Annotated in this window: 56 protein-coding genes and 3 pseudogenes (2 of these 59 only partly in view); 25 read left to right on the top strand and 34 right to left on the bottom strand. The window is 65.5% G+C overall.

Annotation, left to right across the window (positions count from 1 at the left end):
* The 12 genes from TK49_RS07820 to TK49_RS07765 form a co-directional block, all read right to left on the bottom strand.
* Positions 1 to 1,800, bottom strand: the 5' portion of a protein-coding gene (locus TK49_RS07820; RefSeq protein ID WP_033986562.1) for a helicase-related protein. 486 nt of this gene lie to the left of the window's left edge; 1,800 of the gene's 2,286 nt are visible here — the first part of the coding sequence; it begins with the start codon at positions 1,798 to 1,800; its stop codon lies off the left edge, out of view.
* 100 nt (positions 1,801 to 1,900) lie between these two features.
* The gene (locus TK49_RS07815; RefSeq protein WP_033986560.1) at positions 1,901 to 2,203 is read right to left on the bottom strand and encodes a hypothetical protein; all 303 of its coding nucleotides are present in this window, start codon (positions 2,201 to 2,203) and stop codon (positions 1,901 to 1,903) included.
* A 115-nt stretch (positions 2,204 to 2,318) separates the two neighbouring features.
* Entirely contained in the window at positions 2,319 to 3,428 is a 1,110-nt protein-coding gene (locus TK49_RS07810) for a DUF6094 domain-containing protein (RefSeq protein WP_045786187.1), read from the bottom strand.
* A 65-nt stretch (positions 3,429 to 3,493) separates the two neighbouring features.
* Positions 3,494 to 4,144: a hypothetical protein gene (locus TK49_RS07805; RefSeq protein WP_003141029.1), complete on the bottom strand. Its 651-nt coding sequence runs from the start codon at positions 4,142 to 4,144 to the stop codon at positions 3,494 to 3,496.
* Positions 4,145 to 4,228: 84 nt separating this feature from the next.
* Complete coding sequence (locus TK49_RS07800) at positions 4,229 to 4,594, bottom strand: hypothetical protein (protein WP_045786186.1); 366 nt, start codon at positions 4,592 to 4,594, stop codon at positions 4,229 to 4,231.
* A gap of 89 nt (positions 4,595 to 4,683) precedes the next feature.
* A complete protein-coding gene (locus TK49_RS07795; RefSeq protein WP_010792165.1) occupies positions 4,684 to 5,295 on the bottom strand; it encodes a DUF3275 family protein in 612 nt (203 codons plus the stop codon).
* 55 nt (positions 5,296 to 5,350) lie between these two features.
* Positions 5,351 to 5,902, bottom strand: a complete 552-nt coding sequence (locus TK49_RS07790; RefSeq protein ID WP_010792166.1) for an STY4534 family ICE replication protein — start codon at positions 5,900 to 5,902, stop codon at positions 5,351 to 5,353.
* Positions 5,903 to 6,246: 344 nt separating this feature from the next.
* A complete protein-coding gene (locus TK49_RS07785) occupies positions 6,247 to 6,612 on the bottom strand; it encodes a DUF3085 domain-containing protein (protein WP_045786185.1) in 366 nt (121 codons plus the stop codon).
* 66 nt (positions 6,613 to 6,678) lie between these two features.
* Positions 6,679 to 7,476, bottom strand: a complete 798-nt coding sequence (locus tag TK49_RS07780) for a hypothetical protein (protein WP_004255057.1) — start codon at positions 7,474 to 7,476, stop codon at positions 6,679 to 6,681.
* Between the two features lie 290 nt (positions 7,477 to 7,766).
* Positions 7,767 to 8,483: a DUF5983 family protein gene (locus TK49_RS07775; protein ID WP_045786184.1), complete on the bottom strand. Its 717-nt coding sequence runs from the start codon at positions 8,481 to 8,483 to the stop codon at positions 7,767 to 7,769.
* Positions 8,484 to 8,733: 250 nt separating this feature from the next.
* The gene (locus tag TK49_RS07770) at positions 8,734 to 9,126 is read right to left on the bottom strand and encodes a hypothetical protein (RefSeq protein ID WP_045786183.1); all 393 of its coding nucleotides are present in this window, start codon (positions 9,124 to 9,126) and stop codon (positions 8,734 to 8,736) included.
* 25 nt (positions 9,127 to 9,151) lie between these two features.
* Positions 9,152 to 9,388, bottom strand: a complete 237-nt coding sequence (locus TK49_RS07765; protein ID WP_010792170.1) for a hypothetical protein — start codon at positions 9,386 to 9,388, stop codon at positions 9,152 to 9,154.
* A 349-nt stretch (positions 9,389 to 9,737) separates the two neighbouring features.
* On the opposite strand from TK49_RS07765, the gene TK49_RS07760 reads away from it, so the two are divergent.
* The 5 genes from TK49_RS07760 to arsN2 are packed head-to-tail and all read left to right on the top strand — an operon-like array spanning position 9,738 to position 12,981.
* Positions 9,738 to 10,067: an ArsR/SmtB family transcription factor gene (locus TK49_RS07760; RefSeq protein ID WP_029578155.1), complete on the top strand. Its 330-nt coding sequence runs from the start codon at positions 9,738 to 9,740 to the stop codon at positions 10,065 to 10,067.
* Between the two features lie 11 nt (positions 10,068 to 10,078).
* Positions 10,079 to 10,543: an ArsI/CadI family heavy metal resistance metalloenzyme gene (locus TK49_RS07755; RefSeq protein ID WP_045786182.1), complete on the top strand. Its 465-nt coding sequence runs from the start codon at positions 10,079 to 10,081 to the stop codon at positions 10,541 to 10,543.
* A gap of 12 nt (positions 10,544 to 10,555) precedes the next feature.
* A complete protein-coding gene (locus TK49_RS07750; RefSeq protein ID WP_045786181.1) occupies positions 10,556 to 11,053 on the top strand; it encodes an arsenate reductase ArsC in 498 nt (165 codons plus the stop codon).
* A 9-nt stretch (positions 11,054 to 11,062) separates the two neighbouring features.
* Complete coding sequence (gene arsB / locus TK49_RS07745) at positions 11,063 to 12,154, top strand: ACR3 family arsenite efflux transporter (protein ID WP_011829936.1); 1,092 nt, start codon at positions 11,063 to 11,065, stop codon at positions 12,152 to 12,154.
* Entirely contained in the window at positions 12,151 to 12,981 is an 831-nt protein-coding gene (gene arsN2 / locus TK49_RS24090; RefSeq protein ID WP_082076298.1) for an arsenic resistance N-acetyltransferase ArsN2, read from the top strand. Before arsB ends, arsN2 begins: the two co-directional genes overlap by 4 nt.
* Positions 12,982 to 13,500: 519 nt before the next feature.
* Here the strand turns inward: arsN2 and TK49_RS07735 are convergent.
* Complete coding sequence (locus TK49_RS07735) at positions 13,501 to 15,516, bottom strand: DNA topoisomerase III (protein ID WP_045786180.1); 2,016 nt, start codon at positions 15,514 to 15,516, stop codon at positions 13,501 to 13,503.
* Positions 15,517 to 15,914: 398 nt separating this feature from the next.
* Here TK49_RS07735 and TK49_RS07730 point away from each other — a divergent pair, with 398 nt between their 5' ends.
* Positions 15,915 to 16,646: a hypothetical protein gene (locus TK49_RS07730; protein WP_045786179.1), complete on the top strand. Its 732-nt coding sequence runs from the start codon at positions 15,915 to 15,917 to the stop codon at positions 16,644 to 16,646.
* Between the two features lie 174 nt (positions 16,647 to 16,820).
* Entirely contained in the window at positions 16,821 to 17,831 is a 1,011-nt protein-coding gene (locus TK49_RS24085) for an ATP-dependent nuclease (protein ID WP_338051136.1), read from the top strand.
* On the opposite strand, the gene TK49_RS07720 is transcribed toward TK49_RS24085, so the two are convergent.
* Positions 17,785 to 19,080 carry an ISL3 family transposase gene (locus TK49_RS07720; RefSeq protein ID WP_045785873.1) on the bottom strand — a complete coding sequence of 432 codons (1,296 nt, stop codon included), beginning with the start codon at positions 19,078 to 19,080 and terminating at the stop codon, positions 17,785 to 17,787. The genes TK49_RS24085 and TK49_RS07720 overlap by 47 nt on opposite strands.
* A gap of 121 nt (positions 19,081 to 19,201) precedes the next feature.
* On the opposite strand from TK49_RS07720, the gene TK49_RS07715 reads away from it, so the two are divergent.
* Together TK49_RS07715 and TK49_RS07710 are read left to right on the top strand one after the other, a co-directional pair.
* Positions 19,202 to 20,299: an ATP-dependent nuclease gene (locus TK49_RS07715; RefSeq protein WP_045786177.1), complete on the top strand. Its 1,098-nt coding sequence runs from the start codon at positions 19,202 to 19,204 to the stop codon at positions 20,297 to 20,299.
* Positions 20,299 to 22,005 (top strand): ATP-dependent helicase, encoded by a 1,707-nt coding sequence (locus tag TK49_RS07710; protein ID WP_045786176.1) that lies wholly within the window; start codon positions 20,299 to 20,301, stop codon positions 22,003 to 22,005. The genes TK49_RS07715 and TK49_RS07710 overlap by 1 nt, the downstream gene beginning before the upstream one ends.
* A 99-nt stretch (positions 22,006 to 22,104) precedes the next feature.
* On the opposite strand, the gene TK49_RS07705 is transcribed toward TK49_RS07710, so the two are convergent.
* The 12 genes from TK49_RS07705 to TK49_RS07650 form a co-directional block, all read right to left on the bottom strand.
* Positions 22,105 to 22,506, bottom strand: a complete 402-nt coding sequence (locus TK49_RS07705) for a single-stranded DNA-binding protein (RefSeq protein ID WP_032972645.1) — start codon at positions 22,504 to 22,506, stop codon at positions 22,105 to 22,107.
* Positions 22,503 to 23,051 (bottom strand): DUF3158 family protein, encoded by a 549-nt coding sequence (locus TK49_RS07700; protein WP_011829933.1) that lies wholly within the window; start codon positions 23,049 to 23,051, stop codon positions 22,503 to 22,505. Before TK49_RS07700 ends, TK49_RS07705 begins: the two co-directional genes overlap by 4 nt.
* Positions 23,048 to 23,836 (bottom strand): PFL_4669 family integrating conjugative element protein, encoded by a 789-nt coding sequence (locus TK49_RS07695; RefSeq protein WP_029578158.1) that lies wholly within the window; start codon positions 23,834 to 23,836, stop codon positions 23,048 to 23,050. The genes TK49_RS07700 and TK49_RS07695 overlap by 4 nt, the downstream gene beginning before the upstream one ends.
* Positions 23,837 to 24,024: 188 nt before the next feature.
* On the bottom strand, positions 24,025 to 24,777 hold the full coding sequence (locus TK49_RS07690; protein ID WP_045786175.1) for an OST-HTH/LOTUS domain-containing protein: 753 nt from the start codon (positions 24,775 to 24,777) through the stop codon (positions 24,025 to 24,027).
* Positions 24,778 to 25,015: 238 nt separating this feature from the next.
* Positions 25,016 to 26,209, bottom strand: coding sequence for an STY4528 family pathogenicity island replication protein (locus TK49_RS07685; protein ID WP_045786174.1), 1,194 nt, complete (start codon positions 26,207 to 26,209; stop codon positions 25,016 to 25,018).
* 2 nt (positions 26,210 to 26,211) lie between these two features.
* Positions 26,212 to 26,772: a DUF2857 domain-containing protein gene (locus tag TK49_RS07680; protein ID WP_016446180.1), complete on the bottom strand. Its 561-nt coding sequence runs from the start codon at positions 26,770 to 26,772 to the stop codon at positions 26,212 to 26,214.
* A 19-nt stretch (positions 26,773 to 26,791) separates the two neighbouring features.
* Complete coding sequence (locus TK49_RS07675; protein ID WP_045786173.1) at positions 26,792 to 28,450, bottom strand: ParB family protein; 1,659 nt, start codon at positions 28,448 to 28,450, stop codon at positions 26,792 to 26,794.
* Positions 28,443 to 28,679 carry a type II toxin-antitoxin system HicA family toxin gene (locus TK49_RS07670; protein ID WP_013982111.1) on the bottom strand — a complete coding sequence of 79 codons (237 nt, stop codon included), beginning with the start codon at positions 28,677 to 28,679 and terminating at the stop codon, positions 28,443 to 28,445. The genes TK49_RS07675 and TK49_RS07670 overlap by 8 nt, the downstream gene beginning before the upstream one ends.
* Positions 28,663 to 29,529, bottom strand: a complete 867-nt coding sequence (locus TK49_RS07665; RefSeq protein WP_045786172.1) for a ParA family protein — start codon at positions 29,527 to 29,529, stop codon at positions 28,663 to 28,665. The genes TK49_RS07670 and TK49_RS07665 overlap by 17 nt, the downstream gene beginning before the upstream one ends.
* A 40-nt stretch (positions 29,530 to 29,569) precedes the next feature.
* Positions 29,570 to 29,788, bottom strand: a complete 219-nt coding sequence (locus TK49_RS07660) for an AlpA family transcriptional regulator (RefSeq protein WP_003141069.1) — start codon at positions 29,786 to 29,788, stop codon at positions 29,570 to 29,572.
* A gap of 141 nt (positions 29,789 to 29,929) precedes the next feature.
* The gene (locus tag TK49_RS07655) at positions 29,930 to 30,688 is read right to left on the bottom strand and encodes a hypothetical protein (protein ID WP_023123931.1); all 759 of its coding nucleotides are present in this window, start codon (positions 30,686 to 30,688) and stop codon (positions 29,930 to 29,932) included.
* Between the two features lie 539 nt (positions 30,689 to 31,227).
* Positions 31,228 to 32,136, bottom strand: coding sequence for a LysR family transcriptional regulator (locus TK49_RS07650; RefSeq protein WP_003141071.1), 909 nt, complete (start codon positions 32,134 to 32,136; stop codon positions 31,228 to 31,230).
* A gap of 139 nt (positions 32,137 to 32,275) precedes the next feature.
* On the opposite strand from TK49_RS07650, the pseudogene TK49_RS07645 reads away from it, so the two are divergent.
* A pseudogene (locus TK49_RS07645) lies at positions 32,276 to 32,705 on the top strand (transposase domain-containing protein); the annotation flags it as partial.
* Positions 32,706 to 32,826: 121 nt separating this feature from the next.
* Here the strand turns inward: TK49_RS07645 and TK49_RS07640 are convergent.
* Positions 32,827 to 33,120, bottom strand: a pseudogene (locus TK49_RS07640) (IS110 family transposase); the annotation flags it as partial.
* A gap of 284 nt (positions 33,121 to 33,404) precedes the next feature.
* Between TK49_RS07640 and TK49_RS07635 the strand changes: the two are divergent.
* The 11 genes from TK49_RS07635 (at position 33,405) to trmB (ending at position 45,906) form a co-directional block, all read left to right on the top strand.
* Positions 33,405 to 33,686: a helix-turn-helix domain-containing protein gene (locus TK49_RS07635; RefSeq protein WP_012761384.1), complete on the top strand. Its 282-nt coding sequence runs from the start codon at positions 33,405 to 33,407 to the stop codon at positions 33,684 to 33,686.
* A gap of 35 nt (positions 33,687 to 33,721) precedes the next feature.
* A complete protein-coding gene (locus TK49_RS07630; RefSeq protein ID WP_024973321.1) occupies positions 33,722 to 34,291 on the top strand; it encodes an Hsp20/alpha crystallin family protein in 570 nt (189 codons plus the stop codon).
* Positions 34,292 to 34,384: 93 nt separating this feature from the next.
* Positions 34,385 to 37,234 carry a heat shock survival AAA family ATPase ClpK gene (clpK, locus tag TK49_RS07625; RefSeq protein WP_045786171.1) on the top strand — a complete coding sequence of 950 codons (2,850 nt, stop codon included), beginning with the start codon at positions 34,385 to 34,387 and terminating at the stop codon, positions 37,232 to 37,234.
* 17 nt (positions 37,235 to 37,251) lie between these two features.
* The gene (gene cls, locus TK49_RS07620) at positions 37,252 to 38,682 is read left to right on the top strand and encodes a cardiolipin synthase (protein ID WP_034050559.1); all 1,431 of its coding nucleotides are present in this window, start codon (positions 37,252 to 37,254) and stop codon (positions 38,680 to 38,682) included.
* Positions 38,683 to 38,709: 27 nt separating this feature from the next.
* On the top strand, positions 38,710 to 40,593 hold the full coding sequence (gene ftsH, locus TK49_RS07615) for an ATP-dependent zinc metalloprotease FtsH (protein WP_045786170.1): 1,884 nt from the start codon (positions 38,710 to 38,712) through the stop codon (positions 40,591 to 40,593).
* A complete protein-coding gene (trxC, locus tag TK49_RS07610) occupies positions 40,590 to 41,030 on the top strand; it encodes a thioredoxin TrxC (RefSeq protein WP_009238721.1) in 441 nt (146 codons plus the stop codon). Before ftsH ends, trxC begins: the two co-directional genes overlap by 4 nt.
* Positions 41,031 to 41,105: 75 nt before the next feature.
* Positions 41,106 to 41,576, top strand: coding sequence for a phosphate-starvation-inducible PsiE family protein (locus TK49_RS07605; RefSeq protein ID WP_045786169.1), 471 nt, complete (start codon positions 41,106 to 41,108; stop codon positions 41,574 to 41,576).
* A 7-nt stretch (positions 41,577 to 41,583) separates the two neighbouring features.
* Entirely contained in the window at positions 41,584 to 42,549 is a 966-nt protein-coding gene (locus TK49_RS07600) for a zinc metalloprotease HtpX (RefSeq protein ID WP_045786168.1), read from the top strand.
* A 23-nt stretch (positions 42,550 to 42,572) separates the two neighbouring features.
* Entirely contained in the window at positions 42,573 to 43,727 is a 1,155-nt protein-coding gene (locus TK49_RS07595; RefSeq protein ID WP_045786167.1) for a S1C family serine protease, read from the top strand.
* Positions 43,728 to 43,959: 232 nt separating this feature from the next.
* Positions 43,960 to 44,868 carry a LysR family transcriptional regulator gene (locus TK49_RS07590; RefSeq protein WP_003141085.1) on the top strand — a complete coding sequence of 303 codons (909 nt, stop codon included), beginning with the start codon at positions 43,960 to 43,962 and terminating at the stop codon, positions 44,866 to 44,868.
* 264 nt (positions 44,869 to 45,132) lie between these two features.
* Positions 45,133 to 45,906, top strand: coding sequence for a tRNA (guanosine(46)-N7)-methyltransferase TrmB (gene trmB / locus TK49_RS07585; RefSeq protein ID WP_045786166.1), 774 nt, complete (start codon positions 45,133 to 45,135; stop codon positions 45,904 to 45,906).
* Between the two features lie 18 nt (positions 45,907 to 45,924).
* Here trmB and TK49_RS07580 read toward each other — a convergent pair whose 3' ends face one another.
* The 4 genes and pseudogenes from TK49_RS07580 to TK49_RS07565 all read right to left on the bottom strand — a co-directional run bounded on the left by TK49_RS07580 (position 45,925) and on the right by TK49_RS07565 (position 48,959).
* On the bottom strand, positions 45,925 to 47,037 hold the full coding sequence (locus TK49_RS07580; protein WP_045786165.1) for an NADH:flavin oxidoreductase/NADH oxidase: 1,113 nt from the start codon (positions 47,035 to 47,037) through the stop codon (positions 45,925 to 45,927).
* A gap of 119 nt (positions 47,038 to 47,156) precedes the next feature.
* A complete protein-coding gene (locus tag TK49_RS07575) occupies positions 47,157 to 48,038 on the bottom strand; it encodes an undecaprenyl-diphosphate phosphatase (protein ID WP_045786164.1) in 882 nt (293 codons plus the stop codon).
* A gap of 51 nt (positions 48,039 to 48,089) precedes the next feature.
* Positions 48,090 to 48,689, bottom strand: coding sequence for a DUF1439 domain-containing protein (locus TK49_RS07570; protein WP_045786163.1), 600 nt, complete (start codon positions 48,687 to 48,689; stop codon positions 48,090 to 48,092).
* A 13-nt stretch (positions 48,690 to 48,702) separates the two neighbouring features.
* Positions 48,703 to 48,959: pseudogene (locus TK49_RS07565) on the bottom strand (YkgJ family cysteine cluster protein).
* 200 nt (positions 48,960 to 49,159) lie between these two features.
* On the opposite strand from TK49_RS07565, the gene TK49_RS07560 reads away from it, so the two are divergent.
* The 4 genes from TK49_RS07560 to TK49_RS07545 all read left to right on the top strand — a co-directional run bounded on the left by TK49_RS07560 (position 49,160) and on the right by TK49_RS07545 (position 52,543).
* Entirely contained in the window at positions 49,160 to 49,900 is a 741-nt protein-coding gene (locus TK49_RS07560; RefSeq protein ID WP_045786162.1) for a TetR/AcrR family transcriptional regulator, read from the top strand.
* 95 nt (positions 49,901 to 49,995) lie between these two features.
* Positions 49,996 to 50,646, top strand: coding sequence for a protein-L-isoaspartate O-methyltransferase family protein (locus TK49_RS07555; protein ID WP_045787800.1), 651 nt, complete (start codon positions 49,996 to 49,998; stop codon positions 50,644 to 50,646).
* A 25-nt stretch (positions 50,647 to 50,671) separates the two neighbouring features.
* Complete coding sequence (locus TK49_RS07550; RefSeq protein ID WP_045786161.1) at positions 50,672 to 51,004, top strand: rhodanese-like domain-containing protein; 333 nt, start codon at positions 50,672 to 50,674, stop codon at positions 51,002 to 51,004.
* Positions 51,005 to 51,076: 72 nt separating this feature from the next.
* Positions 51,077 to 52,543 (top strand): TolC family outer membrane protein, encoded by a 1,467-nt coding sequence (locus tag TK49_RS07545; RefSeq protein WP_455431420.1) that lies wholly within the window; start codon positions 51,077 to 51,079, stop codon positions 52,541 to 52,543.
* On the opposite strand, the gene TK49_RS07540 is transcribed toward TK49_RS07545, so the two are convergent.
* The 3 genes from TK49_RS07540 to waaC form a co-directional block, all read right to left on the bottom strand.
* On the bottom strand, positions 52,544 to 53,242 hold the full coding sequence (locus TK49_RS07540) for an META domain-containing protein (protein WP_045786159.1): 699 nt from the start codon (positions 53,240 to 53,242) through the stop codon (positions 52,544 to 52,546).
* 97 nt (positions 53,243 to 53,339) lie between these two features.
* Positions 53,340 to 54,656 (bottom strand): lipid IV(A) 3-deoxy-D-manno-octulosonic acid transferase, encoded by a 1,317-nt coding sequence (gene waaA, locus TK49_RS07535; RefSeq protein WP_045786158.1) that lies wholly within the window; start codon positions 54,654 to 54,656, stop codon positions 53,340 to 53,342.
* Positions 54,656 to 55,172, bottom strand: the 3' portion of a protein-coding gene (waaC, locus tag TK49_RS07530; RefSeq protein WP_045786157.1) for a lipopolysaccharide heptosyltransferase I. The gene runs 482 nt beyond the window's last position; 517 of the gene's 999 nt are visible here — the last part of the coding sequence; its start codon lies beyond the right edge, outside the window — the gene reads right to left on this strand; the stop codon is at positions 54,656 to 54,658. Before waaC ends, waaA begins: the two co-directional genes overlap by 1 nt.

Raw genomic sequence — 55,172 nt, 5'->3', positions numbered from 1 at the left:
GCGACCTTCTGCTTTCTCCTGCTTGCAGATATCAATCAGCTCGCGCTCCTTGGGCATCACCTCCAGCTCGTTGAACTGAGCCGGGACGAAGGCCAGGGTGTTGCGCGTGCGTGGATGCACCACCGTCTCCGACCGGAAGCAGCAATCCGGCCAGGCCAGCAGCACGTTGAGGACCACACCCAGCAGCGTCGTGTCGCGCTTCGCCAGGGCCTGCTTCAGCTCCTGGGTCAGCCGACCCGCCAGATCGCGGTAGGCCGCAGCTTGCGCCGTGTCCATCGCGACTTCGCGGAACTCCTCGTCGTAGGGCGGCAGCACATTGCCACCGATGTCCTTCAACTTGAGGAAGACCGTGAACGGCAGGACGCAACGCAGCACGCCCTTGGGACCGAAACCCGGCGCCTTGACCGTGCGCACCGATACCTTGGTGCCCTTGGCCGTCTTGTGCGCCGTGCCGGTGCTCTCGGAATAGATGTCCTTGAGCACGCCGTGATCGCGCATGAACGCCATCGCGGCCGACGTCATGCTGCCGCTCTTCGTCGGCCGGTAGCCGTCTTCGATCATCCGCCCCGGAAGGGCTCGGAACAGCAGGTGGAACAGGTCGTCGCCGTAGCCGCCCATCAGCGTGCCGGTGAGCAATAGCGTCTTGCGCGCCTTGGCCGCCAACACCCCCATGGCCTGGCCCTGTGCGGAGCCGCCGTTCTTGTACTCGTGCGCCTCGTCGGCGATGAGCAGGTCGAACGTGCCTTGGGGAAGCTGCCTCTTGATGAACTCGGACGGCTGGTAGCCGCCCTCGCCGAAGCCGAACTCCATGTTGGCCATCGCACGTTCCATCCGATGGGCTTGCCGGTCCGAGAAGACCAGCTCGCCGTTGCCATCCATCAGGTTGATGAACTCGTGGATGTTGTCCCCGAGCATCGACGCGAGGAAGGCGTCACCGAACTTTTGCATCAGCTTCTGCGCGGTGACTTCCCCGATGGTTGGAATACGCTTCAGTGCCTTGAGCACGGTCGAGGACTGGTCGCTGGCGGACAGGCCTCTGGGACGGATCAACGACCACAGCGGTGCACGGCAGTGGCTGCACTTGCGGCGGGACTCCTCGGCTTCCAGCTCGACCGGATTGATCGGCTCGCCGTCGAGGTCGGTGATGACATGCCCGCAATCCGGGCAGGCCCCCACGTCGCCGTGAGGCGTGCGCCGCCGAACGAAGACAGGCTTCCAGTGGAACCCCATCCGCATCCGCACGCGGCCCAGGACGAAGAACTCCTGGCCCTGGGCCGGCACGCCCAACTGCTCTCGCAGTTTCAGCAGCTTGACCAGCGTGTCCGGGCCATTGAGCACCCAGACCTTGGCACTGGCCACCGTCTCCTGGATTTCGCGCCGCCACTTGTAGACCAGGTGCGGCGGAGACAGAACCAAGGTACGGCGGTAGCCTTCGGCGTTGAGCACGGCGGCGGTGGCAATACCCACCGTCGTCTTGCCGCAGCCCATCTCGCCATTGACGATCGCGGCGCGTTCGCCACGATCGACCAACAGCTCGGTGACGGCGTGGACCACATCGGCTTGCGCCGGGAACAGCTTGCGCTTGAGCGCGGCGAGGATCAGTTGCCGATGCACCCGCACCTGGCCGGTGTAGACCGGAGGATTGGCGCGGTTGAGCGAATCGAGCAGCTCGTCGCCGAACTCCGATACGAAGTCCTGCAGGCTGAGGGTGAGCGGAGAAGATGCGGCTTCGAGCAGGTCGCCCTGCACGGGCGAGGCATCGGAAACAGCCGCGGGAACAGTTTCGAGATCGAGTGACATGGTGATGCTCCAATGGAAATGGGGCATGCACCGACCCCTGCGGGGCGATGGCATGCCCCAGGGGTGGGAAGAGAAAGACGGCCGAGCCGTCAGAGGACGATCAGTACTCGGATGGCAGCAGCAGCGTGGTGACGCTGCGGTCCCACTCGGTGATGATCCAGAGCTTCAAGGTCGGCGTGACCTGGTAGGACGAGAACAAGCGGTCTCCGGACTTCAACGCGGCATCGTTGGAACGCCGGTCGCAGTCGTCGAGATCGCCCCAGTCACCACGAAGGTGGCGACGCAGATAAGGCACCGGATTGAACTGGCCCTGCTGGACCAGATCGTTGATGCCGGCGGTCATGACCACTTGCCCGGATGGGAACCGTGGTTGCGAGACGAGATTGAGAACAGCGAGTGCCATGGTGATTTCTCCTTCAGGGAAAAGAGGCCACGGCGCCCCATCGGGGCGACATGACCCCGGTGAGTGGACAAAGAAGGCGGCGAAGCACTGGCGGCTTGCCGTCGGGGAACGACGATCAGCGGATGGTCAACACCTCGCCCCGCGTGGCGGAGCCCGGTGTCATGTCCCAGGCGCGGATGACCGGCACGAACTTGTCGGTGAGGATGCGTGTCTCGGCCACGGAGCCGTCGTCGCGCTCGGTGTACTCCGTCTGGAGAGTCTTCTCCTTATGGGTATCACCTTTCACGACGAGCGTTCTGCCGCTCTTCGAGGTCACGACGCCCGAGATCGCGCCCGCGGCCAAGGCCAGAGCGAGATGCCAGTGGGACAAGGCCCGCGCCGGTGGACGCAGCGACTGCTGCGCGCCCCCCAGGTGCGTATCGAGCGCCGGCCAGAGTCCTTGCAGCCGGCCGACTTCATCGGCGAACTGCTCGGGCTCCATCGTCACGCGATAGAAGTGCTCCGGCTCGGCCGGGCTGGCAGGGACGGTGTACGGCAGGAACGGCCATTCGAGCGGCAGCTCCTCGGCTTCGGCGTCGCCCTGTCCGATCTGCAGCAGCAGACCGCGGGTGGCCTTGACCGAATCCGATGCCTGGTCGCGCTGACGAATCCTGCGACCGAAGATCACCACCTGCTTGAACTGCGTTTCCACCGCACGGTAGATGCGCAGGTCGGCGAAGTGGCGCGTCAGCCATCCGACCAGCTCGGCGTCGAGCACGTAGGACGGCACGATGAAGATCAGCACGCCACCGTACTGCAGCAGCGGCAGCGCGCGCTGATAGAACAGCTTTTCCAGCCGCGCACGGCCCTGGCCCTGATAGCCGATGTTGCCGTTCACGTCCTTGCTCAGGTCGCCATACGGCGGGTTCAGCCACAGCAGCCCGAAGGACTGGCGCGAGATCAGCGAGTCCATCAGGTCACCGTGGATGCAGCGATCGACCAGTTGCCGTGCGTGGCGGGCACGCTCGGCGTCGTACTCGACGGCGAAGGCCTGGACCTGCTCGCGCCCGAGGGCGTGGGCGGCTTCGGCAATCGCCACGCCTTCGCCGGCGCAGGGATCGAGGATGGACATGGAGCCGGGAGACGGCGCCAGTGCGGACAAGGCCCGCTCCAGCGTCGGCTCGTCGGTGGGGAAGTAGCCGTTACGAATGAAATTGCGCGCCAGGCGCGGAAACATGAGTGCCATGGATTTCTCCTGATGATGGATGAGGGAAGGCGGGCACGCGCGGCGCGCATGCCCGTGGGGATGGCTCACGCCACACGCCGAAGCGGTGCGTTCGCGGCCAGTTCGTACTGCGTGGCACCGAGGGTGCCGTTGCGGATCAGCTCGCCCAGCGCCTTCGTCAGCGCCGGGACATCGAGGGCCAGCCGATGGCCTTCCAGCGGCCCGAGGGCCAAGGGAAGACCGGTCAGCATCCGCCGTGTCTGCAACAGCTCCAGCACGGTGTCGCGCCAGTGGTCGAGCAGTGGCAGCGGGCAGGTGTCCTGCACCAGCGTCCACAGCCGGTCGAGCCGGTGAGCGGAATCCCTGGGCAGAAGCGCCAGCGCGCTGGCATTGGCCTTGTCTGGCTTCACGCAGCGACGGTCGAACAGCCACACATTCGTCAGCGAACCGAACAGCGTCCGCCGATAGGCGCGGGTGATGCGCTTTTCCAGGTTCTCGACGTTGCCGACGAAGACCGGGATGGATGCGCCCTGCTCGGTGATGACGTGGAACTGATCCAGTCCCTGTTCATCCCGGCCGAGGGTCAGGCGGGCGAGGAACTCCTGAACGGCGGTGTCGCGCGCCCAGATCGAGAGAAAGACGAGATTGCCCTGCTCGTCACCGACGCAACCGTCGGCCATGAGGTCGGGGCATTCGTCGATGCGGTACAGCGGTTTCGCGGAAGAAGGTGCAGGCATGGTGATGTCCTCTTGGAAATGAAGGAGCAACCACAGCCCGCGGGGCCATGCTCGCCCCGGTTGGGTGAAGGAAGATGCGTGCCGCTAGACAGCGCGGCCCGCGTGGAAGCGGTGAACCCGCTCGCGCCACTCGAAGCTTTGCACCGGCGCCATGTCGAGATAGCGCAGCGGGCACGAGTAGTAGTACGGATGCACGGACTCATCGAGGGACTTGTAGCCCCAATCGCCGCCCGAGCTTTCCAGCAGATGGCAGCCGATGTAGCAGACGGACTCACCGGCCGCGAGGCCCATGACGCCCGCCTGCCTGGCGGTGACGCGAACCACGGTCCACAGAACGTCGCCGTCCAGCGTGTGGTCGATGACTTCGCAGCAAGCGCGTTCGGACGCCTGCGGAGCGAGCAGCTCGCGGATCAACTGATCGCGCGTCTGACGAACGAAGGTCCAGCCCATGAGGGTCTCCTTGAAGAAAAGGCCGGAGCCCTCCCCGTCGGGGGAGAACCCCGGCGGGTGGCGGAATGCCGCGCAAGGCGGCGGATGGATCAGGCAGCTTGGAGGTGCCAGTCCTGGGACAGCGGAGCGAACTCGTAGCCCAGCTTGTCGAGACGGTCGCGCTGCTGACGCAGCACACGACGATCCACGGTCGCATCGAGCTTTACGGTCTCGCCCAGGGGCCACAAGGCACCGAACAGCGCCGCGTCGTCTGCCTCGGCCGAGGCCGCAGCGGACACGGGAGCCGGTTCGCTGCCGAACGGCGTGGTATCGACCAGGGGATCGCGCGGACTGCGCGGCTTCGCCTTCGGCTTGGCCGGGGGCGTTGCCGGCGCGGGCGCCTGCGCTTCCTCGTCGATTGGATCGACTTCCTGCGGACTCAGCCGGCGGGCTTCGTCGCGGCTCAGGGCGTCGATGTTGGACAGGGTCATCCCGCCCAAATGGGCGCGGATCTCGATGACCATGCGGCCGTTGGCGTTGTACGTGGAGGGGCGAATCTCGACGATGACGAAATCACCGTCGTACTTGCCCTCGCGGTACTGATCGAGTTCGGCGTTCTTCACGACGAACTCGCCGATCGAGGTCGCCAGGCGGCCGACGTTGAAGTCGCCGTTCCTGCCGTGGATGGTCTTGATGGCCAGTTGGCCGGGAATGGTGATCATGAAGGTCTCCTGCGGACGAAGAGAAGACAAGGCCCCGGGGATGGGGCCTTGCGGATCAGAACGACTCGGCAACGGCCAATGCGGGGGCATCGGCAGCGTCGTCGGCAGCATCGGCGACGGGCCTGGAAGGCTCCGGTGCCGAGGCTTGCTGCGCGGCGGGCGCGTCGGACGTCACAGGGACTTCCGGGTCGCGCTCGTCGGTCTCGGTCGGCTTGGGTTCGGCCTTGTAGACGAGCTTGCCGTCGACCTTGATCCAACTGACGAACAGCAGGCGGGCCTTGAGGCTCACACCCTGCTCGCCGGCACGCTTCCCCTTGGAGTAGGTGAAGGTGTCGGTCCACAGGTCGCCCAAGCGGAAGCCGATCATCACCTTCTTCTCGGCGTCGACCGCCTGAATGCAGCGGCGCACCAGGTGCTGCGCTTCCGAACCCGATACGCGCGTGTCGAAACGCACATACGAGACGTCGTCGCTGGGACCGTTCAGAGCCGCGATGTCGCAGGCCAGGAACGCATCGCCCTTCTTGGGCTTCACTTCGCGGATGCGATTGAGATACCCGAGGCCGGTGATGTGCAGATCGAAGTAGGACTTTTCGGTGGAAGTGGTCATGGTGAATCTCCTGGGAACAATGAGGCGGAGACACACCCGACCCAAGGCGGGGAAGGTGTGGAACCCCCGCGTGGGTTGATGGAACAGCTTGGAGGCATCGCCATCGAGAACCGATGGCCGTTCGCGCATGGATGCCGGTGCGAACTGGAGTGATCAACGCGGTCGGAACCGCGTCGCAGCCTTGAAGATCGTGGCTGCCTGGGCATGTCGCTGACGGACGTCAGCGGAACATGGCCGGAAGCGTGGCGCCGGGATGGCGCGCAGGCGAGCGGCAATCGGCACTCGCGGCTGTCCGCATTGCCGGGAAGAAAGAGGCCCCCGGAGCGGGGGCCAGGGATGGGCGGTCAGTTGCCGCTGGGCGTGGAAGGAACCGCCTGCAGCGACAGGTGTGTCGCGGTGGCGGACACGTCGAGGTCGTCCTCGCTGTGCAGGATGCGCGCAAACACGCCCTCCTGCGGATCGAAGAACTCGCCGAAGTCGTCGCCACCGAACTCGGCGCGCGCCAGCCCCCACCAGCCATCGAACGCATCGACATCCGGGTTGCAGCCGGCGGCATAGGCGATGGTCTTCTGGCGACCATCGGGTCGGCGCTCGCCGCGCTCGGCCAGGAAGTACACGCCGTGATCCTTGACCAAGATGACGCGGCACTGATTCGCCACCGCTTCGGCGAGCACGGGCCGCAGCTCCGTGCCTTTGAATCGAACAGTCATGGGTGTGATCTCCAGGGAGGCAGGAAGAGAGGCTTCCCGCCGCGAAGGCGGGAAGCTGCTGGGAGGTCAGTGCCGGACAGCCTTGCGACCCGACAGGCACTGCACGCGGATGCGTCTCCAGCTCCCGTCGTCGATCAGCCGTTCCAGCGTCTCGCCGAGGGTGTCGAAGAACACCTCATCGACCCGTTCGACCAGCTCGCCGGCGCGGTGCAGCTCCACCGCGTAGAGGTCGAGGCCACGCTCATACAGCACGGTGACGCGACCCTGGAACTTCATCGTGGCGACGGTGAAGCCGATGGCCGGTGGCGTGCGGATGATGTCGGCGGGCAGCGGATCGACCCAGGTGATGTCCCGCGCGCCGGCATCCACCAGCATGTGGGTGACGCGCCGGAAACCGTCGGGAGCGGGCAACTGCTCCAGTTGGTCGACCAGTTCTTGCAGCTCGGGGCAGCGGGGCTTGGGAATCGGCAGCTTCGCCGGTGCGGACCCGAGCACCAACCGCTTCACCGTGTAGGGCTGGCCGTCGGCGGTGAACTCGGTCTGCTCCTCGGGCGTGTCCGCCCGCTGACCGTCGAAGCGGCGTCTGACATAGGGTTCGACCTGCACCTTGGCGCCCTCGTCGGGCACTTCGGTCACGAGCGTGCGATCGAGCACCGCGAACTCGGCTCGTCCCGTCTTGACGACGATGGCCTCGTCGGTGGTGGCGATGACCTTGCCCTCGAAAGGCTTCGGGTCGATATGAAAGCCCAGCGTCGAAACCTTGGGCTGGCCGTCGAAGATGTTGAACTTGAACGAACGGACGTTGGAAGGCACATGACCGACAACGAGCGTCGGCATCTGTGCGCGGATGGCTTGGGTATCCATGGGAGACTCCTTGTGGCAACCAAGGGACTCCCGCCCGCAAGGGAGGTCTGTCCCTTGAGGGTGAGGTGGATGGACGCGGTATGCATCCGGCGAAAGAAACGACCAGCACGGCGAACCGCGCCGCAGTCTCGAAGGTCTCGACTGCCTGGGCATGCTGCCGGCAACGCCAGCGAACATGCGGCCAGCGTGCGGCACATGGCGGCGGCCGTCCGTTGGGAATCGGCAATGCGCCGGCACCGCGTTCCGCGAAAAAGAAGAGCCCCGACGTGGGGGCTCGAATGGGTTGCGGGTTACTCGTCGTCGTAGAGCGTCAGTCCGTCCAGCACGGGCGCGTCGGCATCGAAGATCAGCAGCCGCACGTCGGCGAGCGCAGCCAGGTGCAACACTTCCACGAGGGACTCCGGCACGCCCTTGGCCCGGTGCTCCTGCCGCAGCTCTTCGGCGGTGATGCCCTCGACATGCTGCAGGTTCGCATCCGTCCAGGGCGTGGCGATCAGCTTCACGCCGACCGCCGGGCTGTAGGGAATGCGGAAGGCCACGAACAAAAAACCGCTCGGCGTGGCGATGTCCGCCAGTTCGGCGAGGAAGCGGCCGGCCTCCTCGGTGATATGCGCCGAACTGATTTCCCAAGCACGGCTGTAGAACCCGGTCTCGAAGCGCAGGCGGCGTACCACCTCGCGCGCGGCTTCCTCGGAGTAGGTATCGCCGACGTGCAGCGGCTGGCCGGCTTCTTCGGCCATGACGGCGTAGACGAGGTTTCGGGCGATACCGTGGCTGGGGCACTGCGCGTCCAGCTCGGGCGGCACGTTCTGGCCCTCGGTGATCAGCGCGAAGTCGTCGCAGAAGACGCAGGCATGGCGCTCGACCTGGCTGTCCGGCAGGTGCGACTGCGAGACGTGCAGCGGCAGATAGCTCAGCGGGCAGTCGTCGTCGTAGGAAATCGCCAGCAGCCGCTGCACGGACAGGCCATCGTAGCCGCGGACGAAGGGGTTTTTGGAATGAGACATGGGATTCCTCCAGCAGAGGATGGCCGAGGCAATCCCCTGCCGGGGATTGAACCCCAGCGAGTGGATGAAGTGGCAACCGGTCAGCCGGCCGCGGCGTCGGGCCGCCCTGGCGCCGGGCGGTGCAGGTCAGTGGAAGATGGTGATTCGGGACATGGCCGCTCCTGCGAAAGGAAGGAGGGACATGGCCCCGAACGGGGACGCATGTCCCTCGTGGGGTGGGATGAAAGGACGGTGGGTTGCCAGGCGCGGCTCACCAGCCGTTGTAGTGCAGCGTGAGGTCAGCGATGACCTGGCGCCGTTCCAGATCGAGGCCGCCGAAGTCGGACAGCCCCTCGAAGCCGCAACGCTTGAGCATCGCGCCGCCCTCGCGGGAGTTGTAGAAGCTCACCATCGCGGACAGGAACATGCGTTGACCGCTGCTCAGCACGCCCAGGGCGTCGTTGAGCATCAGCATGTTGGGCCGCAGGTCCCACTTGGTCGTGGCACGCTGCAGACCTTCGCGTGTGCCGTCGCCGAACCACTCGTGGCCGGCGATCTGCGCGCCGCGCTTCCAGGCCTCGAAGAAGGCTTGCGGTGCAGCGTCGAAGTGCGCCTGTTCCAGCGCCATCTGATTGAGCACGTCTTCGGGTAAAGACAGATTCATGAGAGAACTCCTTGAAGGGTGGGAATCAGGGGTGAGCGCGCTGTGTCCAGGCATGGGTATCCAGGGCACGCTGTGCTGCGAGGTGGGTCGGGAAATACTCGACGGACTCCCGCGATACCGGGCCTTCGTCGTCTTGCGTGCCGATGTAGTGGCCGGCCGCGCTGCGCAGCACCTGTAGCGGCAGACGCTTGCCGGTCCAGGCCAGCGCCAGCGCACCACTGCGTACTGCGGTTGCAGAGGAAGATGCGGAAGGTTCAGACATGCCGTGCTCCTTGGTGGGTCGAGGAGCACGCATCCCGTAGAGGATGGAGTTCCCCTCGGGTGGTTGAGAAAAGTGCATCGTCGCCAGGCCGGCGAGCGTCCGCGGTGGGCGATGCGAAGCGGACTGGATCGGTCAACGCGGCGAACCGCGTTGCAGTCTTGAAGACCGGGACTGCCAGGGCATGCCGCTGACGACGGTCAGCAACGCATGAGGGTGAGCTTCGGACTATCAGATAGCCGCGTCACGCAGCAATCGGGCGCAGTGGCGTCCCCGATTGGGGTCGGGCGCGCCCGGTCCTCTATTGCGATGTGCTTGCACAATTATTCAATAGATGTTGTATTATTGAACCATGAACGAGACCCAAGCCGTTTCCGCCCTGGGCGCCCTGGCCCACACCCAGCGCCTTCGCGTGTTCCGCGCCCTGGTCGTCGCCGGCCCCGAAGGGCTCACGCCCAGCGTCCTGGCCGACCAGCTCGACGTGGCCCGCAACACCCTGTCCTTCCATCTGAAGGAGCTGGCCCATGCCGGCCTCGTCACCATCGAGCAACAGGGCCGCAACCTGATCTACCGCGCCGACTTCGCCCACATGAACAGGCTGCTCGGCTACCTGACCGAGCACTGCTGCCAAGGTGGCGTGTGCGAGGCCAATGAATCCACCCGTGCCTGCGCCTCCTGCTGAAAGGAACCTCCATGAAACGCTTCCACGTCCACCTGCACGTCGATGACCTGAATCGCAGCATCGGCTTCTATTCCCAACTGTTCGCCGCGCAGCCGGCTCGCATCGAGGCCGACTACGCGAAGTGGATGCTCGAAGACCCGCCGGTCAACTTCGCCATCTCCACGCGCGGCAGCAAGCCGGGCATCGACCACCTGGGCATCCAGACCGATGACGCCGACGAACTCACCGCCCTGAAGGCCCGCGCGCAGGCTGCCGACATGGCGCTGCTCGACGAAGGCACCACGACCTGCTGCTATGCACGCAGTGAGAAGCACTGGGTCACCGACCCGCAGGGCGTGGCCTGGGAGCATTTCCACACGCTGGGCAACATCCCCGTGTTCAACGAAGCGCCGCCGCCCGCGCCGAGCACAGCTCCAGCTTGCTGCGCGCCGAGTGACAGTCGCGCCGCCGCGAAACGGGCTGCTTCTTGCTGCTGACGCGAGGCATCGATGACGACTGAAACCACCTACAACGCGCTGTTCATCTGCACCGGAAATTCGGCGCGTTCCATCCTGGCCGAAGGCATCCTCAACGAACTGGGCCTGGGACGGTTTCGCGCCTACTCGGCGGGGAGCCACCCCAAGGGCGAAATCCACCCGCTGGCGCTCGCCACGCTGGAGCGCCTGCGCCTGCCAACGACCGGCTACCGCAGCAAGAGCTGGGACGAATTCGTGGCGCCCGGTGCGCCGGTGTTCGATTTCATCTTCACCGTCTGCGACAACGCCGCTGGCGAGGTGTGTCCCGTATGGCCGGGCAAGCCGGTGTCGGCCCATTGGGGCGTGCCCGATCCAGCCGCCGTCGAAGGCAGCGAGGAACAGCAGCGCAAGGCGTTCATGGACGCCGCGTTGACGCTCAAGCGTCGCATCGAGCTGTTCCTGTCGCTGCCGCTCCAACGGCTCGATGCCATGTCGCTGCAGCATGAGCTGCGCGTCATCGGCAAGCAGTGAGGTAGCACGATGACCGTACAGACAGAAGCCGTCGCCGCCACGCCATCGTTCTCGATGAGCATCTTCGAGCGCTACCTGACGGTGTGGGTGCTGCTGTGCATCGTCGCCGGCATCGCCCTGGGCCAGCTCGCGCCTGGCGCGTTCCAGGCCGTCGGCCGCATGGAAGTGGCCCAGGTCAACCTGCCGGTCGGCCTGCTCATATGGGTCATGGTGATCCCGATGCTGCTCAAGGTGGATTTCGGCGCGCTCGGCCAGGTTCGCCAGCACTGGCGTGGCATCGGCGTGACGCTGTTCGTCAACTGGGCGGTCAAGCCGTTCTCGATGGCACTGCTGGCCTGGCTGTTCATCCGCCACGTCTTCGCCGACTGGCTGCCGGCCGACCAGCTCGACAGCTACGTCGCCGGCCTGATCCTGCTGGCCGCCGCACCGTGCACAGCGATGGTGTTCGTGTGGAGCCGACTGACCGGCGGCGACCCGGTATTCACTCTGTCGCAGGTGGCGCTGAACGACACCATCATGGTGTTCGCCTTCGCGCCCATCGTCGGGCTGCTGCTGGGCCTGTCGGCGATCACCGTGCCGTGGGACACGCTGCTGACCTCAGTGGTGCTCTACATCATCATCCCCGTCGTCCTCGCGCAGGTGTGGCGCCGCTCGCTGCTGCGTCGTGGACAGGCCGCGTTCGACCGCGCGCTGGAGCGCCTCGGCCCGCTCTCAATCGCAGCGCTGCTGCTGACGCTGGTGTTGCTATTCGCCTTCCAGGGCCAGGCCATCCTGCGACAGCCGCTGGTGATCGCCATGCTCGCCGTGCCCATTCTGATCCAGGTGTTCTTCAATTCCGGCCTCGCCTACTGGCTCAACCGCAGGGTCGGCGAGAAGCACAACATCGCGTGTCCCTCGGCGTTGATCGGTGCCAGCAACTTTTTCGAGCTGGCAGTGGCAGCGGCCATCAGCCTGTTCGGCTTCCATTCCGGCGCGGCCCTCGCCACCGTGGTCGGCGTGCTGATCGAAGTGCCGGTGATGCTGCTGGTGGTGCGCGTGGTCAACCGTTCCCGCGCCTGGTACGAACAGGCCCCGCGCAACGCAGCGAGGCATCCGGCATGAGTACCGTCACGATCTACCACAACCCGGACTGCGGCACGTCGCGCAACACGCTGGCGCTGATCCGCGCCAGCGGCATCGAGCCCACGGTCATCGAGTACCTGAAGACGCCGCCCGACCGCGAGACCTTGAAGGCGCTGATCGCGCGGATGGGCATGGGCGTGCGGGATGTGTTGCGCATCAAGGGCACGCCCTACAAGGAACTGGGCCTGGATGCCGCGCATTGGAGCGACGACCAGTTGATCGATCAGATGCTGGCGTACCCGATCCTCATCAATCGGCCCATCGTGGTGTCGCGCTCGGGCGTGCGCCTGTGCCGCCCCTCGGACATGGTGATCGACCTGCTGCCGCAACGACCGGCGGGCGAGAACCGCAAGGAGGATGGCTCGCCGCTGCTGGTGGATACGCCGATCGCCGGCAGCGACCCGGACCTCGCCCTGGCTTTGCAAGAGGCCGTGCTTCCCACGGACGACCTGGCCGAACCAGGGCGCAGCTTCTTCGCCTATGCCACGGTGTCCGGCGAGCGCGTGGGCTACGGCGGCTTCGAGCGCCTGGGCCGAGACGTGCTCGTGCGCTCCCTGGTGGTGCTGCCACACGCACGCCATCGCGGCATCGGCGGCGGAATGTTCGCACTGCTGCTGCGCCGTGCCTTCGACGAGGGCGGGCGCGACGCCTGGTTGCTGACCACGACGGCTGCGCCGTTCTTCGAGCGCGCGGGCTTCAAGCCAATCGAGCGCAGCGCCGCACCGGCGGCCATCCTTGCCACACGGCAGGCCGCAAGCCTTTGTCCTTCGAGCGCCGTGCTGCTTGGACGTCGAATGTCACTGTGATGTGCCCTCGCAAGGACATCCCGGGACACAGAGGTGCATCAGTGAAATGACTAATCGCCGAAGGCCACGCGGGCCTTCGGCTGGAGAGGAAGGAAAACCACCTGTGGGCTGCGTCAGCGCGGGCCGTCGTCAAAGCCGTTCGCTGCATCAGCAATCGCACCCGGCCCGTTTCGTGGCTGGGGCCGGAAACCTTTGGCACGCATACGCGCACAAAGGGAGCCCATTGTTCCGCCGGCGGGCACCGGCACGGAATACCCTGGGCCCAAGGGGCCTCCTCACGGCTCGCGCGGCGGCAAGGCGTCAGGAAGCCCCTCGTGGCCGAGGCAAGGCACACCGATCAAGGGAATGGCGGCGGGCGCGATTCGTGGAGCAATGACCTTCTCGCCCCGTCGCCCGATGGCGGGCAGACGGGGCGCGCACACCGTTGCAGAAGGAGACGCGCGCTTTGGAGTCCCGCGCGGTGCGGGACGTTTGCCTCGCCGCCAGTGAAGTGGCCGGCGCGGCAGGGGGGAGCGAGGATCAGGACGCCTTGGAGGCAGCGCGCCGCTTGCGCGGTGCGCTGCGCCGGCCCGTCGGGGACTCGATCGGCAACGTGCCCTTGCAGTCCGGGTAGCGCGAGCAGGACCAGAACGCGCCGCTCTTGCCCGTGCGCTGCTGCATCGGTGCGGCGCACTGCGGGCAGGCCGGCGCCGGCGGCAGCTTGAGCGAGAGCGTTGCGCCGCGGTACTGCTGCACGAGCTGGCCGACCCACACGGACTGCTTCTCGATGAAGGTGTCCAGCGTCATCTGGCCGGCCTCGATCATGTCGAGCGCCTGCTCCCACACCGCCGTGGTGCCGGGGTCGGCGATGGCTGAGGGCACCGCGTCGATGAGCGTGAATGCCGCGTCGGAAGCGCGGACGGCGCGGCCTTTCTTGACCAGGTAGCCGCGACCGATCAGACCATTGATGATGTTGGCGCGTGTCGCCTCGGTGCCGATGCCGGTGGTATCTCGCAGCTTCTGTTTCAGGCGCGGGTCGGTCACGAGCTTGGCGACGGTCTTCATGGCCTTGATCAGCTCGCCCTGCGTGTAGGGTTTGGGCGGCAGCGTCTTCAGCGCCTTGAGATCCACCTTTCCGACCGGGCAGGACAGGCCCGCATGCAGGGCGGGCAGCACCTGGCTGCGCTGCGCATCCTCGCCATCGGCATCGTCCGGCCCCGGCGTCGCCAGCACCTCGCGCCAGCCAGTGACGGCGATCTGCTTGCCCACGGCCGCCAGCGACTGGCTGCCGCACGAGAACTGCGCCACCGTCCGGTCGAACTCATAGTGCGGGAGGAACTGCGCGAGGTAATGGGCGCGGATCAGCCGGTAGACGGCCAGTTCCTTCTCGTTCATGGCCGACAGGTTGGCGGGCTCCAGCGTCGGGATGATGCCGTGGTGAGCCGACACCTTGCCGTCGTTCCAGGCGCGCGAACGCTGGTTGCGGTCGAGCTGGCCGATCAAGGGCCGCAGGCTGGGATCGGTGGCGAGCAGTGCATCGAGCACCGCCGGCACTTCCGCGAGCATGCTTTCGGGCAGGTATCCCGAGTCGCTGCGCGGATAGGTCGTCGCCTTGTGCGTCTCGTACAGCGCCTGCGCGATGTCCAGCGTCTCCTGCACGTCGAGGCCCAACTGCTTGGAGCACACCTCCTGCAGCGTGCCCAGGTCGAACGGCAGCGGCGGTGCCTCGCGCACGCGCTCGGTGTCCACCGACACGACCTGCGCATCGCGTGCGGCGCGAATGCAATCCGCAGCCTGCTGCGCCACCGGCTGCTGAAGGCAGCGACCCGCTGCATCGGTGCTGCCTTCGGGCGGTATCCAGCTCGCGGTGAAGGACCGGCCGGCATGGGATAGCAGCACGTCCACGGCCCAATACGGCACAGAGACGAAGCGCGCGATCTCGCGATCACGATCCACCACCAACTTCAGCGTCGGCGTCTGCACGCGCCCCACCGACAGCACGCCGGTGTAGCCGGCCTGCCGACCTAGAAGCGTAAACAGCCGGCTCAGGTTCATGCCGATCAGCCAGTCGGCACGCGAGCGGGCCAGGGCCGAGTAGTACAGCGGCAGCGTCTCGGCGGACGGCTTGAGCGCACCCAGCGCCTTGCGGATCGACGCATCGTTGAGCGCCGACAGCCACAGGCGCTGAATCGGCCCGTGGTAGCCGCACAGGTCGATGATCTCGCGGGCGATCATCTCGCCCTCGCGATCGGCGTCGGTCGCTATCACCAGCTCGCCCGCCTTGGCGACGAGCTGCTGCACGACCTTGAATTGCGCCGCGGTCGCCGCCTTGGGCTCGACACGCCAACGCTCAGGAAGAATGGGCAGTTGCTCGATGGCCCAGCGCTTGTATTGTTCGCCGTAGCCTTCGGGCGGAACCGCCTCCACCAGATGACCGATGCACCAGGTCACGACGACACCCGCGCCGCTGTAGCAGCCGTTGCCGCGTTGACCGGCGCCCAGCACACGGGCGATGTCCTTGCCCTGGGATGGCTTCTCGCACAGAAACACGCGCATGAAGCCTCCTGGGTGTGCGTGACGGTCATCGAATGGACGTCAGCATTCCCGGCCGACGTGTGCGCGGCAGCAAACAAAATGGAAGCGGAGGACACCAGGTTGTGCTGGTGCAGAACGCGGGCGGCAGATGCGCTGACGCAAGGGAAGCGGGTGCGGGCTGCTACAGCCGCTTCCTGGGGGACGGGGGATCGCGTAGCCGGACAGACTTCGTCGGCATTCGGATTGCGGGAGATGGCCTTCAGGGGTAGCATCCATAGTCAGGCGCCCGCCCAAGCTCTGGACAGCTTGAAACAGGCATTCGCAGCTCCCCGCAGTACCCCTCGCTTTCAATCATCCGGAGTACCGGCTGTTCGACAGCGACAAAACGTCCAGCGCTCGAACAGTAGCGGAGTATTCCGATGAGCAACTATGTACGTTCAGCCGCCTTCGCGGCTTCCCGGGTCCTTGCTGCGCAAGGCTTGACGGTCAAGCGTTCCCACCTCTCCGAGGTCATTGCCGCGTTGCTGGGATACCGCACGCACGCGGCACTGTCCGTTGAGGAGGCGGATCCCAAGCTCGACTACCACCTGGACGATGCCGAGATCCTCGTGCTCAACCTGCCGATGGGCGAGAGGCGGGCCGCGGAACTCGGCCTTGCAGCGGCGGGCGCGGCACCGTCGGCCGTCACCACGGCTTGCGTCGAGGCGTTGAAGGCCAGCGCCGGTTCCACGGACGTGTACGTCAGTGTGGGCGACTTCTACGACTTGCATGCCCGCCAGGCATTGGCCGAAATGATCTACAACGCCGATGATGTGGCCGGTGCGATGGCTGAGAGCAATGCCTCGTTCCCCGACGAGCCCGATATGGACATCGAGTGCCCCCCGACGACGGACCTGTGGGCGGCGGTCGACGAATGGACGATTGAGGCCGACGGCACCATGACGGGCGAATACGACCCCGAAGGTGATCGCATGTTCAATGGGGACACGCTGAACTGCCGTGGCTGGCTGATCTACCGCAAGGCAGGTCGCGCCGGGCTGGTGTTCATCGAGGGCGATGGAACGGGTGGAGCCGACGACAGTTGGCGTGACCTGGATCGCGATGACGAATGGGCGTATCAGCAGAGCTTGGGCAGCAATCCGGCGAACTGATGAAGCGACAAGCTCCGGCGGCAGTGGAAACTGCCGCCAGTCTTTGTTCTGCGGTTCGTCACACCGAGATAACTACCTTGGTACGAGATGGTTCTTGAGTAGGAACCAGCACATGTTGAGCGCGAAGGAACGGCCAAGGCGCGTCATCTGACCTTCCGGGATGCCAACAGGGCGATGCGCGCCTGGGCTCAGAAAGCCGAACACGCCAGCAAGTCCTTTCTCCTCCTCAGTCGTGAACTCGTTGCATCCAAGCCAGGACTCCAGGGAAACAAGACCGTTGCAGGTAACTGCGCTATAACCGCGATAGCGAATAATCGATGCGGGGACGGAGGATATATGCGCGTCAGGCGTTTGAAGATTGAAAACTTCCGATGCGTCTCTCAAGGGAGTGTTGATTTTGCTGGGCACACACTTCTGGTCGGAGGCAACAACATTGGGAAGTCAACGGTGTGCGAGGCTCTTGATCTCGTCCTCGGTCCTGAGCGCATATTCCGCAGGCCTGTCGTTGACGAGCATGACTTTCATTGTGGCCGCTATCTGAATGCGGAAGGTGCGCCGGTTGAAATTCGCATTGAGGCGATCCTGGTCGATCTTTCCGAAGAGGCGCAGCGGCGCTTTGGTGGCCATCTCCGCAGGTGGGACGACTTGGCGGGTACGTTCATAGACGAGGAGCAGGATGGTCTTGGAAAGGCCGATGGTCCGGCAGTGATCTGGGCTCTACCACTTCTGTTTGTCGGTCGGTACGACCCGGAAGAGGACGATTTCGTCGGCAACACATTCTTCGACCATCCAACCAAAGAGGTCGATGCTCTCGACGAAGAAACCGAGGTCAAGCTCGGTCAGGGCCGTGTTCCGTTCACGCGTGTGCACAAGCGCCTTTGCGGCTTTGTGTTTTTGCGGACGTTGCGGACCGGTTCACGCGCTCTCAGCCTGCAGCGCGGTTCGTTGCTCGATTCCGTATTGAAGCTGGGCGGCGCCGGTGCCGTCGAGATGTGGCGGGACACTCTGGCCAGACTACAAGCGCTTGACCCGGCAATCGGCGAGATCGAGCAACTGAAGCATATCCGCTCAGAGTTACGATCCCGGATGGGACGCTTCGTCAACGGCTCCATGTCGTTTCGTGTGGAAAGCAACACTGTCACTGGGGCATCGCCGGCGCGAATGGGCTGGCCGGCAGGTGCTTGAGCTTGGACATGCGCAGGTAGGCGATGGCGATGAAGTTCTGGCTCGTCCTGAAGCCGCGCGCGGCGCGCTTGGCCTGCTGCAGCAGCCCGTTCATCGCCTCGACGAAGGCGTTGCTGCGGTGATCGACCATGCCGCGCACCACCGCGTCGAACCGCTCCTTGAGCGTGGCGGCCAGCTTCTTGAACGGCTCGAGCCGACAGCGCCGCGCCCAGCTCAGCCAGGCCCTGAGGTCGGATGCGGCCTGTTCGATGCTGTTGTGCGCTGTGGCCCGTGCGTACACCTCGCGCAGCGCCATCTTCAGCCGCCACGCCCGCGCGCTCTTGAGCGTCGAGCGCTGCAGCCAGTGCATCGCCTGGAGCTGGCGGGCGCTCCAGGTGCTGGGGTTGCGCCGCATGCCCCACAGCAGCTGCCTGAGCGTCTTGCGGCCGCCAGCGCCCAGCGCGGCTCGCACCGCCTGCGCGTCGGTGGCCATCTCCGCGCGGCGCACCTGGTCCATCGCATCGATGGCCATCGAGACGACGTGAAAGCGGTCGTAGCTGATCTGCGCCTCGGGCAGCGCCAGCGCCACGCCCTTGGCGTAGGCCGCGCTCATGTCCATGCACACGTGCCGCACCTGGGCGGGATCGCCGCCATGGGCCTTCAGATCCTCGGCGAACTCCACCACCGTGCGGTGCTCGCGCCCCTCGGTGGCGAACAGCAGCCGCTTGCGATCCAGGTCGTGCACGACGGTGATGTAGTGCTGCCCGCGCCGCAGGCTGGTCTCGTCGATGCCCACCGTGCGCACGCCGGAGAAGTCTTCCAGCGCACGCGCCTGCTCGACGTAGAACTCGATGCGCCGCCACAGCCGCTTGTCCTTGCAGCGCAGCAACTCGGCGGCCTGGCGCACCGGCAGGTCCAGGCACAAGGTCAGCGCCAGCGCTTCGAACGCCGCGGTGAAGCCCGAGCCCGGACGCGCCCAGGGCACGGCCACCTGCGTGGTCTTGCCGCAGGCACCGCAGGCCACGCGCGGCACGTCGCAGTGCAGCCAGGCCTCGAACTGGAAGAAGTCCAGGTGCCGCCAGGATCGGCGCAGCCGGTCGTGCACCGGTTGCGTGGCCGCACCGCATGCCGGGCAGGCGAGCCTGCTGGTGTGGCAGCCGATCTCGAAGTCGATACGCCGCTTGGCCGTGTCGAGCCTGACGTCATCGACGACCCACGGCGGCTGCAAGCCCAGCGCGCTGGTGAACAGAGCTTCTACGGCAATGCCCATGGACTCATCCTCCTGATCAAACACGCCTCGTGGACATGTGCACAGGCCGGCCAGCGGCCTGCACACATGCCCACCGGGCTCGACGACCAGGAGTCATTGTGACTGTTGGGTTCCACACGAAATGACGAAGGACCTCGTCAACTTGGCGCCTGGTGACGATGCGACGGCCTTCTTTGCTTCGGACCTGACGCGCGAGCATCTCCGGGAAGTCGTGCGGCTGTTTATCGCAGCTCAACCTGGTCAGCATCTCGTACCGTTCGGTCGGCTGGGTACTGGTTCAATCAACCTGCTGGTCTTCGCTCTCCTGACCTTCATTGCCGAATTGAAGGACAAGCAATCGGTGATCTTCGCGATGGAGGAGCCGGAAATTGCGCTCCCGCCACACACGCAGCGCCGGGTGACGCGGTTCGTGCTCGCGGAAATGGGGCAATCGATTGTCACTTCGCATTCACCCTACGTGATCGAACAGTTCGATCATGAGCAGATTGTCATCCTGAACCGCAACGAGACCGGCGCTCTGACAGGCCAGCCGATCGATGGCCAGGCTGTTAAGTCCAAGACGTTCCGCGTCGAACGGCGTCAATTCGCCGAGGCAATTCTGAGCCGGGCGGTGCTGGTCGTGGAGGGATCGACGGAGGCAGCCCTATTTCCGGTAGCTTCGTCGATTATGGAGGCGTCCCTCAATCCGGAGGACTACACCCACCTCGATCTGGCTGGTGTCAGCATTTTCAATGCCGGCGGGGATGGCTCGGTACCGCGTCATGGTCCGGTGTTTTCGGCGCTCGGAAAGCTCGCCTTCGGTTTCTACGACAAACCCAACGCCCCGCTGAACCAGGATGCGATGGACAAGCTGAAGAGCTATACGCAGGTTTGGGAGTCCCCCGAGAAGGGCATTGAGGAGCTGCTCGTAAAGGAGACGCCCATCGCAGTTGTGAGGCGGTTTCTCAATGAGGTGAAGGATCGACCCGACTATCCCAGTGTCGGCGTCTATGATCCGGCGGCGGGCGATGGTGAGGTAACTGCATTGGCGACGAAGGTTCTGAAGGCGCGCAAGGGCGACGCTTACGGCTATGCCGCCATGATGATCAGCCAGTGCCAGCACGCCGACCAGCTACCGGCGACGATCCGAGAAATCCTTGAAACCATCCACAAGGCGCTGAGCGCCGTTTCCGAAGATGTCGCAGCACCGCCGCCGGACGATTTGGAGGATCTCTTCTAATGAAGCTGGAGCTGTGCGAAAAACGCAAGGCGGTCATCGCACAAGGCGGACACCTTTTGGTCCTCGGCGGGCCCGGCTCCGGCAAGACCACGATCGCCCTGCTGAAGGCCCAGCGCCAGTCTGCGACGCTCAAGCCAGGACAGGGAATCCTCTTTCTCAGCTTCTCGCGCGCTGCCATCCGTCAGGTTCTCCTGCGCTGCAAGGAGATCCTGACGCCAGCCGAACGGCGGGCCGTCACCGTCCAGACCTATCACGCCTTTTGCATGGAGATTCTGGAAGCCCACGGCCGCCTCCTGCACGGCCGGCCGATCCGCTTTCTCTACCCCGGGGAGGAACGTCTTCAGAAATCGGCGTTCGATGGGGATTGGATGGTCGAGCGACGACGTCTGGCATCGGAGCAAGGGCTCTACTGCTTCGATCTCTTCGCAGCGGGCGCGGCAGACCTACTGGAGGGATGCGCGGCGCTGCGCGAGCTCATTGCCGATCGGTTTCCGATGATCATCGTCGACGAGTTCCAGGACACCGACGACAACCAGTGGCGGATCGTTCGCGCTCTGGCTGAGGTCACGGACGTGTTCTGCCTTGCCGATCCAGAACAGCGGATCTTTGATTACCGGGATGATATCGATCCGCGCCGGCTGGATATTCTCCGAGAGGAGATCCAGGTCACCGAGTTCGATCTGGGCGGGGAAAACCACAGAAGCCCAAACGCGGGAATCCTTCAGTTCGCCGACGCAGTACTGCACAACCACAGTCCGCTGCCGGCCACCCCAGACATCAAACAGGTTTCGTACTGGCAGAACACGTTTGCCGCAACGGTCCATGCAGCGGTGATATGGACCTTCAGCGCGTTGCGAAAGAAGGGGGTCGAGCATCCGAGCGTGGCGGTGCTGTCGAGAAGCAATTCGCTCATCGCCGACCTTTCGGTGATCCTGTCGGAGACGCACACTTACAACAAGCAGACCCTACCCGTCATCGAACATGATGTCGTTTGGGATGCTGAGCTTTCCGCGGCGGCGGCGGTGGTCGTGGCGTCAATCCTAGAATGGCCGACCGGCCCGGCCGAAGAGACCCTTGCGCGGACGCTCCGGGTCATTGCTGGATATTACAAGCTGAAGAACGCGGAGGAGCCGACCAACGCCGCGGCGGAGCACGCACGTAAGTATGACGAGGCGGCAGCCAAGGTGGCGACGGGCGAAGGACCGCGCATCAATGCCGCGAAAGCCCTCGTCGCGGTCTACAAGGCTGGCATCGATCTGGTCGGAGAACCTGTCGCGGACTGGAAAGCGGCGCGCTGGGTGCTTCACGATATTCCAGCGCTGAATGAGCTGTTCCGCGAGGCCCGGCTAGTGCGGCTGTTCAGGGCGACCGACTCTCTGGCCTCCGGACTCGGCGAGCGTTGGCTCGCCTTGAGCAGCTATGCAGGTGCGAGCGAACTAGTCAAACGTACCCTCGAGCAGGAGCGGCTCGTGGCGGCCGAGCGCGACCCCCAAGGCTGCATCCTGATGAATATGCACAAGGCCAAGGGAAAGGAGTTCGATGGGGTCGTTCTCGTGGAAGGCGCTTTCAAGTCGAGCTTCTTCGATGAGAGGAATGAGCAGCCGCCGTTTGAACGTAGCCGCCGGCTGCTGCGGGTCGGCCTGACGCGGGCTAGGACGCTAGTGGCGATCGTGCGACCGCAGAATGCCCGGCCGCTGGTCGATTGAGCGGATCGGTGGCCAGTCTGACGAACAAGGCGACCGAAGACGCGACCATCCTCGTCATCAAGCTGAACGGGAACAGCCGTGGGGATCCTGCTTGGCTGGTCAGGATTGCGGCGCACCACTATCAGATGCAGAGGGCTTCGCACCCAACGTCACCGCCTCAATGCGATACGGCAGAATGCCCACGCGCCGCGCTTCGACCTTGAACGTGACGCGCTCGTTCTCGTCGGCGTCCTCCCATTCGTCGCGCACGGTGCGGCCCTCGACCAGCACCCGCATACCTTTCTGGTACAGCGTCTTCCAGTGCTCGGCGTCGCGGTGCCACAGCTCCACCGGCGCCCAGAAGCCGCCGCGATCTTCGTACTCGCCGTCCTTCTTCGGGATCGGGTTGTCGAAGTAGACGTTCAGGCGAAGCAGCCGGCGCGGCTCGTCGTTGCCGTTCGGAAATTCGCGGTAGTCCGGCGCAGAACCGATGTTGCCCTCGCCGACGAAGTGCGTGCTCATGGTGACTCCTTGGTGGTGGGTGGAACGGACGCGGTATGCCCGTGGACGCGCCGCAGGTAAGCCGCTTCGGCCTGGGCGGCCTTGTTGGCGCATTCCAGGGCTTGGCGAGCGATGCTGTGGGTCAGACTGATCTGCATGTTCAGCACGATGCGCTGCAGTTCGATCGCGTACAGCTCGTCGATCAGCGAGGCCGGCGTCGCGGGGTTGGCCAGCAGGGCCTCCCACAACGCCACGCCCATGGAGGAACGGTCGAGGTTGCGCCAGCGCAGGAAGGTCGTCCCTGCGCCAGTGGCCTGCTGGGCCAGTTGCACGTGGAGCAGGCTGAAGGGGTAGGCGCGCGCCTGGGGCAGCACGCGCCGCTGCGCCAGGCCAATCACGTCGTCGCGCAGCGCTGCGCACTGGCTGGCCCAGGTCTCCAGACTCCCCTTACCCTTAAAAGGCTGTAAAAGGCCTTTTAGGTAGCCTGCGTGTTCCAGCCGCTGGAAGTCCGCCTGTTCCAGCGCCACGAAGCGCGTGGAGTGGCTGATGGGGATCGATGCTGTCATGCGCCCGCACCCTCATCGCCCGCCGCACCATCGGCTGCGCCATCCGTGTGAGCCGGCGCATCGGGCTCGATGGCGGGCGCTGCAGGCGGCGCGCCGGGCTTGGTCGTCCGCCGCGCGATCGGTGGCGCGAAGCGCGAGCGGCGCGTGCCTTCCAGCACGTCCTGCGGCAACTCGCCGAACTTCTCCAGCGCCGCTCGCGCCGCCGCGTTCTTTGCCGCGAAGTCGTCGCGCGTCGTGCCCGAGTAGCGGTACTGCTGGGCCAGCGAGAACAGGCTGCGCAGCGCGTGCGCACCATCATTGAGCCAGCGCTCCAAGGTGCTGCGGTCGATCAGCGCGGTGTGGTGCGCCAGGATGAGTTTGCGTGCCAGGTCGTCGTAGTCGGCCAGCAGATACACCGCCATGAAGCCGAGCTGGGCGTTCACGAACAGCGGCAGCTTCACCGGCTGCACGTTCATGTTCTCCCCCAGGGACAGCGCCGCTGGCACGTCGGCCAAGGCCTGATCCACCTGTTCGCGCAGGGTCTGCAGACGGGTCTTGGTGTCGGCGAGCTTGTCCTCGATCCGCAACATCCACCAGTCCGAGTACGGGTCGTCCTGCTCGGCGCCGCGCTTCATCTTGTTCATGGCGCCGATGAAGCCGTTGAGACCGATGATGCCTGGGCGCCCCTCGGTCGGCGCGCGGCCGTGCCAGATGCGCGAAGCGTGGTGCGTGTGCAGCGTCAGCGACATCGCGCTGCGCAGCGATCCGAGATTCAGTTGCAGGGGTTCTGTGCGTTCGTTGGCCATGGGAGCGACTCGCGGTGAATTGGCGAGTCGCCAGCATCGGCATCGGCCGGAAGGCTGTCAGTCAACAAACCGCAGCCCATGCGCGCCCGGTTTGTTCCGCGCGGAAGGCTGTGTGTGCCGGCTATCCCCTGGGGATAGCTCGGCGGATGTGTTCGCGGCTCGCGCGGAGGTGAGACCGCGTTGCGGGGCTATGCTTCGCGAGGTCTGTACCAGGCGGCCCGTTGCCCCTCCACCTCACGGTAGCGAAGCTCGAACAGGCGGCACTCATGCACCACCTGCCGCCAACTGCTGCAGCCGTACTTGGCTGGAAGCTGCTCGGGATGCCGGTCCGCGATCCAGCGGCCAGCGGCGGCGATGGGTGTCCAGCCCTCGACGGCCAACTGCGCGGCGGCCTCGCGCAGCGCGCGGACGATGCCGGCGGCCGGCCAGTCCACCGTGCCGTCCGGCGCGATGCCATTGACCACCAGGTCGTGGAACACATCCGACTGGACGAACTCCGCTGCCAGGCGCCGCGCCTGATCCATGTGCTCGGCCCAGCCGCGCAGCTGCTCGAAGTGTTGATCGATGCGCGTGTAGGCGGAACCGAGTTCGTCCTGTGCAACGCGGCACCCGTCCACGGTCCATAGATCGTGCTGATCGATGAAGTGGTGCACCAGGGTGTTGCGCAGCGATACCAGGTCTTTGAGGTCGGCCTGGGTGTTGGCGTAGTCCTGCGCAGACAGGCTCAGTTGCACGCGCGTGCGAAAGGAAATCACGTCGCCGGGAAGAGCGTCGTCGCGTTCCTCGCCGCCATTTCCATCGGTGACGACATACGAACCAAACAGTTGTCCGACCAACGTGCCCAGGGTCTTGGTCGCGGCATCTTCAATCCGCGCTGCGCGAATGGCCTCCAGCGAATGCACCGGGCCTGAAATCTCGTGGTGGGCCACGATGGCTTTCATGAGGCGCTCGTATTGTTGAAGGCGCAGCAGGCATCTGCCCAGCAAGCGCTGAACGTCTTGCTGTAGTGGTTGCAGTGCGTTTGTGGCGGGGGAAGTCGTCATGTCCATCGTCGGCCGGGCTCGTGCGTGGCTGTCCTCGTCTGATTCACAGGCGACAGTTTCGCCTGTCATTCGGCGGGCGACAATCGAGCGCGGCGGAAAGATGTCTGTTCCAGCTATCCCCTGGGGATAGTCAACATCAGCGATCACGCAAGGCTTCTCGGAGCTGAGCCAGGTAGGCTCGTGCGACCTCGGGGTCAGCCGCACGGGATGCCGGCGGTGACGAGGGCGCAGGTGACGGGGGCGCTGGCGGTGCCGATGCACTTTCTCCGGCCCAGGCCTTGAACTCCCCGCGAATCGCCTTCTGGATGATGCCAAACAGGTAGCCGGCTGGGTTGCGTACCGCGCTGTTGTGGCAGCGTGCCGCCCACTCGTCGAGAACGGCCTGCCTCTGCGCCTCGTCCACCTGCTGCAGCGCCACCAGCGCGCCGGCCTGCTGCTCGTCCTTCAAGCGCAGGAAACGCTCGGGCAGCCGCAGGTTCTGCAAGGCCCTCGCGCGCGGTACTGTACGTACTTCATTTATACGATCATTACGTACTGTACGGTCCTGCTTCAGAATCCGAAGAGAGCCGTCCGGCGCGGGTTTCGGCCCTGCTTCGGATTCCGAAGACGGGCGCGCAGCATTCCGAAGAAGGGCTTCCTGGCCTTCTTCGGATTCGTGGTCCGCACCCTCCTGTGGATAACCTGGCGTCGTCCAGCCATGCCGCGCCATGCGCTGCGCCAGCACTTGCAGGCGGGTCGGCAGCGTGCGCCCGCTGAGCAGCGGGTCTTCGGCGATCTCCCGCAGCGTGTTCATGCCCACGACCTGCACCGCCTTCGCCGCGTGCGTGAGCGCCTGACTGACCAAGCCCAGGTAGTCCGGGTCGAGCTGCATCGCCTCGAAGGGCGACAGCGGTTCGTCGTGCAGCACGTAGAGGTTGCCTTGGATACGGCCGGTCCTGGGATCGCGCCGCCGCCGCACCAGGCTGAGCCAGCGTGTCAGCCGCAGCAGCGTCAAGGCGCGCGCCACGGTCTCGTGCGAGGCTTGCGACGCACAGGGCATGGACGCCAGATAGGGGCGGAGCTGGTCGTAGGTAGGAAAGGCGGTCACGCCGTCGTCGTTGAGCTGCAGGCGGAACACCTGCCAGGCATTGCGCTCCAGCGGCGTCAGGCGCCGGTCGAGGAACAGCGCGCGCGGGACGCTCTCGTGCCGGTTGCCGCTGTAGAGAAAGCAGTCCTGGCTCGGCGCCGTGCCCTGCGCCGGTTCCTTCGGCTCAAGGTGCCGCAGCGCCTCGTCGAACAACGCCGACAGCGCAACCGGGCCATCGCGCCGTGGTGCGCTGCCCGTGGTCATGGCTACACCAGCCCCTGGTCGATCCAGTTCCGTATCGCCGACCAGATCACCGACATGGGCAGGGTCATGGCCTCGGCCAGGTCCATGGTCAGCGCCAGCATCGCCATGTCGTCGGTCAGGGCGACATGGCGCTCGGCGACGCCGGCCTTCCAGCGCTCCCACAAGGCCACGTCCTGCGCCTCGTCGAGTACCGGATGCCGGCCCTTGCGCTTGGGCAGCCCGAGGATGTCGCGGCGCAGCGCCACTTCCTGATGCGTGAGGCCGTAGAACTTGCTGACCATCTCCGTGCTCGCCCCCAAGCGCAGCATGCGGTCCACCGTAGCGATCTCCCGCTCCACGTCGTGCACCTGGCTAAGCAGCCGCTTCAACACTTCCCGGTTCACCGACACCGAACACCACGACACCGTGGCATTCACCAGCATGCTCACGAGTTCGGGGTGCTTCAGCGCATCCAACTCCTCCTCGCCGAAGCCCATGGCCTTGCAGCGGCGCAACTGGCCGTTGCGCAGGTCATGCAGGGCCTGGGCGATCACGGCCTGGTTGAGCGGGTGCGGTGCCGACATACGGGAGCCTCCTGCGCGCTCAGGACTCGTGGCCCGGGTCACCGGCTTCCAGGTCCAGCAGCCGACGCGCCAGGCGCAGCAGACGGAACAGCTTCACCAGCGCAGCATCGCTCAGGCGTGTGGCCGAGCCGCCGTGGCCATGCAGCAGCGCCGCCAGCTCGTCGGCCAGCCGCGCGCGGTCCAATCCGTTCGCCGAGGGCGGAGCCGCACTCAGCGCATGCAGCAGGGTCAGCACCGCCCGCGCGAACGCCGGCAGCGCCTTCGCCTGGCCCGAGGCCGGCGCCACGCAGACGAAGCCGATGCCGCCGACGCTGGCCTCGATGTGGTCGGCGACCGCCGCTTCCCCGGCGATCTCGCGCGCGAACTGCGCGATGTGCACGCGCAGGCGATCTGGCACGTCCAGCCCCGGCTCGACGTACCAGACGTCCGAGATGGGATAGAGCCCGCCGACCTGCACGGGGATCGCACGCAGCGCATCGGCCTCGAAGTCGGGCAGCTTGTCGCCGAGCTGGTCCGCGACCATCCGCTGGATGGATTGCAGGCGCTCGGTGGTCGGTGCCGGTGACACGATGTGTCCTTGCAGGCGCTCGTCGTGTTGCCCGTGCTGTTCCTCCGGTGCTTCGGGCGATGCAGGCGGTGTCGCTGCTGGCGCCGGAGGCGCGACCGGCGTGGTGTCGCGCGGCACAGACGAGGCGGGTGGCTGCTGAGGCGCGGAGACCGGCGGGGGAGGTGCAGCAGGCACGACAGGCGCTGCCGCTGGCGTCGGCGCCGCCGGTTCGCTGGTCAGCGCACGCTGGCGGTTTTCGCTGTCGTTGATCTCCAGCGCCAGCGTGTCGTAGTCCGCCTCCAGCAGCTCGGCCATCTGGCCCACCAGCTCGTCCTGCACTCGCTGCGGCGAGAAGTCGGCCGGCTGTGTGTCGAACTGCGTCAGTACGTCCTGAAACAAGGTGGCGAAGTCCACGGCCACGGTGCGGCCCAGCGCACGCCGCTCCCAGGTGCGCTCGCACGCCTTGCGCAGCACCGCGAGCCGGTCCACCTGATGCCGGCCCAATCCGCCGTACAACAGCGTCGGGATCGCCGGCAGCAGATAGCGCACCGCATCGTTCATGCGGCTGATGTGTGACTGCGGCACCGGATAGCCGTCGGCAGTCAGCCGCCGCGCGAGTTCGCTCTGCGACAGCGCCTGGCCGCTTTCCTGCTCGTAGAACTCGCGCGCCTTCTCGATGCCCAAGGCCCGCTCGATGAAGGTCAGCCCGCCGCGCAGCTCGTTCTCGGCCAGATGCCCGGTCAGCGCCACGATTTCTCCGCGCGCCGGCCACGGGCGGAACAGGCACGCAATGCGGAAGAAGCGTTCCTCCTTGGTCTCGCTCCACAACTCGCGCAGGATCGCCAGCCGCGTGTTGCCGCCGTTGCGAATGATGTAGTGCGCCTCGCCCGGCCTGCGCGTGATCGCGGGGGGCGCGTCCAGCCCACGTTCGCGGATGGACGCCTTGATCTCCGCATAGGCCGGGTTGCGCGTCACGCGCGGGTCGTGGTCGTAGGGCCGCAACTGGTCCAGCGTCACCACCATCGGCGTGTCGGCGATGGGGTCGCTCAAGGTCGCGGCCGAAGGGCCGCTGCGCTCGAAGCCGGTGGCCAGCAGCTTGGCAGCCATGTCCTGCGGCGTCAGCTCAGCCACGGCCGTTCTCCTGCGCCTGCCGGTCGGCCCGGCGAAGTTGCGCGCGGGCATTGCGGTCGGCACGGTGGTCGCTCGCAGTCGAACTGGTGTAGATCGACGCGCAGCCTGGTTTCGTGAATTTCAGGTGCCCGCCGGACGTGCGCACCACGCGCCAGCCTTCGCCCAACGCGAACTCGATCAGCGCGCGCAGCCGTTCACGGCCGCGCGCCAGTTCATGTGCGCTCGCCATGGCTGGCCCCTCCCGCATCGGCCCGGCCGGCGACCAGCGCGAAGCACTCCCGCCACGCGGGGAACAGCTCGCCGGCCAGCGTGCGCATGGTGTCCAGCGCCGCGGGCGCCGTGCGCCCAGCTGGCCGCCGGTACTCCACCCGATGCACCGGCAATCCTCGTGTCGCAGCGCGCGGATAGGCTTCGATGGCCGGCACGTCGGTGTCCAGCACCTGCACGCCGGCCTGTTCCTGGAACACCTGTCGCAGCGCCTGCTGGACCAGCCGCGCGTTCGACGACACCGGATGCACACGGTTGATGAGCAGGCGCAGCGGCGGCGGCTCGATGCCCAGGTGGCGATACGGCGCGATGTCCTCGATCAGTTGCAGTGTGCCGCGGCGCAGTTCGCGCGCGGCCAGAATCTCCGGCGTCACCGGTGACAGCGCCAGGTCGGACGCCAGCACAGCCATCTCCAGCAGCACGCTGCGCGCGCCCTGGGTGTCGATCAACAGCAGGTCATAGTGCGTGCGGAAGACGGGCAGCAAATGGCGCAGTCGCAGGCGCCCATCCGGAGCGGGCAGCAGCAGCGTGTTCAGTTCGCCGCGGTCGTCGTTGGAGAGCACCAGGTCCAGGCCCGCGATCGCGGTGCGCGACACCAGTTGCTCGATGCGCCGTTCGTTGAAGGCCAGCATCTCGTAGATGCCGCCGGGCGCGCGCACGTCCAGCGTGAAGTAGCTCGACAGCGTGGGCTGCACGTCCAGATCCAGCAGCAGCACGCGCAGCCCGGCATCGGCGATGAAGCCGCCCAGGTTGGCCGCCGTCGTGGTCTTGCCCACGCCGCCCTTGGTCGAAATGATGGACACCACCTGCATGAGCTTCTCCTCGTCGAATGGCATGAACCGAGAAGAAGCGTCAGGCGCGTTCTTTGAGGCGATCGGCGATCCACTGTTCGATCTCCACCGAGTCCCAGCCCACCGCGCGCACGCCCAGGCGCAGCGCCTTGGGGAACTTGCCTTCCTTCATCAGGCTGTAGATGTGCGCGCGCTTGAAGCCGGTCTTGGCTTCGACCTCGGCGCGGCGCAGGATGCGGTGCTCGGCCGGCACTGCCGGCGCGGTGGTCTGCGAAGACATGAGAGACACTCCTTGACGCTCACTGGCGCTGTTCGGAAAGTGCCTCGTATTCAATACACCGCGGTCGCCGAAATCACTGCAATTGCAGAAGCAGCGACTGCAATTGCAGTGCGCCGCATCGGCATCATGCTGGCCGCGTCGTCAGCGCGACGCCTCCAGGTGGCGCCGCGCCTGCGCGAGCTTGCTCCACAGCGTCCGCTCGCTGAGACCCGGCCGCCCCTCATGGTGTGCGATCAGCGCGCTGACCACGGCATCCATGCTGCGGAACGACGAATAGGCCGCGCCTGACGGCGAATTGCCCAGCAGCAGCGTCAGCAGTCCGCCGATGATGTTGAGGTAAGTCGTCTCGCTGCGCAGGCCAGGCTCGCGCGCCTGTTCGTCGTTGGCCGCGCGCGTGGCATGTTCCTTCGCCAGTGCTTCGTGCGCGGTGCGCAGCGTTTCATGCACCAGGGCAAGTTCGGCAAGTTGCGACTTCGCTGCTTCGCGATCGGCCAGCAGAATGTTGAGCGTGTCCACGCTCACCGCCGGATGCACCGCGCGTTCGATGCCGTCAAACAAAAACCCCGGCCGATCGCCGGGGTAGAACTGCGACATCCACGCTTTCAAGTCCACGTGGCGCACGGTCAACTCGGGGTCGTCGAGCGCCGGCCGCTGCGAGTCCAGCACGATGCCGGCCTTGCCACCGAGCAATTCGCCATGCGTCAGCGCGTCGAAGATGCGCTCGGCATACAGGCGCAGCAGCGGCCAGCGCGGGAATTCGCCGGGCTCCGGCATGGCACGCTGCTCCAGCGCTTCCAGAATACGCTGCTCGAAGCGCAGGAGACCGCACCAGCGGACGGCCGCCTCGATCGGTCGGTAGTACGTCTTTGCGCCAAAGGCGTGGCTGCTCGATTTCGGCATATCGCGCTCTTCCCATCGTCGGATCGACACATGGCAAGCGCGCGCGGCCCACATGGGCGCAGCGATTGCCCAAAGAACCCGATGAAGCGCGAGCCGGTCGGCATCGTGGTGGACGTTGGGTGCGGCGATGTCGCCGAGCGTTACGCAGGGGGCAAACCTCCTTGCGGTGCCCGCTACACCTCAACCATAATGCACCTGCGAAAAATCTTGTTACCGGCGCAACGGTCTGAAAAGCCGCGCATCCAAGTTCGATCAGGAAGGGATGCTGCGCTTTACCGGAAAACCAGGGCAAAGTTTTCGTAGGAATACGGGCGGGGTAAAGCGCCAATGCGACTTCCGGCTGAGCCGGTTTGCATCCAGCAAGGGCTCATGCGTTCTGCGTCACTGCTGTGACCTCGACAGCTTGAAGGTGCCTTGCTTGATGCCGGGTGGATAGGCCCGATTCGCCATCCATGCCCGTGACGCAAAAGGTCGGCCGCCGATGCAATGCGGGTCAAGGTCCAGACCGAAAGGGAATCGTACCGTCCAAAATCCCCGCGTCACATCGGGCGTTGATCGGTGCCTTGCGGGCGTCCGACACGCTCCACGCGGTCGATGAACTGCCGCAGCGGCTCCATGATTTCGCCTTCGGGTCGCAGTAGATAGGTCGTCAGCGAAGCGGTCTCGTCGGCCAGCGGCCGCACGACGACATCGGCCTGATGGCAACCCGCCAGATGCGCCGCGCTCGAAAAGCCCACGCCGTAGCCGGCGGCCACGAGGGCCAGCATCAGGGAATGGGTCTTGACGTACTCGGCTACCGTCGGCGGCGCATCCACCGTGCGGAGCAGCCGTTCGCGCTGCCGGCTGCAACCTTCGCAGACCTGGGGATCGCACAGCACCAGCGGATAGCTCGCCACTTCCTCCAGCGGCACTTCCTTGAAAGCCAGCAGCGGATGCCTGGCGGGCAAAGCCACCACCAGCGGGTCTCGCCACACCGGCATGGCGACGATGCCGGCGTCCATTTCACCAGCCAATGCAAAACCTGCGTCATACAAGTCGTTGCGCAGTCCAGTCACCAACTGCGCCAGTGGCGTTTCAAATATCCGAATGCCGACCTGTGGTGCCTCCTCGCGGCAAAGCGCAAGCAACGCCGACAAGCGGGCCTGCCCCATGTCACCAGATAGTGCGATGCGCAGCGTGTTCCGCTGGTTCGCTGCGGCGCGTGCCTTGGTCTGCGCTTGCTCGAAGGCCAGCAGTACGCGCCGGGCTTCTTCGAGGAAGACCTGTCCCGCCGGTGTGAGACGAACACTGCGTGGCAAGCGGTTGAGCAGCGGCACCCCTAAATCCGCCTCCATCTGGCGGATCGTGCGCGACAGTGGAGACTGTTCGATGTGCAGCCGTCGAGCAGCCCGGCCGAAGTGCAGTTCCTCGGCTACGGCGATGAAGCAGCGAAGATGGCGTAAGTTCATGCTTTCTCCCTACCGATGTGATCAGTCCATATCATCGTAGGGAGCCGAATAGTGCGGAGGATTCACCTCTGTATCGAGATGAGAGCCATCCTGGGGGGTGATGCTCGGATGCTTTTCGCCCATGTCAGCGCCTACGGCGAAGCTCTCGTTCGAGATCGCCCAGCTGCGACGCCTGAAGTTCGGCAAGAAGAGCGAGCAGCTCGATGCCGAACAACGCGCGCTGTTCGACGAGGCTCTGGACGCCGACCTTGCCGCGGCTGAGGCGCAGCTCCAGGAACTGCTGGGCAAGAAGAAGCCGCCGGCTAAGCCTGGCGCGATGCCTAAGCGCACCGCCTTGCCGGCGGACCTGCCGCGCGTGGACTGCCACCACGAGCCCGAGAACACCCGCTGCGCGTGCGGCTGTGCGCTCAAGCGCATCAGCGAGAAGCTGGACTACACGCCGGGCGTGTTCACGGTCGAGTGCCACATCCGCAGCAAGTGGACCTGCGCATAGGTGCCGAACGCTGACCCAGGCGCCGGTCCCGGCGGAGATCATCGCCAAGGGCATCCCCACCTCCGGGCTGCTCGCGTAGGTGCTGGTCGCAAAGGACTCCGACCATCTGCCGCTTACATGGTCGTCCCTAGGCAAGCAGGAATAAGCTGCGTGAGTGAATCGGGAGGTTTGCGTAGCTGATGGCTGGCCAGCAGCGTCTGCGCCGGCGGCTTCACCGGCACGAAGCGCATGTGCGGGCGGGTTGCCGCCTCGCAGATCGCTGCGGCATCGGCCGCACCGTTCTTGCGTCCCTTGCCGGCCATGCGGTAGGGCGTGACGAAGTGGCCTGCAATCAGCCGCGCATCCAGCCCATAGCCGCGCAGCTTGCGTGCCCAGTGATGCGCACCGCCGCAGGCCTCCAGGGCCACCAGGCAGCCGGGAGGCAGCTCCGCGCACCAGGCCGCAAACTTGTCAGCGGCCAGCGCCTTGGCAACCGCCACGCGCGCATCCACCGCATGCACCTAGATAACCCGCTTGGCCAGATCCACCCCGACTCGGGCAATCTCGTTCATGGACTTCCCCTTTCACATGGCTGCAGATTGATGACTTGGGGAGCACCATCGCGGTGGCAGCCAACATTTGTTTCCTGGCTGCTTACGATTGAGTCACATCAATCGGCCAGCAGATCGCTGGATGTTGACTCTTGACTTTCGGCATGTTAGGCGCAATATCTTGCAAAGTCTTGCAAGAATTTCCTCAGGCGAGGCCGCGTGACGACGGAACTTGTGGGGGTGGTATGACAGCGCGCCAGCAGGCGATCTTCACACTCGACGAGTTGGCTGCCTACTTGAAAGTCGGCAAGCGGACGCTTTACCGGCTCGCCTCGCACGGGGAGATTCCGGCCTTCAAGGTCGGCGGGACGTGGCGGTTTCGTCAAAGTGAAATCGATCGATGGATCAATGATCAGATCCAAGCAGGCAGAAAGAAGGAGGTGATACGCACAGATGAGCAGCCAAAGTCAGCGGAACACTCCGTGTCGTCTGGGCGCGCTGTCCGTCGCCGCAGGCAAACGGAGTGAGCGAGAGTCTTCAATTTTTCTTCTGGAGGTGTGACATGGACATTGATTTCAAGAAATTGGCTCCCTGGAACTGGTTCAAGAAGGAGCAGGAAGAACAACAGAGCACTGCCTCGCTGCCGGTGCAGCGCAATGACCTGCCGGTGGCGGGTGGGCCCGTCAGTCCCATCCTGCAATTGCATCGCGAGATCGACCGCCTGTTCGACGACGCGTTTCGAGGCTTCGGTTTCCCGACGCTGGCCATGCCACGCTGGCCGTCGGACTGGCCGGGCATGCTGAAGCCGGCGCTGGACATCCAGGAGACCGACAAGCAGTACAAGATCGCCCTGGAAGTACCCGGCGTCGAGGAAAAAGACATCCAGATCACGCTCGACAACGACGTGCTGCTGGTGCGCGGTGAAAAGCGTCAGGAGCAGGAAACGAAAGACGGCGGTTTCCACCGGGTGGAGCGCTCCTACGGCAGCTTTCAGCGCGCTCTGAACCTGCCGGCCGATGCCAACCAGGACACGATCAAGGCCGCTTTCAAGAACGGCGTGCTCACGATCACGATGGAAAAGCGCGAGGCCAGTACGCCCAAGCAGGGGCGCTCGATCCCGATCAACGGCTGACGCGGGGCAGCGCGTTTTTCTCAAAAACCACAAAGAGATGAGGCACCGTGATCGGCGGTGCCTCGTCAGATCAATCTTTACAGGAGCATCAGCATGGCCAGAAAACAATGCCAAGTCTGCGGCCAGCCCGCCACGGTGCGGGTGGAAGCCAATCTCAATGGTCGCCACAGCACCATGCTGTTGTGTGACGATCACTATCGCCAACTGGTGCGCCAGCAAAAGCGCACCGTCTCACCGCTGGAAGCCTTGTTCGGCTCGCGCAGCGGGCTGTTCGAAGACTTCCTTGGCAGCGACTTCTTCCGCATCGGTGACGACGCACCGTCCATGGCGGCCGATACCGACGAGGTCGTCGATGCCTCGTTCGGCGAACCCGCCCCGGCCGGTACGGGCACCGCGCGCCGTCGCGGCAGTGGGCTCGCCAGCCGTATCAGCGAACAGTCCGAGGCCCTATTGCAGGAGGCCGCCCGACACGCTGCAGAGTTCGGGCGCGCCGAAGTCGATACCGAACACCTGCTGCTGGCGCTATCCGACAGCGACGTGGTCAAGACCATCCTGGGGCAGTTCAAGATCAAGGTCGATGACCTTAAGCGCCAGATCGAATCCGAAGCCAAGCGCGGCGATAAGCCGTTCGAGGGCGAGATCGGCGTGTCGCCCCGGGTCAAGGACGCGCTCAGCCGTGCTTTCGTGGCCTCCAACGAACTCGGCCACTCTTATGTCGGGCCGGAGCATTTCCTGATCGGGCTCGCCGAGGAAGGCGAAGGTTTGGCGGCCAACCTGCTGCGCCGTTACGGCCTCACGCCGCAAGCGCTGCGCCAGCAGGTAAGCAAGGTGGTCGGCAAAGGGGCCGAGGATGGCCGCGCCGAGACGCCGACCAACACGCCGGAACTTGACAAGTATTCGCGCGACCTCACCAAGATGGCGCGCGAGGGCAAGCTCGATCCGGTCATCGGCCGCGCGCAGGAGATCGAGACGACCATCGAAGTGCTGGCCCGGCGCAAGAAGAACAACCCGGTGCTGATCGGCGAGCCCGGCGTCGGCAAGACCGCCATCGTCGAAGGGCTGGCGCAGCGCATGGTCGCCGGCGAAGTGCCCGAGACGCTGCGCGACAAGCGTCTGGTCGAACTCAACATCAACGCCATGGTGGCAGGCGCCAAGTACCGCGGCGAGTTCGAGGAGCGCGTGCAGAAGGTGCTCAAGGAAGTGACCGAGCACCAGGGCGAGCTGATTCTCTTCATCGACGAGGTGCACACCATCGTCGGTGCAGGCCAGGGTGGCGGCGAAGGCGGGCTGGACGTGGCCAACGTGTTCAAGCCGATGATGGCGCGCGGCGAACTGAACCTGATCGGCGCCACCACGCTCAACGAGTATCAGAAGTACATCGAGAAGGACGCCGCGCTGGAGCGTCGCTTCCAGCCGGTGATGGTGCCCGAGCCGACGGTAGCGCAGACCATGATGATCCTGCGCGGCCTGCGCGACACCTTCGAGGCGCACCACAAGGTCAGCATCACCGAGGATGCGATCATCGCCGCCGCCGAGTTGTCGGACCGCTACATCACCGCGCGCTTTTTGCCTGACAAGGCCATCGACCTGCTCGACCAGGCGGCCGCACGCGTGAAGCTGTCGGCCACGGCCCGCCCGGTGGCGGTGCAAGAGCTGGAGTCCGAACTGCACCAGCTGCGGCGTGAGCAGGACTATGTGGCCTCGCGCAAGCAGTACGACAAGGCCGCCGAGCTGGGCAAGCACATCGAGGCCAAAGAGGCCGAACTCAAGAAGCTTGTCGAGGAATGGGAACGCGAGCGCGCCTCGGGCAGTGCCGAAGTCAAAGCCGAGCATGTCGCGCAGATCGTCTCGCGCCTGACCGGCATTCCGGTCAACGAGCTGACGGTGGAAGAACGCGAGAAGCTGCTGCATCTGGAGCAGCGGCTGCACGAGCGCCTCGTGGGCCAGGACGAAGCGGTGCGCGCGGTGGCCGATGCCGTGCGGTTGTCGCGCGCGGGCCTGCGCGAAGGCAGCAAGCCGGTGGCGACTTTTCTGTTCCTCGGGCCGACCGGCGTGGGCAAGACCGAGCTCGCCAAGGCGCTGGCCGAGTCCATCTATGGCGATGAAGGTGCGCTGCTGCGCATCGACATGTCCGAGTACGGGGAACGCCATGCCGTGGCACGCCTGGTGGGGGCGCCTCCGGGTTACGTCGGCTACGACGAGGGTGGCCAGCTCACCGAGAAGGTGCGGCGCAAACCCTACAGCGTGTTGCTGCTGGACGAGATCGAGAAGGCTCACCCCGACGTCTACAACATCCTGCTGCAGGTGTTCGACGACGGGCGGCTCACCGACGGCAAGGGCCGGGTGGTGGATTTCACCAATACCATCATCATCGCCACCTCGAACTTGGGCTCGGACATCATCCAGCGTCGGCTGAAGGCCCGTGGCGCCGCCGGCGAGGAATACGAGAAGACCAAGTCCGAGGTGATGGACGTGCTGCGCGGACACTTCCGCCCCGAGTTCCTCAACCGCATCGACGAGATCATCGTCTTCCATGCGCTGGGCAAGGAGGAGATCCGCCATATCGTCGGCCTGCAGCTCGATCGTGTGGCCCGCAACGCCGCCAGCCAGGGCGTGACGCTGACCTTCGATCAGACCTTGATCGATCACTTCGCGGAGGAAGGCTACAAGCCCGAGTTCGGCGCGCGTGAGCTCAAGCGGCTGATCCGCAGCGAGCTGGAAACTGCTCTGGCGCGCGAGATGCTGGGTGGCGGTATCGGCAAGGCCGATCACGCCAGCGCCCGCTGGGACGACAAGGCCGAACGGGTGGTCTTTGAGCGCCAGGAGCCACCCGCGAAGCCGGCCGAGCCTGAGAAGCCCGATGCCGCGAACGTGGCCGAGACGCCGCCGAGCGACGCGAGCAAGCCTGCGCGCAAGAAGAAGTCAGCGGGCGGCGAATCTTGAGTCATGGGGAGGCTGTCGTGTCCGACCCCAACGGGCTGACATGGGCAGCCACCCTCGTGTCGCTGGCGGTCGCTATCCCCACAGCGGGGCACGCGGTCATCTACAAGCGTGACCCTCGATCGGCCACGCTGTGGGTGCTGCTGATCGCGCTGTTGCCGCTGGGCGGTTCGCTGCTGTATGGGCTGTTCGGCATCAACCGTTACCAGCGGCGGGCGCGGCGGCTGTTTCCGGGGGCAGATCCTGCTGTTCGGCAGGACCTCGCGCCTACGATGCCCCAGGCCGTATCGGCGCCGTTTGCCGGCCTGGCGCACCTGGTGGGACGTGCCACCGGCCAGTCGCTGACCAGCGGCAACCGCATCGAGCCGCTCGTCGATGGCGAGCAGGCCTACCCGGCCATGCTCGCTGCCATCGAGTCGGCGCGGCACAGCGTCGCGCTGGCTTCGTACATCTTCGACAGCCAAGGCATCGGGGCGCAGTTCGTCGATGCGCTGCGCCGGGCTCATGAGCGCGGCGTGCAAGTGCGGGTGCTGATCGACGACGTCTATGCCCGCTGGAGGCCCCGCAGCGCCTACCGCGCCTTGCAACGCGCCGGCGTTCCGGCAGCGACGTTCAACCCGACGTTGATTCCCGCGCGCCTGCATGCCGCGCATCTGCGCAATCACCGCAAGCTGCTGGTGATCGATGGCGAGACGGGTTTCACCGGCGGCATGAACATCTTCAGCCCGTATTGGCGGCCCGATGCGCCGGAGCAGGCCTGTCACGATTTGCACTTTCGTCTGCGCGGGCCGGTGGTTGCGCATCTGATGCGGTGCTTCACCGATGATTGGTGCGATACCACGGGCGAGCGGCTCAGCAAGGGTTTCTGGGGCGAACCGCCCGCAACGGCTGATGAGCAAGGAACCTCTTGGGCGCGCGGCATCGAGGCCGGTCCCGATGAGGCCCTGGACAGGATGCGCTGGACCTTCATGGGCGCTTTGAGCGCGGCGAAGCATTCGGTGCGCATCTGGACACCTTACTTCGTGCCCGATCAGCCGATGATCGCGGCGCTGAGCACGGCCGCGTTGCGCGGCGTGCGCGTCGAGGTGCTGACGCCCGCAAACGGCGACCATCTCACGGTGCAATGGGCCGCGCGCGCCCACTACTGGCAGGTGCTGGAGCACGGTGTACGCATCTTCGAACGGCCTGGCCCGTTCGACCACAGCAAGCTGATGCTGATAGACGGCCAGTGGTGCTGCCTGGGTTCGGCCAATTGGGATGCGCGCAGCCTGCGCCTCAACTTCGAGTTCAATGTGGAGGTGTACGACACCGCGCTGTCTACGCGGCTGGAATCCCTTTTTGATGCCGCTCGTGATGCGTCGGGCGAGATATCGGCGAAGGCGTTGCGCGCCCGCCCGCTGGCCATCCGCTTGCGCGACGGGGTGGCCCGTCTGTTCACCCCCATTCTCTAGCGACACGACTTGCGAGGAACATTGCCCATGGAAAAGAAAGATCAATGGAACATTGGCTACTGGATCGTCGCCGGCCTGTTGCTGCTGACGCTGCAGAACTACTGGCAGGCGGCCAAGACCGTCGAGCCCGTGCCCTACAGCGAATTCGAGAAGGCGCTGGCCGAGGGGCGCGTCGCCGAAGTGCTGGTGTCGGACCGCACGGTCACCGGGCGCCTGAAATCGCCGGACAGCCGGGGCAAGACCACCATCGTGGCCACCCGTGTCGAACCCGACCTGGCCGAGCGGCTGTCCAAGTACGACGTGCCCTATGCGCGGGTGGTGGAAAGCACCTGGCTACGTGATGTGCTCTCCTGGATTCTGCCGGCGGTGGCCTTCTTCGGCGTCTGGTTCTTCCTGTTCCGCCGCTTCGCCGAGAAGCAGGGCATGGGTGGCTTCCTGAGCATCGGCAAGAGCCGTGCCAAGGTATTCATGGAGAAGAACACTGGCGTGACCTTTGCCGATGTCGCTGGCGTCGATGAAGCCAAGGCGGAGTTGGTTGAGATCGTCGATTTCCTCAAGAATCCGCAGGAGTATGGACGGCTCGGGGCGCGCATCCCGAAAGGTGTGTTGCTGGTTGGCCCGCCCGGCACGGGCAAGACCCTGCTGGCCAAGGCCGTGGCGGGCGAGGCCGGGGTACCGTTCTTTTCCATCTCAGGCTCGGAGTTCGTCGAGATGTTCGTCGGCGTGGGTGCAGCGCGCGTGCGCGACCTGTTCGAGCAGGCCCGCGGGCAGGCGCCGGCCATCATCTTCATCGACGAGCTCGATGCGCTGGGCCGCGCGCGCGGTGTCGGCGGCCCCATCGGCGGCCACGACGAGCGCGAGCAGACCCTCAACCAGCTGCTCACGGAGATGGACGGCTTCGACAGCTCGGTCGGGCTGATCATCCTCGCCGCCACCAACCGCCCCGAAATCCTCGACCAGGCGCTGCTGCGCGCCGGTCGCTTCGACCGTCAGGTGCTGGTGGACCGGCCCGACAAGAAGGGACGGCTGGACATCCTGAAAGTCCACGTCAAGAAGGTGACGCTGGCTCAGGATATCGATCTCGAACAGGTGGCTGCGCTGACCACGGGCTTTTCGGGTGCAGACCTCGCGAACCTGGTCAACGAGGCCGCGCTGGCCGCGACCCGGCGCAAAGCGTCCGCCGTGGAGTTGCAGGATTTCACCGGCGCCATCGAGCGCATCGTGGCGGGCCTGGAGAAGAAAAACCGAGTGCTCAATCCCAAGGAGCGGGAAACCGTGGCCTATCACGAGATGGGGCATGCGCTGGTGGCGCTGGCGCTGCCCGGCACCGATCCGGTACACAAGATTTCAATCGTTCCGCGTGGCATCGGTGCACTCGGCTACACCCTGCAGCGGCCCACCGAAGACCGATTTCTGATGACACGTGCCGACCTGGAGCACAAGATCGCCGTGCTCCTGGGAGGGCGCGCGGCTGAGAAGCTCGTGTTTGGCGAGCTGTCCACAGGGGCTTCAGACGATCTCGCGCGGGCCACCGACATCGCCCGCGACATGATTACGCGCTTCGGCATGGATGAGGGCTTGGGGTACGTTGCTTTTGAGGCACAGAGGCCGCGTTTTCTTGATGCGCCTGAACTGGTACAGGGTGGCTGCCGGGTAGCCGAATCGACTCAGACACGCATCGACCAAGCCATCCGTGACATCGTGATGGGTGTGTTTGATCGTGCATACCGAATTCTCGAAATTAACCGAGAAGTGCTGGAGCGGTGCGCGCGCGAACTGCTCGCACGGGAAACGCTGGATGAATACAGCATCCGGCAACTGACGCAAGGGCTACAGCTCGAATCCCCATGTCACAGCGGCCCAACTGCCGGAGCCATTACTTCCTCTGTGTCCCAAGGAGCCACCTCATGAGTGACAGCATTCATATCGTCTGCCCACACTGCCAATCCATCAATCGCGTGCCAGCCAACAAGTTGGCAGAGAAGCCCAATTGCGGGCGGTGCCAGCACCCGCTGTTCACCGGAGAACCCATTGATCTGACCACAGCGACCTTCGCCCGTCATCTGGAGCGCAGTGACCTGCCGCTGCTGGTTGACTTTTGGGCGCCGTGGTGCGGACCGTGCAAGATGATGGCGCCGCAGTTCGAGCAGGCAGCCTCCCTGCTTGAACCCAAGGTGAGGTTGGCCAAGGTAAATACCGAGGCCGAGCCTCACCTGGCCGCCCAGTTCGGTATTCGCAGCATTCCAACCCTGATTTTGTTCCGAGGGGGACATGAGGTTGCACGTCAGGCGGGCGCCATGGGCGCGCAGGACATTATGCGCTGGGTGGCTTCGCAATTGCCCCGGTGATTCAGGTGTGATCGAGTCGTCTTCTCGGACTCTCCGTTCCATTAACGTTTCATTGAAAGAGAGAGCGCAACGCTTATGAATAAAGAATCTGGCCACACGGCCCTTGACGAGATACGCTCCCAGTGGCGGTTGATGACGGTTTACGAGCGCTTCGAGCAGGTTGTTGCCATCACGCTTTCGGGCGTCATCGCGGTGGTCATTGTGATCTCGCTGATTCAGTTGATTCGGCTCGTCTTCACGCTGCTCGTCATGGATGCGCTGAATCCACTGGATCATAAGGTTTTCCAGCTGGTGTTCGGTGCCACCATGACGCTGCTGATCGCCATGGAATTCAAGCATTCGATCGTCAAAGTGGCTCTGCGCAAGGAAAGCATCATCCAGGTCAAGACCGTCATTCTGATCGCGATCCTGGCACTGGCCCGCAAGTTCATCATCCTAGAACCCGACGTTGATCCTGCCAAAGTGGCCGCGCTGGCGGGGACGGTACTGGCCTTGGGTCTGACCTATTGGCTCATGCGTGAACGCGATGACCGCAAGAGCGAGTAATGGAGGCATGACCCCCTATGGTCTAGTCGGCCGACACGATGCCAGGTCGAGGCACCGCTGGCTCAATCGCTTTCAAACCGCGCTGCTGGTTTTGACCCTGGTGGGGATCGCGGCTGCCGCTGGCAGTCTGCTGTTCGGCGAGATGGGCCTTTGGCTGGCACTGGCAACATGCGCATTGACCCTGCTGATCGAACCTGTCGCCGCCTCCGCGATGACCTTGCGTCTGTATGGCGCCCGTCCCTTGCATTACCAGGAAGCCCCCGCAATCTGGTCGCTGTTGCGGGAGTTGGCCGTGCGCGCCGGATTACCGAATACGCCGGTTCCCCACTATGTGCCCAGCGGCATCGTCAACGCTTTTGCTACTGGTTCGCGACGCCATGCCTCCATTGCCCTCACCGATGGCCTGCTCCGCAGCCTGAGTATCCGGGAACTGCAAGCCGTGCTGGCGCATGAAGTCGCGCACATCGCTCAAGAAGATCTTCGTGTCATGGGCTTGGCCGATTCGATCAGCCGGCTCACGAACCTGCTGGCATTGCTGGGGCAGGTCGTGCTCCTGATCAGTATGCCGGCGCTGTTGGCCGGTACCGTAGAAATTAACTGGCTTGGCTTATTGCTGTTGGCCGCTTCGCCGCAACTGGCACTGCTCGCGCAGTTGGGCTTGTCACGCGTGCGAGAGTTCGATGCCGACCGGATGGCCGCAGAGCTGACGGGGGATCCGCACGGGCTCGCCTCGGCGCTGGCGAAGATCGAGCGGGTGAGCCGCTCGTGGCGAGCCTGGTTGTTGCCCGGTTGGGGCAATCCCGAACCGTCCTGGTTGCGCACGCATCCGGCGACAGAGGATCGTATCGCGCGCCTGATGGCGTTAGCGCCTCAGCCATCGCAGGCCCTGCCGTTCCAAACGGAATATCTCGCGCCAAGGTCGTTCGCCCCGATGCGCCCGCCACGCCGGGGCCTGAGCGGCCTTTGGCGCTAAATCACTCGAAAGGAACCCCCGCCATGGCTTACCACGATCCTTACCCACAACGCCCAGCTCCGGATCATTTCGTCCGGCGGTGGCTCTTCATCACTGCGTGCGTTGCCGCACTCATGCTGTTCTGGCAGTTCCTGCCCGCCATCGAGGCCTGGTTCAGCCCGCGCCAAGCCGCTGAGCGCACCGTCACGCCGCGTGGCGATCTGGCCGCTGACGAACAGGCCACCATCGAACTGTTCGAGAAATCCCGGGGATCGGTGGTCTACATCACGACGTCCCAACTGGTACGAGATGTCTGGACGCGCAACGTCTTTTCCGTGCCGCGCGGGACGGGTTCGGGTTTCATCTGGGATGACGCCGGTCATGTCGTTACCAACTTTCATGTGATTCAGGGGGCGTCGGAGGCCACGGTCAAACTGGCCGACGGCCGCGATTACCAAGCCGCGCTGGTCGGAGTGAGTCCGGCACACGATATCGCGGTGCTCAAAATCGGCGTCGGCTTCCAGCGCCCGCCCGCCGTTCCGGTCGGCACCAGCGCAGACCTCAAGGTGGGACAAAAGGTGTTCGCCATCGGCAACCCCTTCGGCCTGGATTGGACACTCACCAACGGCATCGTGTCCGCGCTAGATCGATCGCTGCCCGGAGAATCTGGCGGAGTGACCATCGAACACCTGATTCAAACCGATGCCGCTATCAACCCCGGCAACTCGGGTGGGCCGTTGCTCGATTCCGCCGGCCGTCTGATCGGCATCAACACAGCGATCTACAGCCCTTCCGGTGCATCGGCTGGGATTGGCTTCGCCGTGCCGGTGGACACCGTCATGCGCGTAGTCCCGCAACTCATCAAGACCGGTAAGTACATCCGTCCGGCGCTGGGCATTGAGGTGGACGAACAGCTCAATCAGCACCTGCTTGCACTGACCGGAAGCAAGGGCGTGTTCGTGTTGCGTGTTACCCCTGGTTCGGCAGCGCACAAGGCCGGCCTCGCGGGTGTCGAAGTCACGCCGCAAGGCATCGTGCCGGGCGACCGCATCATCGATGTTGATGGCAAGGCGACGGACGATGTGGCCAAGCTGCTCGCGCGGCTAGACGACAGGAAGGTCGGCGATGTGGTGGTCTTGTCAGTGGAACGGGCCGGCAAATCGCGCGAGGTGCGTGTGGAGCTGCAACCCGGGAATTGATTGAACTGAACCTGTGGATCAGGCGGTAGTGCAGCGTCGCGGTGATTGAGGTTCTCAGGTCTTCGGCCAGGTAGCGTTCCGCCTCAACCTCCGTAATTTTCGGATGCGATCTGCCTATCCGAATAGGCAAGCATGCAACGCCGGAACCTCTTGCCAATCATCGAAGGAGAAAGCGAGGCGCAATCCGCTTGAGGTGGACGCAGGCCAGGAACGAGGCAAACAGGAGGCCGCATTGGAACTCAGACTACTGCGCTATTTCGTTGCGGTCGCGGAAGAACTGCATTTCGCGCGAGCGGCCGAGCGCCTTGGCGTAGAACAATCGCCTGTGTCGCGCGCAATGCGCAATCTCGAAGCCACGCTCGGCGTGCAGTTGTTCGACCGCAGCGCGCACCAGACGCGACTGACCTGGGCCGGTCAAGTGTTCCTCGGTGAGTGCCGGCGTGTGCTGGCCACCGTGGAGCAGGCGGTGAGTGCCGCAAAGGCGGCGGCGCAGGGCTATCAGGGTTATCTGCGCATCGCCATCTGCGACAGCTTGGCGCAGCCCCACATTGCCACCTTGCTGGCGCGCAGCCGCGAGGAAGAGCCCGAACTGGAGATTCGCGTCTTCGAGCTGCCTTTCGCGCAGCAGCTCAAGGGCCTGCACAACGATCTGCTGGACATCGGCTTTGCGCTGTCGGACGCGGTGAGCGAAGGCCTTGTCGCCGAGCCCGTGTGGACCGATCCTCTGTCGGTGATCGTGCCCGTGCGCCACCCCTTGTTGGCGCACGCGGAAGTGCCATTGGATGAAGCCTTGAAGTTTCCGTTGGTACTGTGCCATCCGGACGCGGGATCGGGCTGCCACCACCAGATCCAGGCGGTGCTTCAAGGTGCGTCCAAGCCGCTCAAGCTGGTAGATCAGGTGACGAGCCTAGGCGTGATGCTGACTCTGGTCGGTGCCGGTTATGGCCTAGGTTTCGCCATTGCCTCGCAGGTGCAGACCCTGAACCGCCCCGACATAACCGTTCGCCCCTTGGCCGGCACGCCGCCCATGCTGTCCACCTACCTGCTGCGCCGCAGCGCCGAACCCTCTGAGCCCATGAAGCGGTTTCTGCAGCGCGCCCGCGAGGAGTTCCTGCCAAAGGGAGATGAACCGGCCTCGTGACGTTGAGCGCTCGGGTACATTGGCTACTGCTGGCTGTCCATGGCTCGCACTGGACTTGCTCGGAGCGCGCGTTGACCAAGCGTGGTTTTTCAGTCCATAATTATGTCCATCTCGGTTCGCCGAGTGCGGAAAACTCGTTATCAATCAACGAGTTGGGAACACGATGATGTTCCCATCGCCCGCTCCACCGAACAGCCTGCAGCCGCCCTCGGCGGCTTTTTTGTTGCCTGCTGCGCCTGACGCAGTGCTGGCACCGGGATCCTCATGCAGCCCACTGAACAACCGGGCACCGGCCCCGACGACGCCACGCCGGAATCGCAAGATACCAACGCCGCAGCAGACGCCGACCCCGGCACGGAAGTCGGCCACCTGCGCCGCATCCGTTCGTTCGTGCGCCGTGCCGGCCGCACCTCCAGCGGCCAGCAGCGTGCCATCGAAGCGCTCGGCCCGCGCTTCCTGCTGCCCTACGCCACCGAACCGCTCGACTGGGATGCCGCGTTCCGCCGTACCGGCGCCAAGCGCATCTTCGAAATCGGCTTCGGCATGGGCGAGACCACCGCGCACATCGCGCAATTGCGTCCGGATGACGATTTCCTGGGCGTGGAAGTGCACGAGCCCGGCGTGGGCGCGCTGCTCAAGCTGATTGGCGAGCGCGACATCGGCAACATCCGCATCGTGTCGCACGACGCGGTGGAAGTGCTCGAGCACATGATCCCGGAAGGCACGCTGGATGGCATCCACGTGTTCTTTCCCGACCCGTGGCACAAGAAGCGCCACCACAAGCGGCGCCTGATCCAGGGGCCGTTCGTGGCGCGCCTTGCCGCACACCTGAAGCCGGGCGGCTACCTGCACTGCGCGACGGACTGGGAGGAATACGCCCACCAGATGCTGGAGGTGCTGTCTGCGGAGCCGATGCTCGAAAACACCGCGGACGGCTTCGCACCGCGCCCGGACTATCGCCCCGTCACCAAGTTCGAGAAGCGCGGCCTGCGCCTCGGGCACGGCGTGTGGGACGTGGTCTTCCGCAAGCGCGGCTGACCACGGCCGGCGCGCACATCAACGCGCGCCGAAATGCGTCTCGCCAAAGAGGTTCTTGGCGTGGCGCGGGAAGGCGCGCCAGTATTGCGGCGGCGCCTTGACCGTCGCACCAAGCTCGGCGGCGGCGGCCCATGCCCAATGCGGGTTGTAGAGGAAGGCGCGACCGATGGCGACGAGATCGGCGCGACCCTCGGCCACGATCGCCTCGGCCTCATGCGGCTCGTTGATGAGGCCCACGGCGATGGTCGGGATGTCGGCCTCGTTGCGGATCTTCTCGGCGAACGGTACCTGGTAGCCCGTCGACAGCGGAATCTGCTGCAGCGGCGACACGCCGCCTGAGGAGGCATCGATCCAGTCGCAGCCACGCGCGCGCAATGCCTGCGCAAACACCACCGAATCTTCTGGCGTCCAGCCGCCCTCGACCCAATCGGTGGCCGACACGCGCACGCCCACCGGGATGTTGTCAGGCACCACGGCGCGCACGGCATCGAAAATCTCCAGCGGATAACGCATGCGGTTCTCGCGCGAACCGCCGTACGCATCGGTGCGCCGGTTGGCGATCGGGGAGAGGAATTCGTGCAGCAGATAGCCGTGCGCGCAGTGCAGCTCGATGGCCGCCATGCCAAGGCGCACCGCACGGCGGGCGGTCTCCACAAACTGCTCGCGCACGCGGGCGAGGTCGGCATCGGTCATCTCGCGCGGGGCGCGTTCTTCGGGGCGCTGCGGCAATGCGGAGGGGCCCATCGTCTCCCAGCCGCCAGCGTCCAGCGGCAGCAGCGCGCCACCCTCCCACGGGCGCGCGCTTGACGCCTTGCGGCCGGCATGTGCGATCTGCATGCCGAACGGCACCAGCGCGTTCTGGCGAATGGCCGCAAGCGTGCGCTCCAGCGCCGCCTCGGTTGCGTCGTCCCACAAACCCAGGCAGCCGTGAGTGATACGGCCCTCGGGCGACACGGCCGTCGCCTCGATCATGAGCAAGCCTGCACCCGACAGCGACAGGCTGCCCAGGTGCGTGTGGTGCCATGCTGCCGCCCGGCCGTTGTCGGCCGAATACTGGCACATGGGCGAGATGACGATGCGGTTCTCGAGCGTGAGACCGCGCAGGGAAAAAGGCTGGAAAAGTGCACTCATGATCAGGCGATCCGGTTGTCAGCGGCTGACGGAAGAAACCGCCAGTGTGTCCGAATCCGCCCGATCGTGCAGACGGCGCGAAAGCCGCGCGCCGAGGAAGGGAAATGCTTGCCGGCGGCTTAGGGCTGCCAGGCGATGAGGTGCGTGTACGCCGTCACCAGCACGATGATGCCGAAGACGATCCGATACCACGCGAAACCACGGAAATCGTGCGTGGCAATGAACTTCAGCAGCCAGCGCACGCAGAAGAATGCCGAGATGAACGCCGCCACGAAGCCCACCGCGAAGACCGAGAGGTCGTCGGCCGACAGCAGCGCGCGCGACTTGTACATCTCGTAGACCGTCGCACCGAAGATGACCGGAATCGCGAGGAAGAACGAGAACTCCGTCGCCACCTTGCGCGACAGCCCGAACAGCAGGCCGCCGATGATGGTGGCACCCGAACGCGACGTGCCCGGGATCAGCGCAAAGCACTGCGCGAAGCCCACCTTGATGGCGTCGGAGATGCGCAGGTCGTCCAGCGTCTCGATGCGCGGCGCGCCGGCCTTGGCCGCTTCGAGCAGCGCATTGGCGCGCGGGTCGTGCGTTTCGCCGCGATGGCGCTCGCGCCATTCCGCCCACAGGATCACGAAACCGCCGACGATGAACGCCGACGCCACCACGATGGGGTTGAACAGATGCGCCTTGATGGCCTTGCCGAAGATCAGCGCGAGCGTGATCGCAGGAATCGTCGCCACGATCACATTGATCGCGAAGCGCTGCTGCCGCGGGTCGTTCGGCAGGCCCTTCACCACGTCGATGATCTTGTGGCGGAACTCCCAGCACACCGCCAGGATGGCACCGAACTGGATCACGATCTCGAAGATCTTGCCTTTCTCGTCATTGAAGTCGAGCAATTGGCCGGCGAGGATCAGGTGACCGGTGCTGGAGATGGGAAGGAACTCGGTCAGGCCTTCGACGATGCCGAGAATCAGCGCTTTGATGGCGAGTGCGATGTCCATGCAGTGAGCAAACAGGGGAAGAAAAACGAAGCGCTGAGGGGTGCACCGGGTTCAAGGCCGCTTGGCCTGGACGTGCACGCCTTCGGGCAAAACCGTGATTGTACCGGGCTCCACAGCAATGCCAGCCACTTTCAGCTGGTCGGGCTTGAAGGTGTAGACGGCGTAATCGTTGAGCAACTGCCCGGCGATCAGCGAACCGATCGCGCTGATCTGCGGGCCGACGCCGCCGGGCACGTTCTGCAGGTCAAAGCGGTCGACGCTCGGTTGATCGAGGCGGATGGAACGTGTGGGCGCGTCGTAATGCAGGCCGCTGGAGACGGCCAGCGGGCCGGTCAGCGGTTCACGAAACAGGCCGCTTTCCACGCGTGCATCGGCCTGGATGGCGATGCGGTTGCGCGCCGGGTCCAGCGCCACCTGCGGATTGGACAGCGTCACGTCAAAGAAGCCGAGAAAGCGCCGCTGAAACGGAAACTTGCGTGCGAGCGCATCCTGCATCTGGCTGCGCGAGAAGGTGTAGCCGTCGCCCGTCCAGCCCGTCGGCATGCAGGCGACGAGCATGGCGGCAATGGACACCGCCATGGCGGCGGCGCCCGCCCACCAGCGGACACGGCGGGCGCGCACGAACGGCGTGGAAATTTCAGAATCGGTCATGGCACATCAGGCATCAGGAGCTTGCAGTGGCGGCCTCGAGCCGGGTCAGGAACTGCATGGCATGCACGGCCGAGGCACCACACATGTCGGGCTCCGGCCGCAGGCTGCCGCATACGGCCGGGCGTTCCGGCCGGCCGAAGATGCGACAGCGGTTGGCCTCGTCCAGTTGCACGCACCGCACGCCCGCCGGCTTGCCGCCGGGCATCCCGGGGTCGGGCTGGAGATCGAGGGCGCGATGCAGCATGCCCCACAGTGAGGTCGGCAATCCATGGCCGTGCGAGTCGGTGACATCAAGGCAGAAGCCGCTATTGTGCACCAGCACAATGCGTGCACTTCGAGCCCTGATCTGATTGACAGCGTCGATGTCGCTTGACCCATCTGTACAGCGTGCGTACATTAATGACCCGAAAGTAAGTTATCTGCGAGTCAGTGGCGCTTGCCGCGTGACCCGCCCTACCGTTGTTGCCGTCGTGACCGATCGAGATTCCGAGTCTTCCGCCAAACGCTGGACCCGCCGCAAAGAGGCGCGTCCGCAGGAACTGGTTGCCGCCGCGCTGAACCTGTTCGTGGCGCGCGGCTACGCGGCCACACGGCTCGAGGACGTGGCCTCGGCGGCGGGTGTGTCCAAGGGCACGGTCTACCTGTACTTCGCCAACAAGGAAGAGCTGTTCAAGGCCGTCGTGCAGGAAAACCTCCTGCCCGCGCTGGCTGAGGGCGAAGCCTTCATCGACACCTTCGAGGGCACCACCGAGGCGCTGCTGCACGAAATCCTGATGGGCTGGTGGGAGCTGATCGGCGAATCCCCCGCCTCTGGCCTGACCAAGCTCCTGATGGCCGAATCGGGCAACTTCCCGGACCTGGCGCAGTACTACCACGAGGAAGTCATCGCACGCTGCGACCGGCTGTTCGCGCGCATCCTCGAGCGCGGCATGGCGCGCGGTGAATTGCGCAACGTCGATATCGACCTGACCACCCTGACGATGGCCGCGCCGATGATCTTCCTGATGCTGTGGAAGCACTCCTTCGGCCCGTGTTCGCATCGGCAGCTCGACCCAAGGGCGTTCATCTCGCACGTGGTCTCGCTGTTGCTGCACGGCGTGCTGCGCAATCCGGCGGTCGGCGCGACGGTTCCGCCGCTGCCTGCCCTCACCGACCAGCCCTGGCGCAACCCGGCCACGCGCGGCAATCCCGATGAAGGCGCCACGTCATGACAACCGCTGCCGGAATGTCCTCCGGACTTGCTAAAATGCCGGGTTTGTCGTCAAACCCTCATTCGCATCATTTGCTCCGCATGGAAGGCATGCCCATGGACATCGAAAAATCCCGGTTCAACATGATCGAGCAGCAAATCCGTCCGTGGGACGTGCTCGATACCGACGTGCTAGACCTGCTGACGGTCGTCAAGCGCGAGCACTACGTGCCTGAGGCCTACCGCGCGCTGGCCTTCGTCGACATGGAAATCCCGCTGCCCGGCGGCCAGAACATGCTGGCCCCGCGCGTGGAGGCCCGCGTGCTGCAGGAACTGGCCGTGCGCAAGCATGAAGACGTGCTCGAAGTGGGAGCCGGCTCCGGCTACATGGCAGCCCTGCTGGCGCATCGCGGCCGCCAGGTCACCACGCTGGACGTCGTGCCCGAACTCGTCGCCTTTGCACGCGACAACCTCTCGCGCAACGGCGTGACGAACGTCGACGTCGTCGAAGCCAGCGGCGCCCAAGGCTGGGGCGATGGCCTCTACGACGTGATCTGCGTGTCGGGCTCGGTGCCGGCCGTGCCGGAAGCGCTGCTCAAGCAGCTCAAGGTGGGTGGCCGCCTGTCGATCTTCGTCGGCGGCGCGCCGGTCATGGAAGCGCAGCTCATCACGCGCATCTCGAACACCGAATACCAGACGCGCAACCTGTTCGAGACGTACGTGGCACCGCTGGTCGGAATTCCCGCGCCCTCGCACTTCCGCTTCTGACGCCGCCCCGACTGCCCCAATCACCATGCAACAGCTCGCTCCCACCGCCCTCGCCCAATGGCTCGCCGACGCATCGCGCGCGAAGCCCGTCCTGCTCGACGTGCGCTGGGCGGAAGAGCTCGAAATCTGTGCCCTGCCCGGGATCACGCATATCCCGATGGACCAGATTCCTGCACGTGCGGGCGAGCTGGATGCTGACCAAGACATCGTCTGCATCTGCCACCACGGCGGACGCAGCGCGCAGGTTGCGCAGTTTCTGATCACGCGTGCGGGCTTCGATCCGGCCCGCGTCTACAACCTGCAGGGCGGCGTCCATGCCTGGGCCAACCAGGTGGACCCGCAGATGACGACGTACTGATTGGGGAAGCCACGCGGACCACGCCCGGTGGTCCGCGCTGCCTTCCGAACGTTTTCCTCGCTCGGGGGCTTTATGACTGTTGCTCGCAGTAGCCGCACGCGGATGGTCGCGCGCGGTGCACTTGTTGTGCTGTGCGCGTCTATGATGCCGATGTTCGCTTGGGCCCAGGCCCCGGCGGGCGCAGCGGCCGCGACCGATCTGCTTTCCGCCTACCGCGCCGCGCTGGCCAACGATCCGCAATTCGCGTCGGCGCGCGCGCAGTCGCTCGCGCAGCGCGAGAAGCTCACGCAGGGCCGCGCCGGCCTGCTGCCGCAGGTGGGCGGTGCGTGGAGCACGACGCGCATCATCTTCGATCAGAACGCGCCGGTCGATTTCAACAAGACGTTCTCGTCGACGGGCTGGACGCTGTCGCTTTCGCAGCCGCTGTTCCGCTGGGACCGCTGGGAGACCTACAAGCAAGGCGAGATTGCCGCCCAGGCCGCCGAAGCATCGCTCGCGCAAGCGCAGCTCGACCTCATCACCCGGACGGCGCAGGCGTACTTCGACGTGCTCAACGCCCAGGACACGCTGCAGCTCGCGCTCGCGCAGCGCGATGCGATCCAGCAGCAGTACGAACAGGCGCGCCGCAACTTCGACGTCGGTAACGCCAACATCACCGATGCGAACGACGCGCAGGCCCGCCGCGACGCGATCGAAGCCAGCGTCATCGCCGCGCGCAGCGACCTTGAGGTCAAGCAGTCGGCGCTGAGGCAGATCGTGGGCGAACCCGTCGGCACGCTGGCAGGCGTTCGCGCCGGAGCCACGTTGCCGCAACCGGAGCCCGCTGCCGCCGAACCGTGGGTGGACCAAGCGCGCACCGGCAACCTGCAGGTCGCGCTGGCGCAGTACAACCTGCAGAGCGCCGAACGCGATGTGAAGAAGGCCGCGGCCGGCCACCTGCCCTCCGTGGACCTCGTCGCGCAGACCGGCCACACGAATGCCAGCGGCAACCAGTACCTGCCTTCGCTGCCCGGCGGCGCGCGCTTTGACAGCTCGCAGATCGGGGTGCAGGTGTCCATCCCGATCTTTGCGGGTGGGGCGATCCAGTCGCGCGTGCGCGAGAACATCGCACTGGAGACCAAGGCCGCGAACGACCTCGAATTCGCCCGCCGCTCTGCCGAGCAAGGCGCCCGGCAAGCGTATATCGGCGTGATTGCGGGATTGGCCCAGGTGAAGGCGCTGGAAGCCGCCGAACTCTCGGCACGCACGGCGTATGAGTCGAACCAGCTCGCCTACGGTGTCGGCGTGCGTATCGGCACCGATGTGCTCAACGCGCAGGCGCAGCTCTTCCAGGCCCGGCGTGACCTCGCGCGCGCGCGTTACGACACGATCGTCAACGGCCTGCGGCTCAAGTCCGCGGCCGGCACACTCAGCGAGGCAGACGTGATCCAGGTGAACACGCTCCTCACGGCCAGCGGCTCGAGCGACATCACCGCACTGCCGGCGCGCGTCGCCAGGACGGCGCCCGCAAAGGCCGCAGCGCAATCTGCCAAGCGCTGATCAGTGTGACTGGCCGCGCGGCGGCAGCGGGCGCTCGGCAAACTGGAGCAGCGCGCCGCTGGCCGTCTTCCAGATGACCTGGCGGCCTTGGGTGCCGCTGGCGGAAGGCTGCATGCCTACGGTCGCCAGCGGCGACTTGAGCGCCTCCAGGAACGCATTCTCCAGCTCCATGCGTGCCGGATCGCAGGCCATGCGCGTCGATACCAGGTTGCCGAAGCGCATGCCCGACGCGAGCTTTTCGTACGGCCCCGTGAAGCGGTTGCAGCCCGAGTAGCCCGACGCCACGCCGTTGGCGGCCTCCAGGCCGGCGCTGAACTCGATGGACAGCGGCTGCGCGGCCGCATCTGCGCCGTCGTCTTCGCTGGAGGGCAATACCTTGGGCGCCATGCCGGGCTCTTGCCAACGGATCAGCACAAAGCGCGAGCGGCCCTCACCTTGAGCCTGAGTCAGCGTGGCCTGGCCGGGGTTGGGCGCGGCATTGGCCGGCCTCGGTTTGTCAGCGGCCGGGGCCGATGCCGCGGCGTGCGGCTCCGATGCCGGGGCTGCGGCCGTGGCCGCGGGCCCGGACGACGCCGTCGGCGTCATGCAGCCGGCGCCAATGATGGTGGCAGCGGTCAATACCGCCAGGGCTGCGGCCGTCAGCACCACACGGCGCGGCGTCCGCAGCAAGGTGGGCGTGGGACGATTCGGTTGAGACATGAACAGTCGTGAACAATGACGAAATGCAAATGCGCAAAGAGCCGTTAGTCTGCCCGGTTCGCGATGAGTTCGCACTTTTCGTGCCGACGATGCACGGCTACAGCGTCGGCAGCACCAGTGATGCCACCGCCTCCACGGTACGCGCCGTCGCACCGCCGTGCGTGGCGGCAAAGGCAAGTGCGGCGCGGGACGCGGCTTCGCGCGCATCGGGGTCGGAGAGCCACGTGTCGATCACGCGCGTGACCGCGGCCGCATCGTCGACCTGGATGCAGGCGCCCGCCGCCACGGCGTCGCGCGTGGCCTGCGCAAAGTTGAACGTATGCGGGCCGATAACCACCGGCGTACCGACGGCGCAGGCTTCGATGAGGTTCTGCCCGCCCAGCGGCAACAGGCTGCCGCCGATGAACGCGGCCTCGGCGGCGGCGTAGTACAGCGCCATCTCGCCCATCGAATCGCCGAGCAGGACATCGGCCTCTGCCAGCGCGAGCTCGCCCGCCACGCCGTCCGCCGAGACCGACAGCGCGCTGCGGCGCACGACCCGCAGGCCGGCACGCTCGGCCAGTTGCGCCACCTCGTCAAAACGCTGCGGATGCCGCGGCACCAGGATCAGCAGCGCATGCCGCCTGCCGACGTGCTGCGCACGGTGCGCCTGCCACGCCTCGAGCAGCAGCGGCTCCTCGCCTTCGCGCGTGCTGGCGGCCACCCAGGCGGTGCGGCCGCCCAACGCGTCGCGCAGCATGCGGCCGGCCATGATCTGGTCGACGTGCGGCGTGATGTCGAACTTGAGGTTGCCCGTCACGCGCACGCGCGGCACGCCGAGCGAACGGTAGCGGTCGGCATCGTCGGGCGTCTGTGCAAGCACGGCGGCCAGTTGCGCGTAGGTTTCGCGCGCGGCATCGCCCAGACGGGCCGTACGCCGGTGGCTGCGCGCGGACAGGCGCCCGTTGACGAGCACCATCGGCACACCGGCAGCGTACGCGCGCTCGATCAGCACCGGCCAGATCTCGGTTTCCATCAGCAACCCCAGGCGCGGCCGGAAATGGCGCAGGAAGCGGTCAACGGCGCTGGGCAGGTCGTATGGCAGATACGCCTGGATGACGCGCCCGTTGCGTTGCGCTGCGAACTCGGCGCCGGTGCGGCGGCCAGTCGGCGTCATGTGCGTGAGCAGCACGGCGTGGTGCGGAAAACGCGCGAGCAGCGCATCGATGAGCGGCTGGGCGGCACGCGTCTCGCCCACCGATACGGCATGCACCCACAGCAGCGGACGATCGGGATTGACGCGCGGTGGATAGAACCCGAGGCGCTCGCCGACGTGCTGGCGGTATCCGGGCTCCTTGCGCCCGCGCCACCACAGGCGCAGCAGCGCGAAGGGCAGCGCAATGCGCCACAGCCAGCGATACAGGACGCGCAGCATCACAGCACACCCAGCGCGCGCAGCGCATCGAGCGCCTGCGCGCTGGTCGGATGGGCGTCGGCGCTGCCGAGGTCGCGCACATTGGGCGTCCAGTAGCCGCCCGTGCGCCACGATGTGGTGAAGTTGTAGAGCGCCACCGTCGGCTTGCACAGCGCGGCGGCGATGTGCACGAGGCCGGTGTCGACGCCTACCACCGCCGTCGCCTGATCGAGAAACGCCGTCACGTCGGGCAGCGACATGCGCGGCGGAATCACCACGCGGCCGACCGTGCCAGGCACCGCCGCAACGATCGCCTCGCGGATGGACTCGCTCGTGCGGCGCTCGGCTTCGCTGCCCCACGGCAGGGCGATCGCGTAATCGCGGGCCAGCAGCTCACGCGCAACCTCGACCCACGCGGCCTCGGGCCACGCCTTGTCGGCGCGCGACGTCGCATGCACGAGGGCCACGTACGGGCGCGGCAGAGCGAACGGCAGCTCCGCCGGCGGCTGCAGACCAAAATCGATCGTATCGGGCAGC

It is taken from the genome of Ralstonia mannitolilytica (genome assembly GCF_000954135.1).
GTDB classification, from domain to species: domain Bacteria; phylum Pseudomonadota; class Gammaproteobacteria; order Burkholderiales; family Burkholderiaceae; genus Ralstonia; species Ralstonia mannitolilytica.
This window is presented reverse-complemented; position numbering and strand designations above follow the sequence as displayed.

Excerpts from the sequence above, each read along its gene's own strand:
- TK49_RS07815 (WP_033986560.1), bottom strand. The coding sequence starts at position 2,203 with ATGGCACTCGCTGTTCTCAATCTCGTCTCGCAACCACGGTTCCCATCC.
- TK49_RS07810 (WP_045786187.1), bottom strand. The coding sequence starts at position 3,428 with ATGGCACTCATGTTTCCGCGCCTGGCGCGCAATTTCATTCGTAACGGC.
- TK49_RS07805 (WP_003141029.1), bottom strand. The coding sequence starts at position 4,144 with ATGCCTGCACCTTCTTCCGCGAAACCGCTGTACCGCATCGACGAATGC.
- TK49_RS07800 (WP_045786186.1), bottom strand. The coding sequence starts at position 4,594 with ATGGGCTGGACCTTCGTTCGTCAGACGCGCGATCAGTTGATCCGCGAG.
- TK49_RS07795 (WP_010792165.1), bottom strand. The coding sequence starts at position 5,295 with ATGATCACCATTCCCGGCCAACTGGCCATCAAGACCATCCACGGCAGG.
- TK49_RS07790 (WP_010792166.1), bottom strand. The coding sequence starts at position 5,902 with ATGACCACTTCCACCGAAAAGTCCTACTTCGATCTGCACATCACCGGC.
- TK49_RS07785 (WP_045786185.1), bottom strand. The coding sequence starts at position 6,612 with ATGACTGTTCGATTCAAAGGCACGGAGCTGCGGCCCGTGCTCGCCGAA.
- TK49_RS07780 (WP_004255057.1), bottom strand. The coding sequence starts at position 7,476 with ATGGATACCCAAGCCATCCGCGCACAGATGCCGACGCTCGTTGTCGGT.
- TK49_RS07775 (WP_045786184.1), bottom strand. The coding sequence starts at position 8,483 with ATGTCTCATTCCAAAAACCCCTTCGTCCGCGGCTACGATGGCCTGTCC.
- TK49_RS07770 (WP_045786183.1), bottom strand. The coding sequence starts at position 9,126 with ATGAATCTGTCTTTACCCGAAGACGTGCTCAATCAGATGGCGCTGGAA.
- TK49_RS07765 (WP_010792170.1), bottom strand. The coding sequence starts at position 9,388 with ATGTCTGAACCTTCCGCATCTTCCTCTGCAACCGCAGTACGCAGTGGT.
- TK49_RS07760 (WP_029578155.1), top strand. The coding sequence starts at position 9,738 with ATGAACGAGACCCAAGCCGTTTCCGCCCTGGGCGCCCTGGCCCACACC.
- TK49_RS07755 (WP_045786182.1), top strand. The coding sequence starts at position 10,079 with ATGAAACGCTTCCACGTCCACCTGCACGTCGATGACCTGAATCGCAGC.
- TK49_RS07750 (WP_045786181.1), top strand. The coding sequence starts at position 10,556 with ATGACGACTGAAACCACCTACAACGCGCTGTTCATCTGCACCGGAAAT.
- arsB (WP_011829936.1), top strand. The coding sequence starts at position 11,063 with ATGACCGTACAGACAGAAGCCGTCGCCGCCACGCCATCGTTCTCGATG.
- arsN2 (WP_082076298.1), top strand. The coding sequence starts at position 12,151 with ATGAGTACCGTCACGATCTACCACAACCCGGACTGCGGCACGTCGCGC.
- TK49_RS07735 (WP_045786180.1), bottom strand. The coding sequence starts at position 15,516 with ATGCGCGTGTTTCTGTGCGAGAAGCCATCCCAGGGCAAGGACATCGCC.
- TK49_RS07730 (WP_045786179.1), top strand. The coding sequence starts at position 15,915 with ATGAGCAACTATGTACGTTCAGCCGCCTTCGCGGCTTCCCGGGTCCTT.
- TK49_RS24085 (WP_338051136.1), top strand. The coding sequence starts at position 16,821 with ATGCGCGCCTGGGCTCAGAAAGCCGAACACGCCAGCAAGTCCTTTCTC.
- TK49_RS07720 (WP_045785873.1), bottom strand. The coding sequence starts at position 19,080 with ATGGGCATTGCCGTAGAAGCTCTGTTCACCAGCGCGCTGGGCTTGCAG.
- TK49_RS07715 (WP_045786177.1), top strand. The coding sequence starts at position 19,202 with ATGACGAAGGACCTCGTCAACTTGGCGCCTGGTGACGATGCGACGGCC.
- TK49_RS07710 (WP_045786176.1), top strand. The coding sequence starts at position 20,299 with ATGAAGCTGGAGCTGTGCGAAAAACGCAAGGCGGTCATCGCACAAGGC.
- TK49_RS07705 (WP_032972645.1), bottom strand. The coding sequence starts at position 22,506 with ATGAGCACGCACTTCGTCGGCGAGGGCAACATCGGTTCTGCGCCGGAC.
- TK49_RS07700 (WP_011829933.1), bottom strand. The coding sequence starts at position 23,051 with ATGACAGCATCGATCCCCATCAGCCACTCCACGCGCTTCGTGGCGCTG.
- TK49_RS07695 (WP_029578158.1), bottom strand. The coding sequence starts at position 23,836 with ATGGCCAACGAACGCACAGAACCCCTGCAACTGAATCTCGGATCGCTG.
- TK49_RS07690 (WP_045786175.1), bottom strand. The coding sequence starts at position 24,777 with ATGAAAGCCATCGTGGCCCACCACGAGATTTCAGGCCCGGTGCATTCG.
- TK49_RS07685 (WP_045786174.1), bottom strand. The coding sequence starts at position 26,209 with ATGACCACGGGCAGCGCACCACGGCGCGATGGCCCGGTTGCGCTGTCG.
- TK49_RS07680 (WP_016446180.1), bottom strand. The coding sequence starts at position 26,772 with ATGTCGGCACCGCACCCGCTCAACCAGGCCGTGATCGCCCAGGCCCTG.
- TK49_RS07670 (WP_013982111.1), bottom strand. The coding sequence starts at position 28,679 with ATGGCGAGCGCACATGAACTGGCGCGCGGCCGTGAACGGCTGCGCGCG.
- TK49_RS07665 (WP_045786172.1), bottom strand. The coding sequence starts at position 29,529 with ATGCAGGTGGTGTCCATCATTTCGACCAAGGGCGGCGTGGGCAAGACC.
- TK49_RS07660 (WP_003141069.1), bottom strand. The coding sequence starts at position 29,788 with ATGTCTTCGCAGACCACCGCGCCGGCAGTGCCGGCCGAGCACCGCATC.
- TK49_RS07655 (WP_023123931.1), bottom strand. The coding sequence starts at position 30,688 with ATGCCGAAATCGAGCAGCCACGCCTTTGGCGCAAAGACGTACTACCGA.
- TK49_RS07650 (WP_003141071.1), bottom strand. The coding sequence starts at position 32,136 with ATGAACTTACGCCATCTTCGCTGCTTCATCGCCGTAGCCGAGGAACTG.
- TK49_RS07635 (WP_012761384.1), top strand. The coding sequence starts at position 33,405 with ATGACAGCGCGCCAGCAGGCGATCTTCACACTCGACGAGTTGGCTGCC.
- TK49_RS07630 (WP_024973321.1), top strand. The coding sequence starts at position 33,722 with ATGGACATTGATTTCAAGAAATTGGCTCCCTGGAACTGGTTCAAGAAG.
- clpK (WP_045786171.1), top strand. The coding sequence starts at position 34,385 with ATGGCCAGAAAACAATGCCAAGTCTGCGGCCAGCCCGCCACGGTGCGG.
- ftsH (WP_045786170.1), top strand. The coding sequence starts at position 38,710 with ATGGAAAAGAAAGATCAATGGAACATTGGCTACTGGATCGTCGCCGGC.
- trxC (WP_009238721.1), top strand. The coding sequence starts at position 40,590 with ATGAGTGACAGCATTCATATCGTCTGCCCACACTGCCAATCCATCAAT.
- TK49_RS07605 (WP_045786169.1), top strand. The coding sequence starts at position 41,106 with ATGAATAAAGAATCTGGCCACACGGCCCTTGACGAGATACGCTCCCAG.
- TK49_RS07600 (WP_045786168.1), top strand. The coding sequence starts at position 41,584 with ATGACCCCCTATGGTCTAGTCGGCCGACACGATGCCAGGTCGAGGCAC.
- TK49_RS07595 (WP_045786167.1), top strand. The coding sequence starts at position 42,573 with ATGGCTTACCACGATCCTTACCCACAACGCCCAGCTCCGGATCATTTC.
- trmB (WP_045786166.1), top strand. The coding sequence starts at position 45,133 with ATGCAGCCCACTGAACAACCGGGCACCGGCCCCGACGACGCCACGCCG.
- TK49_RS07580 (WP_045786165.1), bottom strand. The coding sequence starts at position 47,037 with ATGAGTGCACTTTTCCAGCCTTTTTCCCTGCGCGGTCTCACGCTCGAG.
- TK49_RS07575 (WP_045786164.1), bottom strand. The coding sequence starts at position 48,038 with ATGGACATCGCACTCGCCATCAAAGCGCTGATTCTCGGCATCGTCGAA.
- TK49_RS07570 (WP_045786163.1), bottom strand. The coding sequence starts at position 48,689 with ATGACCGATTCTGAAATTTCCACGCCGTTCGTGCGCGCCCGCCGTGTC.
- TK49_RS07555 (WP_045787800.1), top strand. The coding sequence starts at position 49,996 with ATGGACATCGAAAAATCCCGGTTCAACATGATCGAGCAGCAAATCCGT.
- TK49_RS07550 (WP_045786161.1), top strand. The coding sequence starts at position 50,672 with ATGCAACAGCTCGCTCCCACCGCCCTCGCCCAATGGCTCGCCGACGCA.
- TK49_RS07545 (WP_455431420.1), top strand. The coding sequence starts at position 51,077 with ATGACTGTTGCTCGCAGTAGCCGCACGCGGATGGTCGCGCGCGGTGCA.
- TK49_RS07540 (WP_045786159.1), bottom strand. The coding sequence starts at position 53,242 with ATGTCTCAACCGAATCGTCCCACGCCCACCTTGCTGCGGACGCCGCGC.
- waaA (WP_045786158.1), bottom strand. The coding sequence starts at position 54,656 with ATGCTGCGCGTCCTGTATCGCTGGCTGTGGCGCATTGCGCTGCCCTTC.